57 protein-coding genes and 1 pseudogene (1 of these 58 running past the window's edge) are annotated in these 54547 nt (G+C 69.9%); 20 read left to right on the forward strand and 38 right to left on the reverse strand.

Annotated features, from left to right (window positions below):
• Positions 1 to 433, forward strand: a pseudogene (locus ACWFRJ_RS19620) (DEAD/DEAH box helicase); the annotation flags it as partial.
• A 421-nt stretch (positions 434 to 854) separates the two neighbouring features.
• Positions 855 to 1706, forward strand: coding sequence for an alpha/beta fold hydrolase (locus ACWFRJ_RS19625; RefSeq protein ID WP_453531939.1), 852 nt, complete (start codon positions 855 to 857; stop codon positions 1704 to 1706).
• Between the two features lie 13 nt (positions 1707 to 1719).
• Here ACWFRJ_RS19625 and ACWFRJ_RS19630 read toward each other — a convergent pair whose 3' ends face one another.
• On the reverse strand, positions 1720 to 2637 hold the full coding sequence (locus tag ACWFRJ_RS19630; protein ID WP_453531942.1) for an NYN domain-containing protein: 918 nt from the start codon (positions 2635 to 2637) through the stop codon (positions 1720 to 1722).
• A gap of 209 nt (positions 2638 to 2846) precedes the next feature.
• On the opposite strand from ACWFRJ_RS19630, the gene ACWFRJ_RS19635 reads away from it, so the two are divergent.
• A complete protein-coding gene (locus ACWFRJ_RS19635) occupies positions 2847 to 2999 on the forward strand; it encodes a hypothetical protein (protein WP_389903510.1) in 153 nt (50 codons plus the stop codon).
• Between the two features lie 114 nt (positions 3000 to 3113).
• Here the strand turns inward: ACWFRJ_RS19635 and ACWFRJ_RS19640 are convergent, their stop codons facing one another.
• From ACWFRJ_RS19640 to ACWFRJ_RS19650, 3 genes are all read right to left on the reverse strand, one after another.
• Positions 3114 to 3719: a MarC family protein gene (locus ACWFRJ_RS19640; RefSeq protein ID WP_453531945.1), complete on the reverse strand. Its 606-nt coding sequence runs from the start codon at positions 3717 to 3719 to the stop codon at positions 3114 to 3116.
• Between the two features lie 88 nt (positions 3720 to 3807).
• Positions 3808 to 4683 carry a PHP domain-containing protein gene (locus ACWFRJ_RS19645; protein WP_453531948.1) on the reverse strand — a complete coding sequence of 292 codons (876 nt, stop codon included), beginning with the start codon at positions 4681 to 4683 and terminating at the stop codon, positions 3808 to 3810.
• A gap of 144 nt (positions 4684 to 4827) precedes the next feature.
• Positions 4828 to 5469 (reverse strand): DUF6758 family protein, encoded by a 642-nt coding sequence (locus ACWFRJ_RS19650; protein WP_383272680.1) that lies wholly within the window; start codon positions 5467 to 5469, stop codon positions 4828 to 4830.
• A gap of 196 nt (positions 5470 to 5665) precedes the next feature.
• Between ACWFRJ_RS19650 and ACWFRJ_RS19655 the strand changes: the two genes are divergently transcribed.
• The gene (locus ACWFRJ_RS19655; protein WP_453531952.1) at positions 5666 to 6919 is read left to right on the forward strand and encodes an MFS transporter; all 1254 of its coding nucleotides are present in this window, start codon (positions 5666 to 5668) and stop codon (positions 6917 to 6919) included.
• Positions 6920 to 6947: 28 nt separating this feature from the next.
• Here the strand turns inward: ACWFRJ_RS19655 and ACWFRJ_RS19660 are convergent, their stop codons facing one another.
• The gene (locus tag ACWFRJ_RS19660) at positions 6948 to 7532 is read right to left on the reverse strand and encodes a suppressor of fused domain protein (protein ID WP_453531955.1); all 585 of its coding nucleotides are present in this window, start codon (positions 7530 to 7532) and stop codon (positions 6948 to 6950) included.
• A 482-nt stretch (positions 7533 to 8014) separates the two neighbouring features.
• On the opposite strand from ACWFRJ_RS19660, the gene ACWFRJ_RS19665 reads away from it, so the two are divergent.
• Together ACWFRJ_RS19665 and ACWFRJ_RS19670 are read left to right on the forward strand one after the other, a co-directional pair.
• A complete protein-coding gene (locus ACWFRJ_RS19665; protein WP_383328755.1) occupies positions 8015 to 9136 on the forward strand; it encodes a magnesium and cobalt transport protein CorA in 1122 nt (373 codons plus the stop codon).
• Between the two features lie 34 nt (positions 9137 to 9170).
• Positions 9171 to 9683, forward strand: coding sequence for a hypothetical protein (locus ACWFRJ_RS19670; protein ID WP_453531958.1), 513 nt, complete (start codon positions 9171 to 9173; stop codon positions 9681 to 9683).
• Positions 9684 to 9749: 66 nt separating this feature from the next.
• Here the strand turns inward: ACWFRJ_RS19670 and ACWFRJ_RS19675 are convergent, their stop codons facing one another.
• Entirely contained in the window at positions 9750 to 10472 is a 723-nt protein-coding gene (locus ACWFRJ_RS19675; RefSeq protein WP_453532406.1) for a hypothetical protein, read from the reverse strand.
• Between the two features lie 300 nt (positions 10473 to 10772).
• Between ACWFRJ_RS19675 and ACWFRJ_RS19680 the strand changes: the two genes are divergently transcribed.
• The 3 genes from ACWFRJ_RS19680 to ACWFRJ_RS19690 are packed head-to-tail and all read left to right on the forward strand — an operon-like array spanning position 10773 to position 13790.
• On the forward strand, positions 10773 to 12050 hold the full coding sequence (locus ACWFRJ_RS19680; protein WP_453531961.1) for a magnesium transporter MgtE N-terminal domain-containing protein: 1278 nt from the start codon (positions 10773 to 10775) through the stop codon (positions 12048 to 12050).
• Positions 12037 to 12612 (forward strand): DUF1003 domain-containing protein, encoded by a 576-nt coding sequence (locus tag ACWFRJ_RS19685; RefSeq protein WP_453531964.1) that lies wholly within the window; start codon positions 12037 to 12039, stop codon positions 12610 to 12612. Before ACWFRJ_RS19680 ends, ACWFRJ_RS19685 begins: the two co-directional genes overlap by 14 nt.
• Positions 12613 to 12656: 44 nt before the next feature.
• Positions 12657 to 13790 carry an Mrp/NBP35 family ATP-binding protein gene (locus ACWFRJ_RS19690; protein ID WP_453531967.1) on the forward strand — a complete coding sequence of 378 codons (1134 nt, stop codon included), beginning with the start codon at positions 12657 to 12659 and terminating at the stop codon, positions 13788 to 13790.
• Positions 13791 to 13882: 92 nt separating this feature from the next.
• Here the strand turns inward: ACWFRJ_RS19690 and ACWFRJ_RS19695 are convergent, their stop codons facing one another.
• From ACWFRJ_RS19695 to sigE, 5 genes are all read right to left on the reverse strand, one after another.
• The gene (locus ACWFRJ_RS19695; protein WP_453531970.1) at positions 13883 to 14554 is read right to left on the reverse strand and encodes a hypothetical protein; all 672 of its coding nucleotides are present in this window, start codon (positions 14552 to 14554) and stop codon (positions 13883 to 13885) included.
• A 229-nt stretch (positions 14555 to 14783) separates the two neighbouring features.
• Positions 14784 to 15284, reverse strand: coding sequence for a sec-independent translocase (locus ACWFRJ_RS19700; RefSeq protein ID WP_453531973.1), 501 nt, complete (start codon positions 15282 to 15284; stop codon positions 14784 to 14786).
• 82 nt (positions 15285 to 15366) lie between these two features.
• Positions 15367 to 17220 (reverse strand): trypsin-like peptidase domain-containing protein, encoded by a 1854-nt coding sequence (locus tag ACWFRJ_RS19705; RefSeq protein ID WP_453532409.1) that lies wholly within the window; start codon positions 17218 to 17220, stop codon positions 15367 to 15369.
• 258 nt (positions 17221 to 17478) lie between these two features.
• A complete protein-coding gene (locus ACWFRJ_RS19710; RefSeq protein ID WP_453531976.1) occupies positions 17479 to 18534 on the reverse strand; it encodes a zf-HC2 domain-containing protein in 1056 nt (351 codons plus the stop codon).
• The gene (sigE, locus tag ACWFRJ_RS19715) at positions 18531 to 19298 is read right to left on the reverse strand and encodes an RNA polymerase sigma factor SigE (protein WP_453531979.1); all 768 of its coding nucleotides are present in this window, start codon (positions 19296 to 19298) and stop codon (positions 18531 to 18533) included. Before sigE ends, ACWFRJ_RS19710 begins: the two co-directional genes overlap by 4 nt.
• A gap of 154 nt (positions 19299 to 19452) precedes the next feature.
• Between sigE and ACWFRJ_RS19720 the strand changes: the two genes are divergently transcribed.
• The gene (locus tag ACWFRJ_RS19720; protein WP_453532412.1) at positions 19453 to 20151 is read left to right on the forward strand and encodes an O-methyltransferase; all 699 of its coding nucleotides are present in this window, start codon (positions 19453 to 19455) and stop codon (positions 20149 to 20151) included.
• 149 nt (positions 20152 to 20300) lie between these two features.
• Here ACWFRJ_RS19720 and ACWFRJ_RS19725 read toward each other — a convergent pair whose 3' ends face one another.
• Positions 20301 to 20468, reverse strand: a complete 168-nt coding sequence (locus ACWFRJ_RS19725; RefSeq protein WP_003966491.1) for a DUF3117 domain-containing protein — start codon at positions 20466 to 20468, stop codon at positions 20301 to 20303.
• 320 nt (positions 20469 to 20788) lie between these two features.
• Between ACWFRJ_RS19725 and chcB the strand changes: the two genes are divergently transcribed.
• Positions 20789 to 21589: a 2-cyclohexenylcarbonyl CoA isomerase gene (gene chcB, locus ACWFRJ_RS19730; RefSeq protein WP_453531982.1), complete on the forward strand. Its 801-nt coding sequence runs from the start codon at positions 20789 to 20791 to the stop codon at positions 21587 to 21589.
• A 9-nt stretch (positions 21590 to 21598) separates the two neighbouring features.
• Here the strand turns inward: chcB and ACWFRJ_RS19735 are convergent, their stop codons facing one another.
• Both ACWFRJ_RS19735 and ACWFRJ_RS19740 read right to left on the reverse strand, forming a co-directional pair.
• On the reverse strand, positions 21599 to 22189 hold the full coding sequence (locus tag ACWFRJ_RS19735; RefSeq protein WP_453531985.1) for a DNA-3-methyladenine glycosylase I: 591 nt from the start codon (positions 22187 to 22189) through the stop codon (positions 21599 to 21601).
• Positions 22186 to 22596: a DivIVA domain-containing protein gene (locus ACWFRJ_RS19740; protein WP_453531988.1), complete on the reverse strand. Its 411-nt coding sequence runs from the start codon at positions 22594 to 22596 to the stop codon at positions 22186 to 22188. The genes ACWFRJ_RS19735 and ACWFRJ_RS19740 overlap by 4 nt, the downstream gene beginning before the upstream one ends.
• Before the next feature lie 123 nt (positions 22597 to 22719).
• Between ACWFRJ_RS19740 and folP the strand changes: the two genes are divergently transcribed.
• The gene (gene folP, locus ACWFRJ_RS19745; protein WP_453531991.1) at positions 22720 to 23580 is read left to right on the forward strand and encodes a dihydropteroate synthase; all 861 of its coding nucleotides are present in this window, start codon (positions 22720 to 22722) and stop codon (positions 23578 to 23580) included.
• 60 nt (positions 23581 to 23640) lie between these two features.
• Here the strand turns inward: folP and ACWFRJ_RS19750 are convergent, their stop codons facing one another.
• A complete protein-coding gene (locus tag ACWFRJ_RS19750) occupies positions 23641 to 24396 on the reverse strand; it encodes an LOG family protein (RefSeq protein WP_453531994.1) in 756 nt (251 codons plus the stop codon).
• A gap of 88 nt (positions 24397 to 24484) precedes the next feature.
• A complete protein-coding gene (gene dapE, locus ACWFRJ_RS19755) occupies positions 24485 to 25576 on the reverse strand; it encodes a succinyl-diaminopimelate desuccinylase (RefSeq protein WP_453531997.1) in 1092 nt (363 codons plus the stop codon).
• Between the two features lie 62 nt (positions 25577 to 25638).
• On the opposite strand from dapE, the gene ACWFRJ_RS19760 reads away from it, so the two are divergent.
• On the forward strand, positions 25639 to 26571 hold the full coding sequence (locus ACWFRJ_RS19760) for a heavy metal transporter (protein ID WP_453532000.1): 933 nt from the start codon (positions 25639 to 25641) through the stop codon (positions 26569 to 26571).
• 303 nt (positions 26572 to 26874) lie between these two features.
• Positions 26875 to 27345 carry an ATP-binding protein gene (locus ACWFRJ_RS19765; RefSeq protein ID WP_389903554.1) on the forward strand — a complete coding sequence of 157 codons (471 nt, stop codon included), beginning with the start codon at positions 26875 to 26877 and terminating at the stop codon, positions 27343 to 27345.
• A 73-nt stretch (positions 27346 to 27418) separates the two neighbouring features.
• Here the strand turns inward: ACWFRJ_RS19765 and ACWFRJ_RS19770 are convergent, their stop codons facing one another.
• A complete protein-coding gene (locus ACWFRJ_RS19770; RefSeq protein ID WP_453532003.1) occupies positions 27419 to 28522 on the reverse strand; it encodes a bifunctional succinyldiaminopimelate transaminase/glutamate-prephenate aminotransferase in 1104 nt (367 codons plus the stop codon).
• A gap of 111 nt (positions 28523 to 28633) precedes the next feature.
• Positions 28634 to 28954, reverse strand: a complete 321-nt coding sequence (gene fdxA, locus ACWFRJ_RS19775) for a ferredoxin (protein ID WP_030573070.1) — start codon at positions 28952 to 28954, stop codon at positions 28634 to 28636.
• Between the two features lie 143 nt (positions 28955 to 29097).
• On the opposite strand from fdxA, the gene ACWFRJ_RS19780 reads away from it, so the two are divergent.
• Together ACWFRJ_RS19780 and ACWFRJ_RS19785 are read left to right on the forward strand one after the other, a co-directional pair.
• Positions 29098 to 30117, forward strand: coding sequence for a GNAT family N-acetyltransferase (locus tag ACWFRJ_RS19780; protein WP_453532006.1), 1020 nt, complete (start codon positions 29098 to 29100; stop codon positions 30115 to 30117).
• 40 nt (positions 30118 to 30157) lie between these two features.
• Entirely contained in the window at positions 30158 to 30994 is an 837-nt protein-coding gene (locus tag ACWFRJ_RS19785; RefSeq protein ID WP_453532009.1) for a transglutaminase family protein, read from the forward strand.
• Here ACWFRJ_RS19785 and ACWFRJ_RS19790 read toward each other — a convergent pair.
• On the reverse strand, positions 30987 to 31814 hold the full coding sequence (locus ACWFRJ_RS19790) for an AraC family transcriptional regulator (protein ID WP_453532012.1): 828 nt from the start codon (positions 31812 to 31814) through the stop codon (positions 30987 to 30989). The two genes, ACWFRJ_RS19785 and ACWFRJ_RS19790, sit on opposite strands and share 8 nt — an antisense overlap.
• Before the next feature lie 49 nt (positions 31815 to 31863).
• Between ACWFRJ_RS19790 and ACWFRJ_RS19795 the strand changes: the two genes are divergently transcribed.
• Both ACWFRJ_RS19795 and ACWFRJ_RS19800 read left to right on the forward strand, forming a co-directional pair.
• Entirely contained in the window at positions 31864 to 32340 is a 477-nt protein-coding gene (locus tag ACWFRJ_RS19795; RefSeq protein ID WP_453532015.1) for a DUF2000 family protein, read from the forward strand.
• Positions 32341 to 32409: 69 nt separating this feature from the next.
• The gene (locus ACWFRJ_RS19800) at positions 32410 to 33264 is read left to right on the forward strand and encodes a transglutaminase family protein (protein WP_453532018.1); all 855 of its coding nucleotides are present in this window, start codon (positions 32410 to 32412) and stop codon (positions 33262 to 33264) included.
• An 18-nt stretch (positions 33265 to 33282) separates the two neighbouring features.
• Here the strand turns inward: ACWFRJ_RS19800 and ACWFRJ_RS19805 are convergent, their stop codons facing one another.
• From ACWFRJ_RS19805 to ACWFRJ_RS19840, 8 genes are all read right to left on the reverse strand, one after another.
• Entirely contained in the window at positions 33283 to 33912 is a 630-nt protein-coding gene (locus ACWFRJ_RS19805) for a response regulator (protein WP_453532021.1), read from the reverse strand.
• A complete protein-coding gene (locus ACWFRJ_RS19810; RefSeq protein WP_453532414.1) occupies positions 33909 to 35078 on the reverse strand; it encodes a sensor histidine kinase in 1170 nt (389 codons plus the stop codon). Before ACWFRJ_RS19810 ends, ACWFRJ_RS19805 begins: the two co-directional genes overlap by 4 nt.
• Positions 35079 to 35161: 83 nt before the next feature.
• Positions 35162 to 35899 carry an ABC transporter permease gene (locus tag ACWFRJ_RS19815; protein WP_453532024.1) on the reverse strand — a complete coding sequence of 246 codons (738 nt, stop codon included), beginning with the start codon at positions 35897 to 35899 and terminating at the stop codon, positions 35162 to 35164.
• The gene (locus tag ACWFRJ_RS19820; protein WP_453532027.1) at positions 35896 to 36822 is read right to left on the reverse strand and encodes an ABC transporter ATP-binding protein; all 927 of its coding nucleotides are present in this window, start codon (positions 36820 to 36822) and stop codon (positions 35896 to 35898) included. Before ACWFRJ_RS19820 ends, ACWFRJ_RS19815 begins: the two co-directional genes overlap by 4 nt.
• 93 nt (positions 36823 to 36915) lie before the next feature.
• A complete protein-coding gene (locus ACWFRJ_RS19825) occupies positions 36916 to 39042 on the reverse strand; it encodes a hypothetical protein (RefSeq protein WP_453532030.1) in 2127 nt (708 codons plus the stop codon).
• A 142-nt stretch (positions 39043 to 39184) separates the two neighbouring features.
• Positions 39185 to 39592 (reverse strand): DUF6113 family protein, encoded by a 408-nt coding sequence (locus ACWFRJ_RS19830; protein WP_453532033.1) that lies wholly within the window; start codon positions 39590 to 39592, stop codon positions 39185 to 39187.
• An 86-nt stretch (positions 39593 to 39678) separates the two neighbouring features.
• Positions 39679 to 40584, reverse strand: coding sequence for an N-acetyl-1-D-myo-inositol-2-amino-2-deoxy-alpha-D-glucopyranoside deacetylase (gene mshB / locus ACWFRJ_RS19835; RefSeq protein WP_453532036.1), 906 nt, complete (start codon positions 40582 to 40584; stop codon positions 39679 to 39681).
• Positions 40585 to 40657: 73 nt separating this feature from the next.
• On the reverse strand, positions 40658 to 40852 hold the full coding sequence (locus ACWFRJ_RS19840) for a hypothetical protein (protein WP_190082113.1): 195 nt from the start codon (positions 40850 to 40852) through the stop codon (positions 40658 to 40660).
• A gap of 149 nt (positions 40853 to 41001) precedes the next feature.
• Between ACWFRJ_RS19840 and ACWFRJ_RS19845 the strand changes: the two genes are divergently transcribed.
• On the forward strand, positions 41002 to 43179 hold the full coding sequence (locus tag ACWFRJ_RS19845; protein ID WP_453532039.1) for a prolyl oligopeptidase family serine peptidase: 2178 nt from the start codon (positions 41002 to 41004) through the stop codon (positions 43177 to 43179).
• A gap of 159 nt (positions 43180 to 43338) precedes the next feature.
• Here the strand turns inward: ACWFRJ_RS19845 and ACWFRJ_RS19850 are convergent, their stop codons facing one another.
• The 5 genes from ACWFRJ_RS19850 to ACWFRJ_RS19870 form a co-directional block, all read right to left on the reverse strand.
• Positions 43339 to 44412, reverse strand: coding sequence for an ABC transporter ATP-binding protein (locus ACWFRJ_RS19850; protein ID WP_453532417.1), 1074 nt, complete (start codon positions 44410 to 44412; stop codon positions 43339 to 43341).
• 52 nt (positions 44413 to 44464) lie between these two features.
• Positions 44465 to 45511, reverse strand: a complete 1047-nt coding sequence (locus ACWFRJ_RS19855) for an ABC transporter ATP-binding protein (protein ID WP_453532042.1) — start codon at positions 45509 to 45511, stop codon at positions 44465 to 44467.
• Positions 45512 to 45517: 6 nt separating this feature from the next.
• The gene (locus ACWFRJ_RS19860) at positions 45518 to 46504 is read right to left on the reverse strand and encodes an ABC transporter permease (protein WP_453532045.1); all 987 of its coding nucleotides are present in this window, start codon (positions 46502 to 46504) and stop codon (positions 45518 to 45520) included.
• Positions 46497 to 47420, reverse strand: coding sequence for an ABC transporter permease (locus ACWFRJ_RS19865; RefSeq protein ID WP_453532048.1), 924 nt, complete (start codon positions 47418 to 47420; stop codon positions 46497 to 46499). Before ACWFRJ_RS19865 ends, ACWFRJ_RS19860 begins: the two co-directional genes overlap by 8 nt.
• A 76-nt stretch (positions 47421 to 47496) precedes the next feature.
• Positions 47497 to 49134 (reverse strand): peptide ABC transporter substrate-binding protein, encoded by a 1638-nt coding sequence (locus tag ACWFRJ_RS19870; protein ID WP_453532051.1) that lies wholly within the window; start codon positions 49132 to 49134, stop codon positions 47497 to 47499.
• Positions 49135 to 49323: 189 nt separating this feature from the next.
• Here ACWFRJ_RS19870 and ACWFRJ_RS19875 point away from each other — a divergent pair, with 189 nt between their 5' ends.
• Positions 49324 to 49908 (forward strand): Uma2 family endonuclease, encoded by a 585-nt coding sequence (locus ACWFRJ_RS19875; protein ID WP_453532054.1) that lies wholly within the window; start codon positions 49324 to 49326, stop codon positions 49906 to 49908.
• 18 nt (positions 49909 to 49926) lie between these two features.
• Here ACWFRJ_RS19875 and ACWFRJ_RS19880 read toward each other — a convergent pair whose 3' ends face one another.
• From ACWFRJ_RS19880 to ACWFRJ_RS19905, 6 genes are all read right to left on the reverse strand, one after another.
• A complete protein-coding gene (locus ACWFRJ_RS19880; RefSeq protein ID WP_453532057.1) occupies positions 49927 to 50166 on the reverse strand; it encodes a hypothetical protein in 240 nt (79 codons plus the stop codon).
• 99 nt (positions 50167 to 50265) lie between these two features.
• Positions 50266 to 51414, reverse strand: a complete 1149-nt coding sequence (locus tag ACWFRJ_RS19885) for an ABC transporter ATP-binding protein (protein WP_453532060.1) — start codon at positions 51412 to 51414, stop codon at positions 50266 to 50268.
• Positions 51407 to 52468 carry an ABC transporter ATP-binding protein gene (locus ACWFRJ_RS19890; RefSeq protein ID WP_453532063.1) on the reverse strand — a complete coding sequence of 354 codons (1062 nt, stop codon included), beginning with the start codon at positions 52466 to 52468 and terminating at the stop codon, positions 51407 to 51409. The genes ACWFRJ_RS19885 and ACWFRJ_RS19890 overlap by 8 nt, the downstream gene beginning before the upstream one ends.
• A gap of 11 nt (positions 52469 to 52479) precedes the next feature.
• On the reverse strand, positions 52480 to 53442 hold the full coding sequence (locus tag ACWFRJ_RS19895) for an ABC transporter permease (protein WP_453532066.1): 963 nt from the start codon (positions 53440 to 53442) through the stop codon (positions 52480 to 52482).
• Entirely contained in the window at positions 53435 to 54364 is a 930-nt protein-coding gene (locus tag ACWFRJ_RS19900) for an ABC transporter permease (RefSeq protein ID WP_453532069.1), read from the reverse strand. The genes ACWFRJ_RS19895 and ACWFRJ_RS19900 overlap by 8 nt, the downstream gene beginning before the upstream one ends.
• A gap of 81 nt (positions 54365 to 54445) precedes the next feature.
• On the reverse strand, positions 54446 to 54547 hold the 3' end of the coding sequence (locus ACWFRJ_RS19905) for a peptide ABC transporter substrate-binding protein (RefSeq protein WP_453532071.1). 1521 nt of this gene lie beyond the right edge of the window; 102 of the gene's 1623 nt are visible here — the last part of the coding sequence; the start codon falls outside the window, past its right edge; the stop codon is at positions 54446 to 54448.

The raw sequence follows: 54547 nt of genomic DNA on the forward strand, positions 1-54547 counted from the left end.
CGCCGAAGCCACTGCCGCTGAGGCCGAGGTCGAGGCGCCTGCCGCCAAGCCCCGCCGCCGCACCCGCAAGGCCGCGGAAGCCGTCGTCGACACGGTCGAGGCGGTCGAGCCCGCCGAGGCTCCGGCCACCAAGCCGCGTCGCCGTACGCGCAAGGCCGCGGAGCCCGTCGTCGAGGTCGCCGAAGCCACTGCCCCTGAGGCCGAGGTCGAGGCGCCTGCCGCCAAGCCCCGCCGCCGCACCCGCAAGGCCGCGGAAGCCGTCGTCGAGACCGTCGAGGCCGAGATTCCCGCTCAGCCGACGGAGGAGACCAAGCCGCGTCGGCGTACGCGCAAGGTCGCGGAGGCGGCTCCGGCTGTCGCCGATGAGGCCGCTGTCGCGAAGCCGCGTCGCCGTACGCGCAAGGCGGTTGCTGCGCCGGCCGAGGAGAGCTGAGGCACTCCGCCAAGGCTCAACGCCTGAAGGCCCGGCCCCCTATTGGGGTGCCGGGCCTTCTGCGTACCCCGCCCAACTCCCCCTCGCTGTAACCCAGTTCCTGTCCCGGCGCTTCGCGCCGGATGTCTCCCACCCACCCACCCGATTACCCGGCGACTCTGCGCATGCGGGACAAACAGGTGGGCGGGCGGGCAAGACCCGCGCGAAGCGCGGGAAGGTGGGCCACCGGGACGTGGGCAGACAGTGGCTCTGGCCCAGCTGCCGCTCTGCGGAGATGCAGGGTAATCGGGTGGGCGGGTGGGCAAGATCCGCGCGAAGCGCGGGAAAGTCGCCCCCCGGACACGGCGGGGCCGCGACGCAGCGCCAAGCCGCCCACCCCCGCCCAAGGCCCGCGCCCACAACTGCGACTAGCCTCGGAGGCATGAGCAGGCCCCCCACCTTCACCCCGCCCCCCGGCGTCGACGCGCGGCGGCTGCGGACCGCGCGCGGCGACTTCGCCGCCCTGGACGCCCGCCCGCTCGGCGAGGCCAAGGGCACCGTCCTGCTGCTCCCCGGGTTCACCGGGAGCAAGGAGGACTTCATCGCCCTGCTCAGGCCCATCGCAGATGCCGGGTACCGGGCGGTTTCCGTCGACGGCCGCGGGCAGTACGAGACCCGGGGCCCCGAGAAGGATGAATCTCCATACGCCCAGGCCGAGTTGGCCCTGGATGTACTCGCCCAGGCCGACGCAGTCACCGGCACTCCCCACCTCCTCGGACACTCTCTCGGCGGCCAGATCGCCCGCGCCGCCACCCTGCGCGCCCCCGCGGACACCTTCGCCTCGCTCACCCTGATGGCCTCAGGGCCCGCCGCCATCTCCCCCTCGCAGCAGGCCCGCGCCAAGATGCTGACGGACGCGCTCGGCGTCCTGTCGATGGCAGAGGCCTGGGAGGCCATCCAGGCCTTCGATCCGCCCGAGGAGACCGCCCTCGACGGTGACGTCCTGCGCGAGCGCTGGCTGCGGCACAGCCCCGCCCAGCTCATCGCCACCGGCAGGCAGCTCTGCGCCGAGCCCGACCGCGTCACGGAGCTCGCCGCCGTACCCCTGCGCAAGCACGTCATCTCCGGCGAGCGCGACGACACCTGGCCCATCCCCTGGCTCGACGCCATGGCGGACCGCCTGCACGCCCACCGCACGGTCATCACCGGCGCCGAGCACTCCCCCAACACCGACCGCCCGGCGGAGACCACCGCCGCCCTCATCGCCTTCTGGGACCAGAACGCGGGCGACTAGCCAGTACTGCGTCCTAGTACTGCGTCTGCAACTGCTCCCAGAAGCCGTCCCGCAGCGCCCGCCGCAGGTCGGACTGCCCCCGCAGCGAGTACGCGAGCAGCTTCTCGGCCTCCACCAGGAGTTCCTGGTCCACCGAGCCTGGCAGATACGGATGCCCCGGCAGCAGGTCCACGAGCGCCGCCCGCCCCCGCGCGGCCAGCCACTTCGCGGCGACCTGCGCGCCCACGAAACGCACGTCCTCGCGCGAGGGCCGAGGGGTGCCCGCCGTCTCGTACGACATCGCGGCGTTGCGCCGGGACACGTACGGCTTGAAGAAGTCGAGGTCGAACGTGCGCTGGCTGTCGACCTCCCACAGCAGCGGCTCGGCCTGGTTGCGGCCGTCGACCGCCTCGATGCCCCACAGATGCACCCGCGCGCCGTAACCCTGCGCCGCCTCCACCGCCGAGACCAGGTCCTCGTCGCCCCCGATCAGGGCCGCGTCGCTGATCGCGCGGTGCCTGGCCAGTGACTCCAGATCCGTGCGGATGAGGGAGTCCACACCCTTCTGCTGGTTGTTCGCGTTGAGGTTGCCGAGGCGGACCTTGACGTCCGGCAGCTCCGCGATCGACTGCTGCTCCACCGTGTGGATGCGGCGCCGCGCACCGTCGTACCAGTAGACGCGCAGCAGCCTGCTGTCCGCGAAGATCGTGCGCGCCTTGTCGATGAGCGCGTCGATCAGCCCCTCCGCGTCCAGGTCGAAGGCCCGCCGGTCCTCCGTGCCGACCGCGAGCCGTCCCGCCGCCGCGTACACGTATCCGGCATCGACGAAGATCGCGTGCGTGGACGGCGTCTTCCCCACCTCGGCGAGCACGCGCTCGAGGAGTCCATTGGCGCGCTCCAGCTGGGCACTGATCTGGGCGGTGATCTCGATCTCGTCGTTCATGGGGGCCATAGGGGCCCATTGTCCCGTCGGTCACGCAGCGAACACAACCGGTCTCGCTACTCGTGAGTAATTAGTCTGTCGAAAAATTTCCTTAGCGTAGGGAATGTTTGCTGGGGGCAACTCGTTGTACCCGTAGGAACGCCGGACACAGCTGTCCCGGCGGCCACAACACCAGTAGTTCTCCTCCAGGAGGATGACCAGACGAAGGGAGAAGCCTTATGCGCTTCGAAATCATGCGACTCGACGACGTCGACGGCTCCGCCGTGGACCGGACCGTCGTGGACGCCGCCTCCGTCAATCGGATCGTGCAGCAGGCCGCAGCGATCGGCCAGCGCATCTATATCCGACCGGCCGAATCTCAGGCCTCGTAACGCACAGGTTGAACAGATACAGGTTGAAGGGCCCCCGTACACCTTTGGTGCGGGGGCCCTTGGCGTGTCCGGCGCCGACCTGCGGCCAAAGCGGCCCGCCCCGGCGAAGGCGCCCTAGGCGCCGTTGATCACCTGCGTCACGCCGTTGATGATCTGCTGCACCGCGATCGCGGAGAGCATCATGCCCGCGAGCCGCGTCACCAGGACCACTCCGCCGTCCTTGATGACCCGGATGATCAGCAGCGAGTAGCGCATCACGAGCCACAGCACGATGTGCATCGCCACGATCGCCGTCCACACGGAGATCTGCGTACCGACGCTGTCGGCGTCCTGGACGGCCAGGATGACCGAGACGATCGCGCCGGGCCCCGCGAGCAGCGGCATGCCGAGCGGTACGAGGGCGACGTTGACGTCCTTGGTCTGCGTGGGCTCGTCCGTCTTGCCGGTGAGCAGGTCGAGCGCGATCAGCAGGAGCAGCAGACCGCCCGCGATCATCAGCGCGGGGACGGAGACATGCAGGTAGTCGAGGATCTGGTGCCCGAGGAGCCCGAAGACCGCGATCACGCCGAACGCGACGCACACGGCCTGGAAGGCCATCTTCTTCTGCACCTTGGCGGGACGGCCGGAGGTGAGCCCGAGGAAGATCGGGGTGATCCCAGGGGGATCCATGATGACAAAAAGGGTCAGGAAGAGGGAGCCGAAGACGGCGACGTCGAACACAGTGATGGCCTTGCGGTGAGTCGTACGAAAGTTCCGCGCGGAGGCGACGGAAAAGGTGAGGAAGGTGAGGAGAGCAGCGAAGTCCGGGCTACGCGGTGGGGCTTCCGCCCGCGCCCGGCACCGGGAACGCCCCGGTCGCGCGGCGCGTGATCTCCCCGTAGATCTCGGGGTCGGTCGTGAACTCCCCGAGCACGCAGGTCTTACGGCTGCCGTGGTAGTCGCTCGACCCCGTGGCGAGCAGGCCGAGGTCCGCGGCGAGGCCGTGCAGCCGGCTACGGGTGACCGGGTCGTGGTCCATGTGGTCGGCCTCGACACCGTCGAGACCGGCGGCGGCCAGCGCCGCTATCGCGGCCTCGGGCACCACCTGACCGCGCTTGACGGCCGCCGGGTGCGCGAAGACGGTGACGCCGCCCGCGGCCTTGACCAGGCGGATCGCGTCGAAGGGGTCCAGTTCGTGCTTCTCGGCGTACGCCCGGCCGCCGTCGGCGAGCCAGTCGGACGTGAAGGCGTCCGAGACGCTCGGCACGACGCCGAGTTCCACCAGGGCCTCCGCGATGTGCGGGCGGCCGACCGAGCCGTCGCCCGCGATGCGCGCGACCTGCTCCCAGGTGACCGGGACGCCGAGCTCCTGGAGCTTGCCGACCATCGCCTTGGCGCGGGGCACCCGGTCGTCGCGCACGAGCTCGCGCTCGCGGGAGAGTTCCGGCTCGTCGGGGTCGAAGAGGTAGGCCAGCATGTGCAGGCCCACGCCGTCGAGGCGGCAAGAGAGTTCGGCGCCGGTGACGAGGGTGAGGCCCCTGTCGAGTGCCGCCAGGGCGGCGACGGCCTCCGCGTGTCCGCGGGTGGTGTCGTGGTCCGTGAGCGCGACGACGTCGAGCCCGGCGGCGGCAGCGTTGCGCACCAGCTGCGCCGGGGTGTCCGTGCCGTCGGAAGCCGTGGAGTGGGTGTGCAGATCGATGCGCACGACGCGGACTCCGGACTCTGACGGGACGGACGAGGGGACGCTCAAGGATAACGGGAGTCGAACGCTCCACCGTCCGCCGCAGAGGAGACACCCCTCACGGCGGCAACGACAGCAACGGCCCCACCAGGCGCCACCGTCACGCCCTCACGGCATCAGAATCCGCGGCGAAAGCGCCCCGCACGGCAGCAGGTCCGTCTCGGCCCCCGCGTCCCGCAGATCGGTGAGCACCAGCTCGTCGTACATCAGGAGTCCCGACTGCTCCGGCCACGCGATCGCCCACAGCCACAGGCCGCGCGCCTCGCCCGCGAAGACCGCACGGTCGTCCGGCGTACCCGCCACATGCCACATCGGGGTCGGCCTGCCTGCCGCGAGGAGCTTGGCCGGCGGCGGCTTCTCCACGTTCAGGTAGGGACCGGGGTCCGGGCCGTCGATGCCCGCGTACCGCGCGCCGAGGCCGACGCCGAGCTCCTCGGCGACGAGGACCAGCTCTCCCATGCCGCCGAGCGGCGCGGGCCCCGAGCAGGCCACAGCGGTCGCACGGCCGCCACTGCGGTCGTCACCCGCGCAGGCCACGCCCGTGAACAGCCAACCGACCGGCAGCGGCCACGGCATCCAGACCGGCACCTGCGCGCGGTGCACCACGACCTGGAGAGCCTCGACGCTGGGTGGGATCACAGGTTGCAGCGGATGCACCGTCCCGTGCACACCGCACTGCCAGGAATCGGCAAAGAGACCGGGAGCCCTGACCCGGCCACCACACTTCGGGCAACTGGGTTCGCCCCTCATAACGACCAACGGTCCTCCCCGCTCGTCGCCCCGTCAAGGACGATCACCCGTCCGGTGGCCCTGTCCGTGGCCCTGTCACCAGGCGAAACTAGATGTAGCTTGCATCTTTTAGGCTGGCTAACTAATATGTGTATACGTCAACGATCTCGACGTGAGCCGCCGAGGAAGCCGCCACGGAAGCCGCTAAGGAGCAGGCATGAACAGCAGCACAGGAGGTCCCGCCGAAGGGGACCCGTTCGACGAGGGAGCCCCGAGCCTTCTGCGTCAGCCGAAGGCTGTCTGGGCGACCGCGGGCGCGTCCGTCGTCGCCTTCATGGGCATCGGGCTCGTCGACCCGATCCTGCCCTCCATCGCCAAGGGCCTCGACGCCTCCGCCAGTCAGGTCTCCCTGCTCTTCACCTCCTACTTCCTCATCACCGCCATCGCGATGCTGGTGACCGGATTCGTCTCCAGCCGGATCGGCGGCAAGAAGACCCTGCTCCTGGGCCTCGCGCTCGTCGTGGTCTTCGCGGGGCTCGCGGGCACCTCGGGGTCGGTCGGCGAGCTCGTCGGGTTCCGCGCGGGATGGGGGCTCGGCAACGCGCTCTTCGTGTCGACCGCCCTCGCCGTCATCGTCGGCGCGGCAGCCGGCGGCAGTTCCGCGGCGATCCTGCTCTACGAGTCGGCGCTCGGCCTCGGCATGGCGTGCGGGCCGCTGCTCGGCGCCCTGCTCGGCAACGCGAGCTGGCGCTACCCCTTCTTCGGCACCGCGGCCTTGATGGCGGTCGGCTTCCTCTGCATCACGGCGTTCCTGAAGGAACAGCCCAGGCCCGCGCAGAAGACCTCACTGCTCGCGCCGATCAAGGCCCTGGGGCACGGCGGCCTCGCGTCCGCCGCCGCCTCCGCGTTCTTCTACAACTACACGTTCTTCACGGTCCTGGCCTTCACGCCGTTCGTGCTGAACATGACCCCGTACAAGTCGGGGGCGATCTTCTTCGCCTGGGGCCTGCTGCTCGCGGTCTTCTCGGTGCTCGTGGCCCCGCGGCTGCAGGCGCGGTTCGGCTCTCTGAAGGTGCTCGGCGGTTCGCTGGTGCTTCTCGCGGCGGACGTCCTGGTGCTCGGGTACGGCAACCACGCCACGGCCATCGTCTGCACGATCCTGTCCGGCGCCTTCATCGGCGTGAACAACACCGTCTACACCGAGCTCGCACTCGGCGTCTCGGACGCGCCGCGCCCCGTGGCCAGTGCCGGATACAACTTCGTCCGGTGGTTCGCGGCCGCCGCAGCGCCGTTCTTCGCGCCGAAGATCGAGGAGTGGAGCAACATCCACATCCCGTTCGTGGTCGCGGCCGTCACGGCGGTGCTCGGCGCGGTCGTGGTCTGGGTCCGCAAGGACGCCCTCAACCACGAGGCCGCGGAGCTCGAACCGAAGCACGCCACGGAGGACAGCGTCACCGTCTTCGCCAACTGAGGCTCTCCGTAAAGGGCTTGAAGGGCCCTCAGTCCAGCGACACGGACCTGCGCAGCGGATCGCGCAGGTCCGCCCCGCTGTTCAGCCACCGCTCCTGAAGGGCCTGCGCGCCGTGCACCCGCTTCCACGCCGCCTCGTTCGGCGTCATGGGCAGCAGCGGCAGGAAACGTACGGGCTCCATCGGCTCGTCGAGCTCCAGGTCCTCCACCAGGCCACCCGGCTCGGCGACGAGCACCGAGGTGAACTGCGCGCCGGGCCACAGCGGTTCGCCCACGTCGAGCGAGGCGCCGGGGGCCACGATCAGGCCCTCGACCTGCGGTGAGGCGGCCAGCACGGCGAGGGGGCGCAGCACCTTGTCCGTGTCGGCCACGCCACCTCGTACCGAAAGGATCAGCTCGGCGCGCGGGCCCTTGACCGGGTCGGCCAGGGCGGCGGTGGGGTCGGCCATCGGCTGAGCCGCCATGCCCAGAGTGGCGTACCTGACCACGTCCCCGTCCGTGAAGCGCAACACTTCGACGCGGTCGGTGCCGAGGAAGGTCACCGCGGCGCGCGCGTCCGGTTCACCCAGGCCAGTACGGAGACGGGCCTCGACCAGAGCAAGAACATCAGCCATGACGCGAGCATAGAACTCGTCAGTGGCGGGTAAAGACGGGGCTTGACACTTCAGTCGGCTGATAGTGTTGGCCGCTGGTTCCGGGCAGCACGCAGTCAGCACTCAGAGCGCGCTCTCAAGCCCGGGCAGATGACTTCGCGCGCTACGCGCTTGGGACTTCCCCTACGGGGGACCGGCCGGAGGAGGTGGGGCTGCCATGGATCGAAGTCGACCGTGCAGTACCACCCGTTCTTCCGTCTGACACCTCACGCAGCCCTGTAGCTGCCACTGTGCGCCTGTACTCCCCGTGCTCGCGTGCGACGGAAGAGCACTTCGTTTCCACCTGATCTCTCTGAGTTATCTGATCTGAGTCAGTAGCGAAGCTGCCACCGCGATGGTGCGGTGCTCCCCGCTTTGTGGACGTGCCAAACATCCTCAGCAGGACGTCCCCATTCCGGGTAGTTCCACCCGTCGCCGGCGGCCTCCGTCAAAGGAGCCTGCCCATGTCGATGATCCGTGACCTTCGCGCCGCCGTCCGTCCCTCGCTCCGCAAGGACGGCAGCGCCTACAGCTCGTACGACGCCACCCGCGACCCCACTGCCGCATCGGCCGTCGTCGACTGTGCCGTCTACCGCGACGGCCGCCGTGCGGCCTGCGACGACACCCTCACGCCGCACGAGGCGATGCTCCAGGTGCGCCGCGACGGCGGCTTCGCCTGGATCGGTCTGCACGAGCCGACCGAGGCCGAATTCGCCGGTATCGCCGCCGAGTTCGGGCTGCACCCGCTCGCCGTCGAGGACGCGGTCCACGCCCACCAGCGGCCCAAGCTGGAGCGCTACGACGACACGCTCTTCACCGTCTTCAAGACCATCCACTACGTCGAGCACGCCGAGCTCACCGCGACCAGCGAGATCGTGGAGACCGGCGAGGTGATGTGCTTCACCGGGCGGGACTTCTTCATCACCGTGCGGCACGGCGGCCACGGCTCGCTGCGCGCCCTGCGGCGCCGGCTCCAGGAGGAGCCCGAGCTGCTCGCCAAGGGCCCGTCCGCCGTCCTGCACACCATCGCCGACCACGTCGTCGACGGCTATCTCGCGGTCGCAGACGCCATGCAGGACGACATCGACGAGGTGGAGACCGAGGTGTTCTCCGCGCCGAGCAAGGGCAAGGGCTCCGCGCGCGGTGTCGACGCCGGGCGGATCTACCAGCTCAAGAGGGAGGTCCTGGAGTTCAAGCGGGCCGTATCGCCGCTGCTCCGGCCCATGCTGCTCCTGAGCGAGCGGCCGATGCGCCTTGTCGACCCGGACATCCAGAAGTACTTCCGCGACGTCGCCGACCACCTGGCCCGCGTCCAGGAGCAGGTCGTGGGCTTCGACGAACTGCTCAACTCGATCCTTCAGGCCAACCTCGCGCAGGCCGCGGTCGCGCAGAACGAGGACATGCGCAAGATCACCTCCTGGGCGGCGATCATCGCCGTGCCCACGGCGGTGTGCGGGGTCTACGGCATGAACTTCGACCACATGCCCGAGCTGCACTGGCGGTTCGGCTACCCGATGGTCCTCGGCCTCATCGCCGGTGCCTGCTACACCATCCACCGCACCCTCAAGCGCAACGGCTGGCTGTAGCCGCAGCCGCAAGGCCTGTCGATAGGGTGCGCGCATGACAGAAACGCTGCTCGCCCGGGCCCTCGTCGAGGAGGCCACCAAGAAGTCGGGCCTCATCTGGGTGCGCGGCGAAGAACCGGCCCGCGCCCTGTGGCACGTATGGCACGAGGGTGCGGCGCACCTTATCGGCGACGGCCCCGGAGAGCAGCCGCTGCCGGGGCTCGTCGACGGCGGCACCGCCGAAGTGACCGTACGCAGCAAGGACAAGGGCGGGCGGCTCATCGCCTGGACGGCGCGGGTGACCGAGCTCGCGCCGCGCTCCGAGGAGTGGGAGGCGGCCGTCGCCGAGCTCAAGGGCAAGCGCCTGAACGCGCCCGACGGCGAGCGGATGCCGAAGCGCTGGGCGGACGAGTGCCGGGTCGTGCGGCTCACCCCGCTGGACACGATCACCGACCTGCCCGACGGTTCCCTCGCGGCCCCGCCGCTGCCGACCGCGGCGACCACCCGGCAGCCGGTGCCGGAGGCTCTGCCCCGGCTCCTGTTCAAGCGGAAGAAGCGGCGCGGCTAGACGCGTACGCGCTCTCTACGGCGCACGCGCCACCTGGCGCGCCCCCAGGGCGTACGCACACCACCCCTACGACGTGGGCAGCTGCTCGCCGTAGTCCACCATCTCGTCCTTGTCGGGCTCGGCGAGCGTGAAGTCCTGGCCCCAGTCGCTGAGCCGGAGCGTGCCCGTGTCGCCCGCGCGCTCCAGGCGCAGCGGGTAGGGCTTGCCCTCCAGGGAGACGTCCAGGGTGCCGCCCGCGCCCTCGTCGCCGTTGATCTCGATGGTGGGGTTGCCGTCCGTCGTGCCGCGGTCGCCGGTGGCCAGCTCGCCGTGCAGGGAGAGCATGCCGTCAAGGAGGAGGTCCTTGTCCGTGAAGCCGCTCAGCTGCTTGTAGGCCGCGTCCCCCGCGGGCACCTTCACGAACTTACCGTCGAGCTTGGCCGCGGCGGCGTCGTCCGTCCTGCCGGGCTTCTCGGCGCCGCCCTTGGCATCCTCGTGGGTCCAGAAGGCGGAGTCGGCCTTCAGGAAGAGCTCCTTGCCGACGCGCAGCAGCTGGAAGGTTTCCCCCTTCGAGGTCACGGAGCCGGTACCGCCCTCCTCTTTCAGGCGCATGTCGAGCTTGTACGTGTGGCCCTTGCTGACCAGCGTGCCCGCGAGCCGCACCGCGGGTGCCGCGTCGGCCGCCGCTCGGGACTTGCTCTGGATCTTCGCGGCGGAGAGTTTGCCGATGCCGTTCGTGCCCGCGTCCGGATCCTCGTCGCTGCTGCACCCGGTGAGCCCTGTGGCCCCCACGACGAGCCCCGCGCACATCGCGCTCACGAGTGCCGTCTTGCGGATACGGCGGACCGGGGGAATGGCTGGCACAGGGGGCGCTGCCTCTCGTGGGGACGACGGCTACGACTACGGCAGTACGGCAGCGTACCCGTGCTGACTAGGTGGATCGTCGCCAGTGCGGCCGGACGCTCCGCCGGGGCGTATCCGACCGGGACGGGCTAGCCTGAAGCCCGCATTGCAGGACAGAACCGCACATAACGTCAAGAGCTGATACCGAGAGCGGATACCAAGAGCTGACGCCGAGAGCTGACGTCAAGATCGAGGGAGGCGGGTGACATGGCGGCGAGCGCCTCCCGGGTCTTCGTCTCGCACCTGGCCGGCAGCGCCGTCTTCGACCCGAACGGCGACCAGGTCGGCCGGGTGCGCGACCTGGTGGCGACGCTCCGGGTGCAGCGCAGGCCGCCCCGGCTCCTCGGCCTCGTCGTCGAGCTGTCCACGCGGCGCCGCATCTTCCTGCCGATGACCCGCGTGACCGGCATCGAGACGGGCCAGGTCATCACGACCGGCGTACTGAACGTGCGGCGTTTCGAGCAGCGGCCCACCGAGCGGCTCGTACTCGGCGAGATGCTCGACCGGCGGGTCAGACTCGTCGAGACGGGCGAGGAGGTGACCGTCCTCGACGTGGCGGTGCAGCAGCTGCCTGCCCGGCGCGACTGGGAGATCGACCGGGTCTTCGTACGCAAGGGGAAGGGCGGCACCTTCCGGCGCAAGGGAGAGACGCTCACCGTCGAGTGGTCCGCCGTCGACGGCTTCTCCCTGGAGGAGCACGGCCAGGGCGCCGAGAGCCTGCTCGCCACCCTCGAACAGCTGCGCCCCGCCGACCTCGCCAACGTCCTGCACCACCTCTCGCCGAAACGGCGGGCGGAGGTGGCGGCCGCGCTCGACGACGACCGGCTCGCCGACGTCCTCGAAGAGCTCCCCGAGGACGACCAGATCGAGATCCTCGGCAAGCTCAAGGAGGAGCGCGCCGCCGACGTCCTGGAGGCGATGGACCCGGACGACGCCGCCGACCTGCTCGCCGAGCTGCCCGAGGACGAGAAGGAGCGGCTGCTCACGCTGATGCAGCCGGACGACGCAGCCGACGTGCGGCGCCTGATGGCGTACGAGGAGCGCACCGCGGGCGGTCTGATGACGACCGAGCCGATCGTGCTGAGGCCCGACTCGACGGTCGCGGACGCCCTCGCGCGGGTGCGCCAGCAGGACCTCTCCCCCGCGCTCGCCGCGCAGGTCTACGTGTGCCGTCCGCCGGACGAGACGCCGACGGGCAAGTATCTGGGCACCGTGCACTTCCAGCGGCTCCTGCGCGATCCGCCGTACACCCTTGTCAGCTCGATCCTCGACGACGATCTGCAGACCCTCGCGCCGGAGACCACGCTGCCCCAGGTCGCCGGGTTCTTCGCCACGTACGACATGGTGGCGGCCCCCGTCGTCGACGAGGGCGGCTCGCTGCTCGGGGCGGTCACGGTCGACGACGTGCTCGACCACATGCTGCCGGACGACTGGCGCGAGACCGAGTTCCACCAGGAGGAAGAAGCGCGCCATGCCGCCGGGTGACCGCGAGCGGGACAACCGCACCGAGCAGCGGATCGCACCCCGCTTCCGGCTCGACCAGCCGCGCCCACCGCGGCGCAAGTTCCTGCCGGAGTACGACCCCGAGGCCTTCGGGCGGCTCTCCGAGCGGATCGCGCGGTTCCTGGGCACGGGGCGCTTCATCGTCTGGATGACGGTCACCATCATCGTCTGGGTCGCCTGGAACGTCTGGGCACCGCAGGCGCTGCGCTTCGACCCGTTCCCCTTCCTGTTCCTGACGCTCGCGCTCTCCCTCCAGGCGTCGTACGCGGCTCCCCTGATCCTGCTCGCGCAGAACCGGCAGGACGACAGGGACCGGGTCAACCTCGAACAGGACCGCAAGCAGAACGAGCGCTCCATCGCGGACACCGAATATCTGAGCCGCGAGATCGCCTCGCTGCGCATGGGTCTCGGCGAGGTCGCCACCCGCGACTGGATCCGTTCCGAACTCCAGGACCTGGTCAGGGAGCTGGAGCAGCAGCGTGCGGGGAGCCGCGCGGTATTCCCGGCGGAGGAGAGCGGCGGGCGTGATCCAGGCAACCGTTGACGGCTCTTTCCGGGGCAGGGTTACCGCGCCGTACTATCGGTCTTATGGCTACGGAAGACGCGGTGCGTGAAGCACTGGCGACGGTGAACGACCCCGAGATCCACCGACCCATCACCGAACTGGGGATGGTCAAATCGGTTGATATCTCCCCTGATGGGGTGGTAGCGGTCACCGTGTACCTCACGGTCTCCGGGTGCCCGATGCGCGAGACCATCACGAAGAACGTGACCGACGCGGTCGCCGCCGTCGAAGGCGTCACGCACGTCGACGTCACCCTCGACGTGATGAGCGACGAGCAGCGCAAGGAGCTGGCGAGCGCGCTGCGCGGCGGCACCGCCGAGCGCGAGGTCCCCTTCGCCAAGCCAGGATCGCTGACCCGCGTCTACGCGGTCGCGTCCGGCAAGGGCGGCGTCGGCAAGTCATCGGTGACGGTGAACCTCGCGGCCTCGATGGCGGCGGACGGCCTGAAGGTCGGCGTCGTGGACGCGGACATCTACGGCCACTCCGTGCCCCGGATGCTGGGCGCGGACGGCAAGCCCACCCAGGTCGAGGACATGATCATGCCGCCGTCGGCGCACGGCGTGAAGGTCATCTCGATCGGCATGTTCACGCCGGGCAACGCCCCGGTCGTATGGCGCGGCCCGATGCTCCACCGCGCCCTCCAGCAGTTCCTCGCGGACGTCTTCTGGGGCGACCTGGACGTCCTGCTCCTCGACCTGCCCCCGGGCACCGGCGACATCGCGATCTCCGTCGCCCAGCTGGTCCCGAACGCGGAGATCCTGGTCGTGACGACGCCCCAGCAGGCGGCGGCCGAGGTCGCCGAGCGCGCGGGCTCCATCGCGGTGCAGACCCACCAGAAGATCGTCGGCGTCGTCGAGAACATGTCGGGCCTGCCCTGTCCGCACTGCGGCGAGATGGTCGACGTCTTCGGCACGGGCGGCGGCCAGCGGGTCGCCGAGGGCCTCACGAAGACGACGGGCGCCACGGTCCCGGTCCTCGGCTCCATCCCGATCGACGTCCGCCTGCGCGAGGGCGGCGACGAGGGCAAGCCGGTTGTCCTGACCGACCCCGACTCCCCGGCGGGCTCGGCGCTTCGCACGATCGCGGGCAAGCTGGGCGGCCGCCAGCGCGGCCTCGCGGGCATGACCCTGGGGATCACCCCGCGCAACAAGTTCTGACTTCCCCGGCCGTACGCCGATGGGGGCGCCGCTCGTCATGAGCGGCGCCCCCATCGGCGTATGCGCGTGTGTGCGCGTATGCGCGGCAGTGGCTAGGCGGCGTACTCGTGGATGTCCTTGACCACCGAGAAGCCCAGGCCGTACGCGCTCATGCCGCGCCCGTACGCGCCCAGGTGCACGCCCTCCTTGGTGGACCCGGCGAGCACCCAGCCGAACTCGGACTCGCGGTAGTGGAACGAGGTCGGCACCCCGTCCACCGGGAGCGAGAGCGTCGACCAGTCCTCGCCCTGGAGGTCGTCCGCGAGGACCCAGGCCGTCTCGGTCTGCTGGTCGAGCCAGTCGTCACGCAGGCTGTGGTCCATCTGATGGGGCCAGGTGAAGGACAGCAGCCCCACTCCGGCGAGCCAGGCCGCCGACGACACCGAGGTCGCCTCGAGCAGGCCCGTGCCGTCCGGGCTGTGCCGCACCGGGTTGGCCGCGACGGTCACCACGGCCGCGAAACGATCCTTGTCGCTGTTCCCGAAGGGTCCGTCGCTCCGTACCGACGGCTCATCGCCGTGCCCGATGGAGCCGTGCTCCACCGCGCCGTCCGCGGCGGTACCGACCTGCATCAGCCAGCGCTGCCCCGTGAAGGCCTCGTCGAGGCCGTACCAGGGGAAGGGCGCCAGCAGATAGCTGTCGACCGTGCGCCGGGCGGAGGGCGTCGCTTGCGCGCCGCCGTCCGCGGCCGGCGCCTGTGCGCCTACGCGACTTGTCGTCTCCATGTACCCGGCCGCCTCCTCTATCTCATCGGTCCGATGGGCCCGCCCCCCTCGGGCGTCCTCAGCCGGACAACAAGGCAGGATAGCCACACCCGTTCCGGAAGCTGGTACACCGGTAGGCGGACGGGTGTCTCAAAGGGAGCATCCCGGGGCGCGCTCGGGGCGCAGCGAGGGAACCTCGCGGGGGGCCGGGCGAAGGTCAGGCGCAGGTCAAGAGAAGACCAGGCTGAGATCAGGTGGCGTCCGCGTCGAACGGCGGGTGCTCGGGCGGCGCGGTCTTCTCGGGCTTCTTGTCCATGTCGATACGGTCGCCACGGCCGTCCTTCTTGGCCATGTCGACACGGCCACCGGCCGCGTCGGATCCGCTGGACGTACCTGCCGCACCTGCCGTGCCGTCGGCGGATTCGCTCTCACGCCCGTGCACGGCATCCGTGACCTCGGCCATCTCCTTCTTGAGGTCGAAGCCGTTCCGGATTTCCTTCAGGCCGAGCTCGTCGTTGTCGAGCTGCTTGCGGATGAAGGTCTTCGGATTCAGGTCCTCGAACTCGAAGTCCTTGAATTCCGGGCCGAGTTCGCTGCGAATGTCTTCCTTGGCGCTGTCGGAGAATTCGCGGATCTTCCGGATGGTGCGCGAGACGTCCTGAATCAGCTTGGGCAGCTTGTCCGGGCCGAAAACGAGCACAGCGAGGATGACCAGCGCTACTACCTCAAGCGCGCCAATGTCTGAGAACACCTTTAGCTCCTTGCCATCCGGACCGGGTCCACGGTACCCGGCGTTCCTGTCCGTCCGGTAGCCGCTGGGCGACAGACGTGGATCAATTGCCGCTCGACGCACCGAGCACAAGCGTCACTTTCCGGTCTTTTCCGGCACGCTGGACCGTCAATTCGAGACTGTCCTTCGGGCGGTGGGCGCGGATCTTGACGATGAGCTCGTCGCCGGAGTGAATGCGCTGGCCGTCCACCTCGGTGATGACGTCACCCGGCTTGATTCCGGCGCGATCGCCGGGGCCGCCCTTGTTCACGGCCGGGCCGTCGTCCTTGCCCTTGTCGCCGACGCGGGCTCCGTCGCCCGTGTACTCCATGTCGAGCGTGACACCGATCACGGGGTGCGTGGCCTTGCCGGTGTTGATCAGCTCTTCGGCGACGCGCTTGCCCTGGTTGATGGGGATGGCGAAGCCGAGCCCTATCGAACCGGCCTGGCCGCCGCCGGGCGCCGAGCTGTCGTCGGCGGAGCGTATGGCGCTGTTGATGCCGATGACACGGGCCTCGGAGTCGACGAGGGGCCCGCCGGAGTTTCCTGGGTTGATGGGGGCGTCGGTCTGGAGCGCGTCGACGTAACTGATGTCGCTGCCGTCGCCCTTCTCCCCACCGGCGGTGATGGGCCGCTGCTTGGCGCTGATGATGCCGGAGGTGACGGTGTTCTCCAGGTCGAAGGGGGCGCCGATGGCCACCACGGGGTCGCCCACCTGGACGTTCTCGGAGTTGCCGAGGGGCAGCGGCTTGAGTCCGCGCACCCTGGAGACCTTGACCACGGCGAGGTCGTACCCGGAGTCGCGGCCGATGACCTCCGCCTTGGCGGTCTCGCCGCCGCTGAACGTCACCGATATCTCGCCGCCGGTCCCCGCGGGCTCGACCACGTGGTTGTTGGTGAGGATGTGCCCCTTGCCGTCGAGCACGAAGCCGGTCCCGGTGCCCTGCGCATCGTCGCCGCTGACGTGCAGGGTCACGACGCCGGGCAGCGAGCTCGCCGCGATCCCGGCGACGCTGTCCTTGGCCCGCGCCTCGTTCTTCGAGTCCGCCTGCGGCAGCTCGATGTCCGTACCGCCGCCGTTGCGCTCGAGATAGGCACCGAAGACTCCGCCGACACCGCCGGCCACGAGGGTGATGACGGCAACCCCGACCAGGATGATCCGCCGCCCCCGCTTCTTCTGCTTCTCCTCATCGACAGGAACGGCACCGGTCTGCTGGAGGGGTGCGTTCCAGGGGTCGTAGGCCTGACGGGGAGGGACGGAGACTTGGGGCTGGGGCGCGGGCTGGGCTTGCGGGTGGGTCGGCGACTGCGGGGGCGTGGGGTTCGGGGTGCCGTGGGGCGGGGTTCCGCTGTGGCCCGCCGGGAGCTGCGTGCCGTGCGCAGGGGTCGCCGCCGGGTGCTGTACGGGCGGGGCGGGCGCCCAGGGGCCCGGCTCACCGTAGGGCGGGGTGCTGTACGGGTCGGGGTCGTGCAGTGGGCGGGGGCGCTCGGCGGGCGCCGCGTCGACCGGAAACGCCTCGGTGGAGCCGGGCGCGGGTACGGGACCCTGCGCGGGCTCGAATCCAGGCACAGGCTCAGCCCCCGGCGCGGAGGCTGCGGAGCCCGGCACGGACGCGGAACCCGGCGCACTCTCAGAGCCATACGCGGAGACGGCAGCCCCTGAGGTGGGCTGAGAACCCGGCACGGAGGCCGAACCGGGCGAGGCCTCGGAGCCCGGCGCGGACGCACCTCCCGGCATCGACCCAGAACCCGGCGCACGCTCAAAGCCAGACACAGAGGCAGAACCAGCCGCAGGCTCAGCCCCCGGCGCGGAGGCCGAACCCGGCGAGGGCTCGAAGCCCGGCACGGGCCCAGAACCCGGCGAGGCCTCGGAGCCCGGCGCGGAGGCCGAACCCGGCACAGGCTCAGCCCCCGGCATCGCCGCAGGCGGAGCCGCCGCGGCCAGGGTGAAGTCGCCGGACGTGTCCTCCGCTCGTCCGGCGGCCTCTGCCGCCCCCGCCGACTTGGGACGGCTCCACCATTTCGCCTTCGTGGGCTTGCCCTCGTCCATGCTCTCCCCACACCTGGCCTACGGCGGACGCCGTTCACATGCTCAACTCCGCGCCCGCCACAAGCCTCGGCCAGGCACGGCCCACCAAGGATTCAACCAGGTTCCCGCGCCGAAGCGCAGTGCACGTCAGCGGATCTGCGAAGTGCCCTGCAGCGTGCCTTCGAGGGGCGAGGCCGCCGCGGTGCGCACGGGATCCGCCCCGGCGTCCGAAGCGACGCCGCCCAGGGTCGGCACCGAACCAGTAGGAGACGCGCCTTTCGGTGTGGCGGGAGGGACCGGACGGATCAAGGGAGACATGATCGCCACCCCTGTCAGCATCGGCGCCGTGACCTCGTGCCTGGCGGACACGGGCTCGGGCTGCTGGATGCGGGGACCCCTCGCCGTCACCCCGGGCAACAGGGGCCCGGCAGCCTGCGTCGGCGCGACCGGCGCCGCCAGAACACCGGGACGCGGGCCCTGCGCGGTCAGCGGGCCGCTGCCACGGCGGCGCACGGAATCGGGAGCCGCCGTGGCACCCGAGCCCTGCGAACGCGGCGGCGAGGCGTTGCTGTTGGTGGTGCTGCCCGAGCTGTTGCTGCTGCCCGAACCCGCACGCGTGTCACCCGGACCCGCGGGAACGCCCGTCGTGACGCCGCCAAGGGCTATCGCGGCCAGCGACACCGCACCTGCGGCGGCGAAGGCGAACCGCCGCCCGCGCCACAGCGACCGCTCGGCTGCCTCGTGACGACCGACGTCGTGCCTGCTGACGTCATGGATGCGGAAACCGCGCCCAGCGCTCGGCAGCACCGCGGCATGGGCACCCGAGGGTGCGTAGCCGAAGGTCTCGGGCCGGACGCCGAAGACTCCGGTCGGGGGCAGCCCCGACTCGGTGTCCGCCGTGGCGAAGCCGCCGGTCCCAGGAGGCCTTGGACCGGAAGGAGGCTCGCTGCCACCGCCGGGAAGGCCCTGGAGACGGGCGAGGAAACTCTCGGAGGGAGGCGGCGGCGCCACCTCCGCGAAGACACTCTTGAGCCGCCGCTGCGCGTCGGCCTCGGTCTTGCACTTCGGACAGGTCGCGAGATGAGCGAGGACTCGCTCACGCGCGTCATGGCCCAACTCGCCGTCCACCAGGGCGGCGAGTCGGTCCCCCAGATGCTGCTCGGCCAGACGCCGCTCTACAGGATTCGACCGTGATCCACTCACGCGGTCGCGCCCCCTCCTCCCAGCGCCACGGCTCCTGCGAGCGAGCGACGCTCGGCGCGGGCTTCGGGCGACCGGTGCTGAAGGGCCTTGCGCAACTGCGAGCGGCCACGGTGGATACGGCTGCGGACCGTGCCCAGCTTGACGCCCAGGGTCGCGGCGATCTCCTCGTACGAGAGTCCCTCGATGTCACAGAGGACCACTGCCGCACGGAACTCGGGAGCGAGGGTGTCGAGAGCCTGCTGCACGTCCGCGTCGAAATGCGTGTCGTTGAAGACCTGCTGCGGCGAGGGCTCACGGCTGGGAAGGCGCTCCGCCGCGTCGTCCCCGAGGGCGTCGAAGCGGATGCGCTGCTTGCGGCGCACCATGTCCAGGAAGAGGTTCGTGGTGATGCGGTGCAGCCAGCCCTCGAACGTGCCGGGGGTGTAGGTCGACAGGGACCGGAAGACACGGACGAAGACCTCTTGGGTAAGGTCCTCGGCGTCGTGCTGATTGCCGGTCAGGCGGTACGCCAGGCGATAGACGCGTCCGCTGTGCGTGCTGACGATCTCCTCCCAGGTGGGGGGAGTCCACGCCTGCGATTCCGCGTCAGCGGCAAAGGTCGCGGTCTGAGCGGAGCTGGCGGTGTGGAATCGGTCAGCGGTGTCGGTCACAGATTTCGGCTCACCCGCCAACCTGAGAAAGCGCCTCAACGCTCCTCTCCGATCCGCAGACGCAGCCGCACCTCCCCTGTCGGCTCTGGTGGTGTCCAGTGGAGCCCCTACCATAGCCACCTCGCCCGTTAGCTCCGGATAAGTGTTTTTACTGGAATTTGGTACGAGCTCCCTGCCAGCCGTCCTGCCTGGTCGAAGGGCCCGCAGCCAGTCTTGATCCATTCGTTACCCCCCGGCGTTCGCCTACCCCTACTAAACGCCCGGTCCCATCTGCGGGTTCCCGCCCCCAACGGATACAGTCACGGCCAGGCACCCACGGGGACAGGAGAGGGCCATTACCGGCAACCGGCAGACGAGCTGGGCGTTCGCCGACGCCTTTGTCGCCGAGGACGAAGCAGCGCGCTGGGCCCGTGACCGAGCCCAGGAAGCAGGGCTGCCCTCGGTGTCTCCCGGTACCGGCGCCGCGCTGCGCATGCTGGCCGCCACGGCGGACGCCAAGGCCGTCGCCGAGATCGGGACGGGCACGGGCGTGTCCGGCCTCCACCTGCTGCACGGAATGCGGCCCGACGGCGTCCTGACCACCGTCGACCCCGAGCCCGACCGCCAGCAGTTCGCGCGGGAGGCCTTCCGCGCCGCCGGGTTCACCGGCAATCGCGCGCGGTTCATCCCCGGCCGCGCACTCGACGTACTGCCCAGGCTGGCCGACGGCGGCTACGACCTCGTCTTCTGTGACGGCGACCGCACGGAGTACCTGGACTACCTCGCTGAATCGTTGCGCCTGCTGCGCCCCGGCGGGCTCGTCTGCTTCGAGGGCGCCTTCGCCGACGGCCGGACGGTGGACTCCGGTCCGCAGCCCGCCGAGGTCCTTCGCACCCGCGAGCTCCTTCGCACCGTGCGCGAGAGCCAGGACCTGATGCCGGCGCTGCTCCCGGTGGGCGACGGGCTTCTCTGCGCCGTCAAGCGCTGAGCGCTCCGCGGGTTTGGCGGTACTCACATCTGCGGGCTCGTCGTGGCTGAGCGCGCAGTTCCCCGCGCCCCTTACGGGGCCCGGACATAGCACTGCCCCGAGCACCATGAAGATGCCCGGGGCAGTGAAAGAGTGTGAGCGCTTCCGCGTCAGCCGACGACCTTCTTCAGGGCGTCGCCGAGTGCATCGGCCTCGTCCGGAGTCAGTTCGACGACAAGTCGTCCGCCGCCTTCGAGCGGAACGCGCATGACGATGCCCCGCCCCTCCTTGGTCACCTCGAGCGGGCCGTCGCCCGTTCGCGGCTTCATGGCCGCCATGCTCGTTCCCCTTCCTGAAACCAGCTCATCGCAGCCGACAACCCAGGTGTCACCGGCATCGAACATATTGCTTCCTGGCCATTATCCCGCATGGCAGGACCCGATGACCAACATCGGTCTGCATCGCTTGCGCAACGCGCGCCCGCAAAACCACTCAATTCGGCGATGTGGCTGCGATACTGCGCCGCTCCTCACACCTCCTGGACCAGGAATTATTTGACGCAGGTCACATATCTCCCCGCATGCCGGAGCCCGAGGACCTCCGTCATGCTGTGCTCGGACAAAGATGACCGGCGCAGGACCACTGGAGGGGATTCACCATGGCCGACACCGTGCTCTACGAGGTGAGCGACGGGCTCGCGACCATCACGCTGAACCGCCCCGAGGCGATGAACGCGATGAACACCGAGGCCAAGGTCGCCCTGCGGGAGGCGGCGCGGTCGGCCGAGTCGGACCCGGCGGTCCGCGCCGTCCTGCTCACCGCCACCGGGCGCGCCTTCTGCGTGGGGCAGGACCTGAAAGAGCACGTGGGTTCGCTCATGGCGGACCGCGCGTCGGGCACCGGAGAGACGATGAGCACGGTGCGGGAGCACTACAACCCGGTGCTTCGCGCGCTGACCGGGATGGCCAAGCCGGTCGTCGCGGGCGTCAACGGCGTCGCGGCCGGGGCGGGCTTCGGCTTCGCGCTCGCCGCCGACTACCGGATCGTCGCGGACACCGCGCGTTTCAACACGTCCTTCGCGGGGGTCGCGCTGACCGCCGACTCGGGAGTCTCCTGGACCTTGCAGCGCCTGATCGGGCCGGGCCGCGCCGCCGATCTCCTCCTGTTCCCGCGCAACATCGGCGCACAGGAGGCGTACGACCTGGGCATCGCCAACAAGGTCGTGCCCGAGGCCGAGTTGGCCGCCGAGGCCCTGAAGCTGGCCCGCACCCTGGCCGAGGGCCCGACGCTCGCGTACGGGGCCCTCAAGGAGTCGCTGGCCTACGCGGCGGGCCACACCCTGGAGGAGGCCCTGGAGAAGGAGGACGAACTCCAGGCGAAGGCGGGCGCGTCCGAGGACCACGCGATCGCCGTGCAGGCGTTCCTGGACAAGGCGAAGCCCAAGTACCTCGGCCGCTAGAGCCTGTCGTCAATGCCCCTGGGGGACGCGGATCACGCAGTCCTCCAGGTGGTCGTTCACCAGGCCGCAGGCCTGCATCAGCGCGTACGCCGTGGTGGGGCCGACGAACCGGATGCCGCGCTTCTTCAGGTCCTTGGACAGGGCCGTGGACTCGGGTGTGATGGCCGGTACGTCGGCCAGGACGGCCGGGGCCCTGCGCGATGCCGGGTCCGGGGCGTGCGACCAGATGAGCTCGTCGAGCTCGCCGTCGGCCCAGTCGACGAGCACGCGCGCGTTGGCGAGGGTCGCGTCGACCTTGGCGCGGTTGCGGATGATGCCGGGGTCGGCGAGGAGCCGCTCCCGGTCGGCGTCCGTGAACCGGGCGACCTGGGCGATATCGAACCCGGCGAAGGCGGCACGGAAGCCCTCACGGCGGCGCAGGATCGTGATCCAGGAGAGGCCCGACTGGAAGGCCTCCAGGCAGAGCCGCTCGTACAGGGCGTCGTCCCCGTGGACCGGGCGGCCCCACTCCTCGTCGTGGTAGGCCACGTAGTCCTCGGTCGAGAGGCCCCAGGGGCAGCGCAGTCTGCCGTCCGGGCCCGCCACCGCGTCACCGCTCACTGGCCGTTCTCCTCTTCGACAGCGTCCTGCGGGGTTTCCTGGTCCTGGGGTGCCGTCGCCGGGGCGTGCGTCTTGAGGAAGAGGCCGGGTCCGCCCACCGCGGTGGCCTGGGCTCCGGCGAGTGCCGCCTCGAGCTCCGCGATGTGGGCGTCGCGCTCGGCGAGTTCGGCGGCGAGGCGGCCGAGGGCGTCGTCCACGTCCGCCATGCGATAGCCGCGCATGGTCAGCGGGAAGCGCAGTGCCTCCACGTCGGCGCGGCGCAGGGCGCGGTCCGGTGGCAGCGGGTCGGTGAACCGCTCGGCCGGAACCTCGGGCAGCGCGGCGCGCTCCCCGCCGCCGACCACGGCGAGCGTCACCGCGCCGACCACCACGACGAGGGCGATGACCAGGAACAAGAACAAGACCATCTCTTCAGGCCCCCACGCTCGACTGCCGTGCTCAAACTGTCAGGGTCTGATCGTGCCATGCGCCTGTGACAGTTAAGGTCGCAGGCGGCCGAACCACGGCCCCTACAGAGAGGCTCACAGGGGATGCTCAGGCTTGGCAGGCGTGAATTCGACGCGCACGAGCCGGTGATCATGGCGATCGTGAACCGGACCCCTGACTCGTTCTACGACCAGGGCGCCACGTTCCGCGACGAACCCGCGCTCGCCCGCGTGGAGCAGGCGGTGTCGGAGGGCGCAGCCATCATCGACATCGGTGGGGTCAAGGCCGGTCCCGGTGAGGAAGTCACCGCCGAGGAAGAGGCGCGGCGGACGGTCGGTTTCGTGGCCGATGTGCGCAGACGGTTCCCTGATGTCGTCATCAGCGTCGACACGTGGCGGCACGACGTCGGTGAGGCGGTCTGCGAGGCGGGGGCCGACCTCCTGAACGACGCGTGGGGCGGGGTCGACCCCCGGCTCGCGGAGGTGGCAGCGCGCCATGGAGTGGGCCTGGTGTGTACGCACGCAGGTGGCGCCGAGCCGCGGACCCGCCCGCACCGGGTGACTTACGAGGACGTCATGGCCGACATCCTCTCGGTCACCGTGGGCCTCGCCGAGCGCGCGGTCGCGCTCGGGGTGCCGCGTGAGTCCGTGATGATCGACCCCGGGCACGACTTCGGGAAGAACACGCGGCACTCTCTTGAGGCGACGCGGCGGCTCGGGGAGATGGTCGAGACCGGGTGGCCCGTCCTGGTGTCCCTGTCCAACAAGGACTTCGTCGGCGAGACGCTCGACAAGCCGGTCAAGGAGCGCGTCATCGGGACCCTGGCGACGACCGCGGTGTCGGCCTGGCTGGGGGCTCAGGTGTACCGGGTGCACGAGGTCGCGGAGACGCGGCAGGTGCTCGACATGGTCGCGACGATCGCCGGACACCGGGACCCGGCCGTGGCCAGGCGGGGACTGGCGTAAGGACAAAAGAGCGACCGCCGGGCGGGCGGAGGAGAAGCCCGCCCGGCGAGGCACAGCGAACTACCGGCCGACTTCCTTGGTCACCAGGGCGACCGCCTCGTCCACGTCGTCGGTGATGTGGAAGAGATGCAGGTCGCGCTCCGCCGCCTTGCCGCCCGCGATCACCGTGTCGCGGAGCCAGTCGACGAGCCCGCCCCAGTACGCGGAGCCGAAGAGCACGATCGGGAAGCGGGTCACCTTGCGGGTCTGGACGAGGGTGAGGGCCTCGAAGAGCTCGTCCAGGGTGCCGAGGCCGCCGGGCAGGACCACGAAGCCCTGCGCGTACTTCACGAACATGGTCTTCCGTACGAAGAAGTAGCGGAAGTTCACGCCGATGTCGACGTGCTCGTTGAGACCCTGCTCGAAGGGCAGCTCGATGCCCAGGCCGACGGAGACGCCCTTGGCCTCGCGCGCGCCCTTGTTGGCCGCCTCCATGGCGCCGGGGCCGCCCCCGGTGATCACGGCGAAGCCGGCCTCGACCAGGGCCTTGCCGATCTGGATGCCCGCTTCGTACTCGGGCGAGTCGACCGGTGTGCGTGCCGACCCGAAGACGCTGATGGCGCTGGGGAGTTCGGCGAGCGCGCCGAAGCCTTCCACGAACTCCGACTGGATGCGCATGACCCGCCAGGGGTCGGTGTGCACCCACTCGGACTCGCCCTCGGCGTCCGTGTCGAGGAGCCGCTGGTCGGTCGTGCCGGGGGTGACCTGCTCACGCCGCCGCACCACAGGCCCCAAGCGCTGCTCCTCCGGCGGGCCCTGCCCTTCTGGACTACCCATGAACGTCCCCTTCCGCTGACGGTCTTGCTCGACGTGCCTCTTCAGCGTAGGTCTAAGGGCGTTACAGACGGCGCATCCTTGTGGGAACTCAGGATGTCAGCCAGGCGCTCAGCCGCTTCTCGGCCTCCGGGATCAGCGAGACCTGCACGCGCTCGTCGATCTTGTGGGCGAGCAGCGGGTCACCCGGGCTGTAGTTCACGGCGGGCACGCCGAGCGCGCTGAAGCGGGAGACGTCCGTCCAGCCGAACTTGGGCTTCGCCTCGCCGCCGACCGCCGCCATGAAGGCCGCGGCCGCCGGGTGGTCGAGACCGGGGCGTGCTCCGCCCGTGTGGTCGTCGATGATCATCTCGTCGATGTCGCAGTCGGCGAAGTAGTCGCGCACGAAGGCGACCGCCTCGTCCTCGGAGCGGTCCGGCGCGTAGCGGAAGTTGACGACGACGGTGCACTCGTCGGGGATGACGTTGGTGGCGACGCCGCCCTCGACACGTACGGCGTTGAGGCCCTCGTGGAACCGCAGGCCGTCGACCACCGGCGTGCGCGCCTCGTACGCGGCGAGCTTCGCCAGGATCGGCGCGGCCTTGTGGATGGCGTTGGAGCCCATCCACGCGCGCGCGGAGTGCGCGCGCGTGCCCTTTGTCTTCAGGAGGACCCGCAGCGTGCCCTGGCAGCCGCCTTCGACCTGGTTGTCCGTCGGCTCCAGGAGGATCGCGAAGTCGCCCGCGAGCCAGTCGGGGTGCGCCTGAGCGACATGGCCGAGTCCGTTGAGATGGGCGGCGACCTCTTCGTTGTCGTAGAAGACGAACGTGAGGTCGCGGTTCGGCTCGGTCACGGTCTGCGCGATGCGCAGCTGGATGGCGACGCCCGACTTCATGTCGCAGGTGCCGCAGCCCCACAGGACGCCGTCCTCGTCCAGGCGCGAGGGCACGTTGTCCGCGATCGGGACCGTGTCGATGTGCCCGGCGAGGATCACGCGCTCGGCCCGGCCCAGGTTCGTGCGCGCCACCACGTTGTTGCCGTGCCGGTCCACCGTGAGGTGCGGCAGGCCGCGCAGGGCGGTCTCGATCGCGTCCGCGAGTGCCTTCTCCTCGCCGCTCGGCGACGGGAAATCGACCAGCTGGGCGGTGAGCGCGGCGGCGTCGAGGGTGAGGTCGAGCGGCGTGTCGTGTGAGGTCTGGGCCATGGCTTCGACCCTAACGCCACGAGAAGCACCGCCTTGTCGGTGGCCTCCAGTACCTTGGTCGCGTGCCTGAGCCCCGCACCCTCGTCCGGCGCGGTCGCCTCGTGCGTAGCGGGGCCGCCGTCGTGGTCCTTCTCGCGCTCGTGGGCTATGTGGTGGTGCAGTACGTCTTCGGGGGCAGGGCCGCTCCACGCTGCAAGGTCGTCTCGGGCAACGGCGACGGGGCGTCGTACGAACTGGGCGCCGATCAGGCGCAGAACGCGGCGACGGTCGCCGCCGTGGGCACGTCGCGCGGCATGACGGAGCGCGCGGTCACGATCGCATTGGCGACGGCCCTTCAGGAGTCGGGCCTTCGCAACATCGGCCACGGCGACCGGGACTCGCTCGGCCTCTTCCAGCAGCGGCCCTCGCAGGGCTGGGGCAACGCGGAACAGATCATGGACCCGGCGTACTCGGCGGCGCGTTTCTACGTCCATCTCAAGGAGATCCCCGGCTACTCACGCCTGCCTCTGACCGTCGCCGCCCAGCGCGTGCAGCGCAGCGGCTTCCCCCAGGCGTACGCCAAGCACGAGCCGGACGCCGTGCTGCTCGCCGCCGCGCTGACCGGCCGCGTACCCGCCGCCTTCACCTGCGAGGGCCGCACGGCCGAAGAGCCCGGCGACCCGGCGAAGGTGCGGGCCGCCCTGGTCCGCGACTTCGGCCGCGGCGCGGCGCCCACGAGCGGCCGTGGCGGCACGGTCACCGTGCCGGTGGACGCCACGGCGGGCAGCGCGGAGGGCGGGGCCGGACAGCGTGGCTGGGAGCTCGCGCACTGGGCGGTGGCCCAGGCGTCCGCGCTCGGCATCGAACGCGTCTCGTACGGCGGCCGGGAATGGAGCGCCGCGAATTCCGGCAAGGAATGGCGCATGCCGGGCAAGGCAGGCAAGACGGGCGCGGGCGGGCAGCACGGCGGAGCCGGGACCGGCACGGACAGGGTTCGAATTGTCCTTGGTCAGTAGTACGGATGATCACTCGATCGGGCCACGCTGATCATTCACGGACGACCTGCCGCCCAGGCTTCCGCACTCACCTCCACGTACATGCCAACCCCCTTGCGCACCAAGGGAATTAACGATTCAGCAGACTCGCGCGACGCAGTCCCTTTGCCCGTTTTTATCCACAGCTGATAATGCGATGCATTGCTAATTCTTTACGTTGGGCCACCGCAACCTTCGAGGGCTTCGAGCGGTAGTCACTGCGTCCAGGCGCCGGGCCCCATCCGGCCGGACACACCAACGTTCTCTCCCGTCTGAAGGAGCATCATGTCCCTCCCCCTGACCCGTCGGATCGCCCGCGCCGCGCTGCTCATCGCAGCGGGGGCGGCTCCCGTGGTCGGTGCGGCCGGCTCCGCAAGCGCCGCCGAACTTCCGGCCACCCCCGACCTGGGCGGTGTGACCGCCCTGGACGGTGCCAACCTGGGCAACACCGTCGACGGCGCGGCCCAGAGCAGCACCGGTCTCGCGGGTGAGACCGGCAGCAAGGCCGTGAAGAAGGGCGTCCCGACCGCGGGCAGGGTCGTCGGCACGACCGCCAAGACCACGACCCCCGTGGCACAGAAGGCCGCCGGTGACCTCGCGGGCAACGCAGGCAACACGGTCGGCGAGACCGCGGGCACGGCCACCAAGGACGGTCTGCCCACCGACGCCGTCGGCGAGGGCCTGCCCACCGACTCGCTCACCAAGGGCGGCCTGCCCACCGACCAGCTCCCGGTCAAGAGCCTGCCCCTCGGCTGACCGCCACGCACGCACGAGGAGGGCCCGGAGCCACTTGGCTCCGGGCCCTCCTCGCATGCGGCCTGCTCCCGCCTCAGGCGAGCCGCTCGACCGCCGCGGCCACGCGCTCGTCCGTCGCCGTCAGCGCGACGCGTACGAAGCGGTCGCCCGCAGGGCCGTAGAAGTCGCCGGGAGCCACGAGGATGCCGAGCTCGGCGAGGTGGCCGACCGTGTCCCAGCAGGACTCGTCACGGGTCGCCCAGAGGTAGAGGCTCGCCTCGCTGTGCTCGATGCGGAAGCCGTGCCCCAGCAGAGCGTCGCGCAGGGCGGTGCGCCGGGCCAGGTACCGCTCGCGCTGCTCGCGCACGTGCTGGTCGTCGCCGAGCGCCGCCACGACAGCCGCCTGCGTCGGCGCGGACGTCATCATGCCGCCGTGCTTGCGGATCTGAAGAAGCTCGCCGAGGACGTCCGCGTCACCGGCGACGAACGCCGCGCGGTAGCCCGCGAGGTTCGACCGCTTGGAGAGCGAGTGGACGGCGAGGATTCCCTCGTACGAACCACCGCACACGTCCGGGTGGAGGACCGAGACCGGCTCCGCCTCCCAGCCGAGCTCCAGGTAGCACTCGTCGCTCACGAGGAGCACCCTGTGCTCGCGCGCCCAGGCGACCGTGCGGGTCAGCTCTTCCTTGGAAAGGACACGGCCGGTCGGGTTCGACGGCGAGTTGAGCCAGAGGAGCCCCAGGCCCGTCGGGTCGAGGTCGGTCGGGTCGTCGTACGAGACGTACTCGGCGCGGGCCAGACGCGCGCCCACCTCGTACGTCGGGTAGGCAAGGCGCGGGTAGGCGACGACGTCACCCGGGCCCAGGCCCAGCTGGGTCGGGAGCCAGGCCACCAGTTCCTTGGAGCCCACGATCGGCAGCACGTTGCGGTGCGTGACGCCGCGCGCGCCGAGGCGCCGCTCGCACCAGCCGGTGATCGCGTCGCGCAGCTCGGGCGTGCCCCAGACCGTCGGATACCCCGGTGAGTCCGCCGCCGCGACCAGCGCTTTCTGGATCAGCTCCGGAACCGGGTCGACCGGGGTGCCCACCGACAGGTCGACGATGCCGCCGGGGTGGGCGGACGCCGTGGCCTTGTACGGCTCGAGCTTGTCCCAGGGGAAGGCGGGAAGGCGGCCGGAGAGACCGGAGACTACGGACACGTACTGACTCCCGTAATGCGTGGGCGGGCAGATGCCCGTGGGTGGGCAAATGCCTCGGTCCCGTACAGCGACATGTGCCGTACGGGACCGGGGCGGCGCTTCAAGCAGCCGTTACTGGTTCTGCGGCGGCAATGCGGCGATGAAGGCGTGGTCGCGCTCGATCAGGCCGAGCTTGCTGGCACCACCGGGCGATCCGAGCTCGTCGAAGAACTCGACGTTCGCCTTGTAGTAGTCCTTCCACTCTTCAGGAGTGTCGTCCTCGTAGAAGATCGCCTCGACCGGGCAGACCGGTTCACAGGCTCCACAGTCGACGCATTCGTCCGGGTGGATGTACAAGGACCGGGAGCCCTCGTAAATGCAGTCGACCGGGCACTCCTCGATGCACGCCTTGTCCTTGACGTCGACACAAGGCTGCGCGATGACGTAGGTCACGCTGTCGTTCCTCCTCGATACGGGCGTTGGCGGGCCGTCTTCAGGCTCCGCTCGCCTGGCGCGCGGGAGCGCGGCGTCGTCGATGCCCGCCTCTAGTATCTCCGTTCCCGGGCATGATCCGAACAGGAGGGGCGTACAGAGCTGTGGAATTCACTGCGGGCGGACGGCTTGAGGTGCGCATCACCCCTGCTGACGTGGGCAAACGGGTGTCGGTACGCCGCCTGAACCAAAGGACGGGACCGGGGATCAAGTTCACTGACACGGTGGGTGTTCTCACATCGTGGAACGACGGTGTGGTGCTGATCACACGACGTGACGGTGAGCGTGTCCGTGTCGAGGAGAGCGCGCTGGTGGCGGGCAAGGTGGTCCCCGCGGCCCCGGCCCGCAGGCGCGGCCCCGCGGCGTCCTACGCGGAACTGGCCCAGGTCTGCGCGCGCGCCTGGCAGCCCGTCGAGAGCGAGCGGCTCGGCGAGTGGGAGCTGCGGGCTGCGGGCGGCTTCACCCGGCGGGCCAACTCTGTACTGCCGCTCGGCGATCCGGGACGGCCCCTGGACCAGGCTCTTACGTACGTACGCCAGTGGTACGACGAGCGGGAGCTGCCCGCGTACGTCCAGACCGCGACCGGCGCCGAAGGCACCCAGGAGCTGCTCTGCGCGGAGCTCGAGGAGCGGGGCTGGGAGCGCGAGGTGAGCTCGCAGATCCATGTCGGTGCTCTCGCGCCGCTCGGCGATCCGGACCTGCCCGACGCGGAGGTGGAACGGGTGCGTCTTTCACGGTCGTTCGACGAGGCGTGGCTGCGGCGCTACAAGCGGTTCAAGGTGCCGGGACCTCATGTGCTCAAGGTGCTGGCGGGCGGACCCTCGGTGTGGTTCGCTTCCGTGCCCGGGGCCTCTTTCGACGAGGGGCCCGCGGCGATCGGGCGGTGCGTCGTGGACGGGCGCTGGGCGGGATTCATGGCGGTAGAGGTGGATCCGGCGCACCGAAGGCAGGGACTCGCGACCGCGGTGATGGCCGCGCTGTCCCGGCAGGCGCTCGCCGAAGGCGCTTCGGCGGCCTGGCTCCAGGTCGAGGACGACAACGAGGGTGCGCGGGCGCTGTACGGCGGTCTTGGCTTCGCCGCGCACCACACGTACCACCACTATCGATACCCGTCGGCTCGGTAGCTCCTACCGGTCGGCTCGGTAAGTAAGGCACGAGGCACGCATGCACGAGGAGTCAAGGACGGCCGCGTCCCGGCGGCGTTTCGCCGAGGAAGCCAGGTCGGAGCGGCCCGATCTGTCCCTGCTCTGTCTCCTCCTGAGCGCGGAGGCGGACCCCGGACTCGGTGACGACGACATCGACGCGGCGCAGATCGAACTGGACCGGCTCGCCGGGCAGTTGCCCTACCGCCCCGGCGGGGCACGGGAGTGGGCGGGGGCGCTCGCCGAGCTCCTCGGCGCCCGGTGCGGGTTCATGGGAACGCCCGCCGACTACCAGCGTCTTGAGTCCTCCCTCCTGCACGAGGTGCTGCGGCGCCGGCGCGGTCTGCCGATCCTGCTCTCGGTGGTGTGGATCGAGGTGGCGCGCCGGGCGGGCGCGCCCGTCTACGGCGTCGCGCTGCCCGGTCACTTCGTGGTCGGCTTCGGCCCCCGTGACGAGCAGGTGCTCACCGACCCGTTCGCCGGCGGGCAGATCCTGACCGGCGAGGACGCGGAGCAGCTCGTCGCGGGGTCGTCGGGCGGCACGGTGTCCCCCTCGATGCTGACGCCCACCGATCCGCTGAACATCGTGCTGCGGATCCTCAACAACATCCGCGCGTGGGCGGCGGCCCGCCCCGAGCGCTCGGACGTCGCGCTCTGGGCCGTCGAACTCTCCCTGCTGCTGCCCTCGCACCCGGCGCGTCTGCGCTACGAACGGGCCCAACTCCTCGTACAGCGAGGTGACTTCCTCGCGGGCGCGGCTGAGCTTGAGACGTACGCCGACGTGGTGACGGCGGTGGAGCCGACCACGGCGGACCGGGTGCGGGACCAGGCGCGGGCCGCGCGGGCGATGCTCAACTGACCCGGCCGATTCGGCTGACAGCTGTGGAGGTGCGGGCGTAGCGACCCGGTGCGATGCCCACCACCCGTTTGAAGTGCCGCGTGAGGTGCGACTGGTCGTAGAAACCCGCGGCGGTCGCCACCTCGCCCGGCGGCTGCCCGGCAAGCAGGAGACGGCGCGCGTGGTCGACACGGCGGGACATCACGTACTGGTGCGGCGCGATGCCGTAGGCCCCGCTGAAGGCGCGTACGAGATGGCTGGGGTGGGCGTGGACCAGGCGTGCGGCCTCGTCCAGGGTCATGGCGTCGAGCAGCCGCGCGTCCAGGAGGTCGCGGAGGTCCCGGGCGACGCCACGGACGGGGGCGTGCGAGGCGGTGGGCGTGAGCCGGGGGCGCAGGTGGCCGCGCAGCCGCTCGCCGATCAGCGCCAGGCGGCTCTCGGCCTCCAGCTCGTCGCCCCGGTGCGCGAGGGCCGCGTGCAGCCTGCCCACGCTCCTGCGCAGCACGGGGTCGACCAGGTCGGGGCCGTCCACCGCGGGGCCGATGAAGCTCGCGTCGAGCTGCGTCATGTCGAGGTAGAGCACGCGCTTGCGGAAACCGTCGGGAGTGGCGGGCGAGCCGTTGTGCGGGACGTGCGGCGGGAGCAGCGAGACGGTGTCGCCCGGTGTGCCGTGCTCGTGCCGGTCCAGGTCGTAGCGGACGGCTCCGTCGTCCACGATCAGCAGGGTCCACGCGTCGTGGACGTGCATCGGGTACGCGTGCTCGGTGAAGCGGGCGTGGAAGACCTCCACGACACCCGCGACCGGCGGGCGCCATGCGCAGATCTCCTGCCGGGCCACCATGCAAGAAACGTACAAGACGCGACGGCGGTCCACTCGGCAGTCTCGACGCATGAGAACCACCGCTGAGACAGACACCGCCGGGACCGGGACCGCCGGGATCACGGGCGAGGCGCCCGTCCGCTTCGACACGAAGATCGCCGTCCTGCTCCGTGACGACCTGGAGCCCTGGCAGCGCCTCAACGTGACCGCGTTCTTGGTCAGCGGGCTCGGCACGGCGGTACCCGAGGTGATCGGGGAGCCGTACGAGGACGCCGACGGCACCCCCTACCTGCCGATGTTCCGCCAGCCCGTCCTGATCTTCGAGGGGTCGAAGGAGACGCTGACCGCCGCGCACGGCCGCGTGCTGTCCCGTTCGCTGCCGAGGGCGTTGTTCACGTCGGACCTGTTCGCCACGGGCAACGACCGGGACAACCGGGCGGCTGTACGGGCCGTGGCGACCGATCAGCTCGACCTGGTGGGGATCGCCGTCCACGGTCCGCGCAACGCGGTCGACAAGGTCCTCAAGGGGGCCCGGATGCACCCCTGAGCGACGGGGGGCGACAGCGCGGGGCAGATCGGAGCGCTATCGATCGGCCGGGCAGGGCACGAAGGACCTATGCACCCCCAATCCCCGGAGCGGCGATGCCTCTTCGCCGATCAGGTCCGGTCCGTGCGACCCGATCTCGCGCAGCTGTGCCTGCTGATCGGAGCGGAGGCGGATCCGGATCTCGACGACGCCGGTATGCGCGCGGCGCGGCACATCCTGGACCGTCTCGCCGACCAGCTGGCCAAGCGGCTGGCCGAGCGGCCGCCGGACCAGGCCGAAGAGCCCCTGTCCTGGGCACTCGCGCTGGCCGAACTGCTCGGCACGCGCTACGGGTTCAGAGGCAGGCCCGGCGACTACCAGCACCTTCATTCCGTGCTGCTGCACGAAGTGCTGCGCAGGCGCAGAGGCCTGCCCATCCTCCTGTCGGTGGTGTGGATCGAGGTGGCCCGGCGCGCGGGCGTCCCCGTCCACGGCGTTGCCCTGCCCGGCCACTTCGTGGTCGGCTTCGGCGGGCGCGACGAGCAGGTCCTCGCCAATCCGTTCGCGGGAGGTCTCGTACTCCCCTACCCGGACGCGGAGTTACTGGTGGCGGGCGCGACGGGCGCGCCGCTCGTGCCGTCGATGCTGAGCCCCGCCGGGCCCCTCGACATCGTCCTGCGCGTCCTCAACAACATCCGCGCGTGGGCGGCGGCCCGCCCCGAGCGCTCGGACGTCGCGCTCTGGGCCGTCGAACTCTCCCTGCTGCTGCCCGCGCACTCCGATCGACTGCACTACGACCGGGCCCAACTCCTCGTACAGCGCGGCGACTTCCTGTCGGGTGCGGCGGAGATCGAGACGTACGCCGACGCCCTGGCCGCCACCGACGAAGTGGCGGCGGTGCGACTGAGGCAGGAGGCGCACGGTGCGCGGGCGATGCTGAACTGACCTATGGGGCAGGGCAGTTCAGAGCCAGCCCTTCTCCCGGGCGACGTTGACCGCCTCGGCGCGGTTGCGTACGGCCAGCTTCTGGATCGCCGTGGAGAGGTAGTTGCGGACCGTGCCCGGGGAGAGGTGCAGGGCCGTCGCCAGTTCGGCGTTGGTGGCGCCGTCCGCCGCCGCGCGCAGGACCTCGCGCTCGCGGTCGGTCAGCGGGTTCGCTCCCCCGGCGAGCGCCGCCGCCGCGAGCGTGGGGTCGATGACCCGGTCCCCCGCGAGGACCTTGCGGACCGCGTCGGCGAGCTGGGCCGCGGGCGCGTCCTTGACCAGGAAGGCGTCGGCACCGGCCTCCATCGCGCTGCGGAGATAGCCGGGGCGGCCGAACGTGGTGAGGACCACGATCTTCAATTCCGGAAATTCCGCGTGGAGTTCGGCCGCCGCCTCGATGCCCGTCTTTCCCGGCATCTCGATGTCGAGCAGCGCCACGTCCACCGCGTGCTCGCGCGCCGCGGCGAGCACCTCGTCGCCGCGGGCCACCTGGGCCACCACCTCGATGTCCGGCTCGAGGCCGAGCAGCGCCGCGAGCGCCTCGCGGACCATCGACTGGTCCTCGGCGAGGAGCACCCTCACGGCGGCGCCCGCACTGTTCGTACTCATGCGGAGGATCCTAGAGCCGAAGATCCCGAGGCGGAGCCGCCGGGCGGCCCGTCGCCCTCGCCCTCGCTCTCGCCCTTGTCCACAGACTCCAGCGGCACCCGCGCCGTGAGCCTGAAGCCCCTTCGCGCGGCGGGCCCCACGTCGAGGATGCCGCCGACCGCCTCCACACGCTCGGTCAGGCCCGTCAGACCGTTGCCCTGAGCGGCGGCGGAACCGCCCCTGCCGTCGTCCTCCACCGACATCTCGATGACAGGACCGTCCAGGGTGTGCCGGGACGTGAACGCCACGGTGCAGCGGCGCGCACCGCTGTGCCGCACGACGTTGGTCACCGCCTCGCGCAGCGCCCAGGCCAGCGCCGTCTCCCCCTCCTCGCCGGGGAGCACAGCGGGCGCCTCCAGCGGTACGTCGGCCTCGATGCCGGCGGCGGTGAGCGCCGTGCGGGCGCCCGCGAGCTCGCCGGTGAGGGTGCGCCTGCGGTAGCCGGAGACCGCCTCGCGCACGTCCACCAGGGCCTGGCGGCTGACCTGCTCGATGTCCGCCACCTGCTGCGCGGCCTTGTCGGGGTGGGCCGGGAGCATCCGCCCTGCCAGCTCGCTCTTCAGCGTGATCAGGGAGAGCGAGTGACCGAGGAGGTCGTGCAGATCGCGGGCGAGCCGCAGCCGCTCCTCGTTGGCGGCCAACTGGGCGACGGTTGCCCGCGCCTGGCGCAGCTCGATCGTCGTACGGACCAGCTCCCGCACCCCCGTCATCGCGAAGCCGACCAGGACGGTGAGGACGGCGAGGCTGCCGAGCAGGTCGGCCACGCTGTCGGTGCGCAGACCGATCAGGATCATCACGCCGGTGACGGCCGGGATGGCCCACGCCGCGTGCCGCATCGGAAGGACGGCTCCCGCGGACACGGCCACGTACACGAAGAGCCCCAGCCAGGGCGTGCCGAAGGCGAAGGAGAGGACGATGGCGAGGGCGAGCAGCGCCCCGAACGACACGTGCACCACACGCCACTCGAACACCTTGGAGGTGTAGCGGAAGACCAGGGTCAGGTAGCAGAGCACGAAGGCCACGAGACCCAGCCAGCCGAACACCGTGGCCGCGGCGCCGTGGTTCGCCCGCAGCAGGTCCTGCACCGGACTGGCCAGGAAGACCAGCCAGATCCCGATCCACAGCATCTTGGTGAGCAGCTGACGGCGGTCCGCCACCGGACGGCCGAAGCTCTTCAGGGGGTGGCCGGGCTCGGCGCAGTCGGTGTCATTCACGCCTTCGATGTGTCCTTCCGGTACAGCCATGCCGCGCCGCCCGCGAAGAGGACGAAGTACCCGACGAGGAGCGCGATGTCCTTCGCGTGCGGGGCGTCGCCCAGTTCGATGGCCTGTCCGAGGGCAGCGTACGCATGCGTCGGCAGCCAGGTGGCGATGTCGCTCAGCCACTGGGGAAAGGTCGCCGTGGGCATCCACAGGCCGCCGAGCACGGAGAGCCCGAAGTACACGATCATCGTGATCGGGCGGACGGCGTCGCCGGTCGCGAGATAGCCGATGGCCACCCCGAGCGCGGCGAAGCAGAGGCTGCCCGCCCAGATCGCTCCGGTCAGCGCCAGCCACTGCCAGGCATCGAGGCGTACGTCCTTGACGGCCGCGGCGACCACGAACACCACGACGATCGAGGGCAGGCTGACCACGGCGGCGCTCGCGGTCTTCGCGATGACGTAGCCGTGCCCCGGCAGGCTCGTCAGACGCAACTGGCGGACCCAGCCGCTCTCGCGCTCCTTGGCGATGCGCTCGCTGTTGCCCATGAGGACGGCGGTGAGGGCGCCGAACGACGCCATCGACACCATGAAGAAGGCGGGCAGCGCGAGCCCCGTGTCGCCCACCATCTCCGTGCTGTCCTGGCCGCCCGCGATGATCAGGAAGAGCATCGACGGATAGATCACCGAGAAGAACAGGAACTTCTTGTTGCGCAGGGAACGGATGATCTCCAGCTTGGTCAGCGTCATGCCTTGGCCTCCTCGGCTGCGGTGATCGCCACGAAGGCCTGCTCGAGGCCGAGACCGGCGACCTCGAGGTTGCGGGGGTAAACGCCGAGCCCGTACAGCGCGTGCACGGTGGCGTCGGCGTCCGTCGACTGGAGCCGTACGGTGTGGCCGGACACTTCGGCGGTGGTGAGGAACGGCAGCGCGCGCAGCCGCCCCGCGAGTGCGGTGTCCATCTCGGGCAGGTCGAACGAGACCTTCCGGGCCCCGGCCTTCGCCTTGATCTCGGCAGCCGTGCCGTCCGCGAGGAGACGGCCGCGGTGCAGGACGAGGACCCGGTCCGCTATCGCGTCGGCCTCCTCCAGGTAGTGCGTGGCGAACAGGACCGTACGACCCTGGTCCGCCTGCTCGCGCATGGTGGCCCAGAAGGCCTGGCGCACGGTGACGTCCATGCCGGTGGTCGGCTCGTCCAGGACGATCAGGTCGTTCGCTCCCGCGGTCGCGAGCGCGAAGCGGACGCGCTGCTCCTGGCCGCCGGAGAGCTTGTCGACCTTCCGGTCGGCGAGCTGGGTGAGGCCCGCGGCAGCCAGCACGTCGTCCGCGCGGTAGGGCCTGGGGTGCAGATCGCAGGCGAGCCGCACCAGCTCGCGGACGGTGACCTCCCCCATCAGGCCGCCGCTCTGCAGCATCGCGCCGACCCGGCCCGCGGTGATCGCCTCGCGCGGACTCGTGCCGAAGACCCGCACGGAGCCGCTGTCCGCGTTCCGCAGGCCCAGGAGCAGGTCGAGCGCGGTGGACTTGCCCGCGCCGTTCGGCCCGAGGAGCGCGACCGTCTCGCCGGGGTGGAGGGCGAGCGTGAGGTCGTCCACGGCGCGGACGTCCCCGTAGCTCTTGGTCACCTTCTCGAAGCTCACCGCGGTGACGGGCGGTGCTGCGGTCGTCGTCATGTGGTCCATCGTCGCCAAAAGGCGGTCGACGGCGGCAGTGTCGTGTGTGCCGAGTGCCGCATGACAGATGTCATGCGGCACTCGGCGCAGCGCCTAGCCGGCGTTGGTCTCGATCACGCCGACCCGCTCCGCCGGCGTCTTGCCGATCAGTGCCTTGTTCATCGCGGCGGCCACGTCCGTCGGCTGGACCGGCGTCTTGTCGCCGTTGCCGCGCTGGATCAGGATGCCGTCGAAGACGTTGCCATAGAGCTTCTTGAGCTCGGCGGTGTTGTAGTGCACCTGCAGCGTGCCGTTCTTGAGCACCTGCGTCTCCAGGACCTTCGGCAGCGACTTGGCCGGGCCGAACGGGATCGACGCGCTGCCCGCCTTGATCGTGACGTTGGCGGACATGGCGGGCTTCGCGAAGCGCGTCATGAACTTGTCGACCTCGGCGTTCGCGACGGTCGGCTTGCGCGTGGTGGTGGGCACCTGGACCGTGCCCGCGCTGCCGTTCGCGACCTGCTTCTCGTACCCCTGCGAGACGGCCTTGGTCGACGCGGCGACGTCGATGCCCTTGCCCTCCTTGCCGTACACGGGGACGGCCTTGCCGGGCACGAACTGGACCGAGCCCTCCTTGGCCGAGCCGGAGCCGCCCGCGGCGCGCTCCAGGGCGGCCGCCAGCTTCTCCTCGTCCACGGGCATGACCGGCTCGGCGACGCGCTCGCCGCCGAAGAGCGATCCGATCACCGACATGGGGTTGTAGTCACTGCCCGCCGCCTCGCGGACGGTCGCCTGGCTGTCCAGGGTCAGGCCCGACTGGTCCGGCCTGAGCGTGACCGCTTCGCCGTCGACCGACAGCTTCAGGGGCTTGGTGACGCGCTCGCCGATCGCCTCGTCGAGCTTCTTGACGGCCTCGTCGCGCGTGCCGCCGCCGATGTCGACGCCGAGCACGGTGGTGCCCTTCGGTACGTCGGCGTGGTTCATCAACAGACCGGCGCCGTAGGCGCCGCAGGCCGCGACGACCACGAGGGCGCCCACGAGAACGAGCTTGTTGCGCCCCTTCTTCTTGGCCGGGGCCGCGGCGACGGGCACGTTCGGCTGCACCGGCTCGGGCAGCTTGGGCGGGGTGTGCGGCACGGGTCCGTCGGTCTGCGGGCCCGCGGGGAACGGTGAGTTCTGTGCGGGCGGTACGACGGGGATGCCGCTGGTCAGGGTGTCGCCGGAGACGTTCGACCCGGGCGAGGGCGCGCTGGGGCCGCCGGGGATGGAGCCGGGGCCGCCGTGCACCGGGCCCGCCTTCTGCGGGGTGAGGATGGCGGTGTCGTCGCCCATCGCGGGCGCGCCCGAACGGGCGGCGGGGTTGGCCGGGTTGGGGCGCTTGCCCGGGTTGCCGGGACCGCCCGGACCGCCCGGACCGCCCGGGTTCGGCGGGGCCATCGGGTTCGCCCGGCCTGCCGGGTTGGCCTGGTCCGCCGGATTGGCGGGGTTCGGCGCCATCGGGCCGTCGCCGGTCACCGGTCCGCTGGTCGGGCCCGAAGGACCACGGCCACCGTCGGCCCCTGCGCCTCCCGCACCTCCCGCGCTTCCGGAGAAGTACGGCAGGTCCCCGCGCTGCGGGTCGCCGCCGCCCTGCGGAGCACCCGCGCCGAGCGGGCCCGATGCCACGGCACCGGACACGTCGAAGGAGCCCGTACCGGAGCCGCCCGCGCCCGAACCGGCGGACGGACCGGCGCCCCCGGACATGCCGTTCCCGCCGATGGTGCCACCGCTCTTGCGCGGCGCGAACCAGTCGCTCGTCTTCTCCTCCGGCGCGGCGGCGGGGGACGAAGGACCGGCGGCGGACGGCGCGGCGGGCGCGGAGCCCGAACCGGACATTCCGGCGGAACCGGAACCTCCGGCGCCGTTCGCGGACCCCGGACGCCCCGCGCCGTCCCCGGCGTCGGATCCGTCAGCGGCGCGGCCCGTGTCCTGCGGACGCGGCGGGTTCAGGTCGCTGCTCGCGACGGGCGTGCGCATGACGACCGGCGGGATGGGCCGCGACCCGGGGATGTTGATCCGGATGCGCGTGGTCAGCGTGGTCTCGGTCTTGGGCTCGTCGGGCCGCTCTTCGGCGGCCTGCCCCTGCGCGCCCTCCGCGGCGCCGTCCTGTGCCGGGGAGCCGTACGGCGGCGTCCCCGAGGGGTAAGCGGCTCCACCGCGCCCCTGGGGCCCGGAGGACGAACTGTCAGTTTCACGACTCAAGGCAGGTTCTCCCGGTTGGCTCCGCCGCCCGTCTCGACCTCACTCGGGCGGCTCGGCGGCGCGCACCACCATACTGGCCGCCGTCGGCACTCATTCTGTGACCGCCGTCAAACCCGTGTGGGACACGGGCTGAAGTGGTACGTCACTTGCCAAGTCGGGCGGCGGGCCCGCCTGGTTGCGGCCGCAGACCGAGGGTGGCACACATCACAGCGACCGCCATTCCGCCGAGCAGGAAGACGTACGAACCAAGTCCCGCGCCGAAGAGGAAGTCCCCCTCGGGCCGACTGGCCGTGAGCAGTATGACGGCGACCAGCCAGCCCGCCGCCGGCGCCACCGCCCCCGCTCTGCCGCCGATGGCACGCGCCCCTCCGTGGAAGAGCCCGGCGGCCCCGAGGAGCGCGAGCAGCAACCCGCCCGGGAACCAGCCCCCTTGGACGAGCGCGCCCGCCACGCCGACGACCGCGCCGAGCACGAAAAGCCCCGCGTAGGCGGCAAGACGGCCGAAATTGAGCGGCTGGGCGAGAGCGCTGCCTCCCGGGGGCGGAGTCACGGAGGACGACCCCTTGGAGGACGACCCCTTGGAAGACGCTCCCTTGGAAGACGGCCCCGCGGAGGATGTCGCACGCGAACGAGTACTCACAGCGCCGTCACCCCTTCGAGCCCCGCGAACAGATCCGTCTCACGCTCGCCGTCCACCGCACCGGCTTCTCCTCGCACCAACTCGTAGTACTCCACATCGAAGATCGGCTGCGCGAGCCCGTTCGACAGGACGAAGAGCGGACCCCGCACCTCGATCTGCGTGGCGTGCGCGCGCATCGCCGCCGCCTTCGCCCGCGCGAAAGCCGTCCCGTCGATCTCCGCCGTGATCCGTCCGTCGTCCGTCACACCGGGCACGTCCGCGACCACTCCGGGGGTCGTGAACGGAGAGTGCCGCAGGGCGCCCTCCATCCACCGGAACCGCTCTTCGACGACGGAGCGCGGCGCACGGTTCCAGTAGATCTTGCCGATGGTGTGCGGCTCGCCGAGATCCGCGCGGAAGGCGCCCTCGGCCGCGAGGTCCGCGGCGCGCATCGCGACCCGGTGGGCCTGGATGTGATCGGGGTGGCCGTATCCGCCGTCCGGGTCGTACGTCACGAGCACCTGCGGACGCACCTCGCGGATCACCTCGACGAGGTCCGCCGCCGCTGCGTCGAGGTCGGCGGACCAGAAGGCGCCCGCACGGTGGTTCTGCTCGATGCCCATCATCCCGGAGTCGCGGTAGCGTCCGGTGCCGCCGAGGAAGCGGTGGTCGGTGACGCCCAGCTCCTTCATCGCGGCGGCGAGCTCGCCGATGCGCTGCGGGCCGAGCACGTCCTCGCGGTCGGCCGCGAGATGGGCGAGCTCGGCGGGGATGACCTCGCCCTCCTCGCCGAGCGTGCAGGTCACCAACGTGACATGGGCGCCGTCGGCCACGTACGCGGCCATCGTCGCGCCATTGTTGATCGACTCGTCGTCGGGGTGCGCGTGCACGAGCAGCAGACGCCGGGCGGGCAGTTCCGTCATGGGACCACCCTACGAGCACCCCGCGCACTGATCGGAACGTGATGCGCCCCGATCAGAACGTGCCGCGAACGGATCAGAACTTGATGTCGCCGATCATCCCCGCCACGTTGGTCGTCAGCTCGTTGATCGTCGGCGCGATGGAGGAGCTCGCCAGATAGAAGCCGAGCAAGACACAGACGATCATGTGGCCCGCCTTCAACCCTGACTTCTTGACCAGCAAGAAGACAATGATCGCCAGCAGCACCACCACCGAAATCGAGAGTGCCACGGCGGCTCACCTCCAAGTCCCAGACCCTGCACCAGTGCGGACGCCAGCAGGTACATACCCACTAAGCGCTACGGATCATAACTATCCGTGGGTCCGCATGACTCGGAGCACGGCAGCACAAGGGGGCGCATGCCCCATAGGCTCGGAGGATGACCACCGAGACACCCGCCACCGCCGGGCACGCCGAGAGTCAGACGCAGCGGCTCTCCTTCCCTCGTCTGCACGCCCGCACGCAACGCTTCACTCTCGGTGCGCCCCGCGCGTTCACGGTGGCGCCTGACGGGTCCCGCATCACCTTCCTGCGCTCGTCTTCCGGCACGGACCGGGCCAGCCAACTCTGGGTCCTGGACCTAGAGGACGGCGCGGTCGAGCGGGTCGCGGCCGATCCGCAGGCGCTCCTGAAGGGCGCCACCGAGCGCCTCTCCGCCGAGGAACGCGCCCGCCGCGAGCGCAGCCGCGAGGGCGGCGCGGGCATCGTGGGGTACGCGACGGACTCGACGGTGGAACTCGCCGCCTTCACGCTCTCCGGGCGGCTCTTCGCGGCGGAGCTGCGCGCGGGCACGGCACGCGAACTGCCCGCCCCCGCCCCGGTGATCGACCCGCGGCCCTCCCCCGACGGCCGCCACATCGCGTACGTCGCCGGGGGCGCCCTGCGCGTCACGGGCGCCGACGGGACGGGCGACCGCGCCCTCGCGGCGCCGGAGCCGGACTCCGCCGAGAAGGAGACCGTGACGTACGGCCTCGCGGAGTTCATCGCGGCCGAGGAGATGCAGCGTTCGCGGGGCTTCTGGTGGTCGCCCGAATCGGACCGCCTGCTTGTCGCACGTGCCGACGACGCCCCCGTGCGGCGCTGGTGGATCGCCGATCCGGCGCACCCCGAGACGGAGCCCACGCGGGTCGCGTACCCGGCGGCGGGCACGGCCAACGCGGACGTACGCCTCTTCGTCGTGACCCTGGACGGCGCGCGCACCGAGGTGATGTGGGACCGCGCCCGCTACCCGTATCTGGCGCGGGTGCACTGGTCGTCGGCCGGGGCGCCGCTGCTCCTCGTCCAGTCCAGGGACCAGCTCAGCCAGCTCTACCTGGCGGTCGACCCGGACGACGGATCGACCCGTATGGTGCACGCGGAAGAGGATCCGCAGTGGCTTGAACTCTTCCCCGGCGCCCCCTCCTGGTCCCCCAGCGGACGCCTTGTGCGGATCGTGGACGAGGGCGGCGCACGCGTCCTGGCAGTTGGCGAACGTCCACTCACAGGACCCCAGTTGCACGTCCGCGCGGTGCTCGACGTGGCGGACGACGATGTCCTGATCTCGGCGTCGGCGGGCGAGGCCGCCCCCGTCCCGGAGACCGGCGAGGTGCACGTCTACCGCGTCAACGAACTGGGAATCGAGCGCGTCTCCGCCGAACCCGGGGTGCACTCGGCGGTGCGCGCGGGCGGCCTCACGGTCCTCGTGTCGGCCACCCTCGACCAGCCGGGCTCCCGCGTCCAGGTACTGCGCGACGGCAAGCAGGTGGCGACCGTCGCCTCACACGCCCACCATCCGGGGCTCACACCGCGCGTGACGCTCACCGAGGGGGGCGCACGCAAGATCCCGTGCGCCGTTCTGCTCCCCACGGACTACGAGGAGGGCTCGGGCCCGCTCCCCGTCCTCCTCGACCCGTACGGCGGCCCGCACGGCCAGCGGGTCGTCGCCGCCCACAATCCCTATCTCACGTCCCAGTGGTTCGCCGACCAGGGATTCGCGGTGGTCATCGCGGACGGCCGTGGCACTCCGGGACGCTCCCCCGCCTGGGAGAAGGAGATCCGGCGGGACTTCACGCTCACCCTGGACGACCAGGTGGACGCGCTCCAGGGCCTGGCCGCGTCCTTCCCCCTGGACCTCGACCGGGTCGGGATCCGGGGCTGGTCCTACGGCGGTTACCTCGCAGGCCTCGCGGTCCTGCGCCGCCCCGACGTCTTCCACGCGGGTGTGGCGGGGGCGCCGGTGACGGACTGGCAGCTGTACGACACGCACTACACGGAGCGGTACCTGGGAAACCCCGCTGAGGACCCGGAAACGTACGCCCTGAGCTCTCTCGTCACCGAGGAGGGCCTCGTCTCGCCCGAGGTGCCGCACCGCCCTCTGATGATCGTTCACGGCCTCGCGGACGACAACGTGGTGGTGGCGCACGCGCTGCGCCTGTCGTCGGCGCTCCTTGCCGCAGGGCGCCCGCACGAGGTGCTTCCGCTGTCCGGGGTGACGCACATGACTCCGCAGGAACAGGTGGCGGAGAACTTGCTGCTGCTCCAGGTCGACTTCCTGAAGCGCTCGCTGGGTCTGCGGTAGCCCCGGAGCACGGCGATCGGCCGGGGCGACATGGCGAACCCCGGCCGATCTACGGCACCCGCACGGCCGTACGTTCCTCAGCGTGCCGGGTGTGTATATCGCGGGGGCGACGGGGTGGTTGCTCGCGTGTTAAGCACCTCACCGGCTCCGCCGAGGGGCCTACGGAACCACCTGCTTCTCCTCAGCGAAGTGACAGGCCGAGTCATGCGCCTCCGGCCCATCGGCCAGCCGGAACTCCGCCGGAACGGCCAGCTCAGGCACCTCGAGCGCACACCTCTCCTGCGCCTTCCAGCACCGCGTGCGAAAGCGGCAGCCCGACGGCGGATTGGCCGGCGAAGGCACATCCCCGCTCAGAATGATCCGCTCCCGATGCTCCCGCGCAGCGGGATCAGGCACCGGCACGGCAGAGAGCAGCGCCTGCGTGTACGGATGCGTCGGATGCTCGTAGATCTCCTCGTCGGAGCCGATCTCGACGATCCGCCCCAGGTACATCACGCCCACCCGGTCCGAGATGTGCCGCACGATCGACAGGTCGTGGGCGATGAACACGTACGACAGGTCGAAGTCGTTCTGCAGCCGGTCGAGGAGGTTGATCACCTGCGCCTGCACCGACACGTCGAGCGCGGAGACCGGCTCGTCGGCGACGATGATCTCGGGCCGCAGCGCGAGACCCCGCGCGATCCCGATGCGTTGGCGCTGACCGCCGGAGAACTGGTGCGGGTAGCGGTTGATGTACTCGGGGTTCAGCCCGACCACGTCAAGGAGCTCCTGCACCTTCTGCCGCCGAGACCCCTTCGGAGCGACCTCGGGATGGATCTCGTAGGGCTCCCCGATGATGTCGCCGACCGTCATACGGGGATTGAGCGACGTGTACGGGTCCTGGAAGACCATCTGGATGTTGCGGCGCACGGCCTTCAGGGCCCGCCCGGACAGCTTGCTGATGTCCTCGCCCTTGTAGCGGATCTCGCCCGCCGTGGGCCGCTCCAGGTTCACCAGCATCTTCGCGACCGTGGATTTCCCGCAGCCGGACTCCCCCACGATGCCTAGCGTCTCGCCCTGCCCGAGGTCGAAGTCGACGCCGTCGACGGCCTTGACCGCGCCGACCTGCTTGCGGATGACGATGCCCTGGGTGAGCGGGTAGTGCTTGACCAGGCCGCGCACCTGGAGGATCGGCTCATGGCCCGACGCCGACCCGTGCGCGGCAAACTCGCTCTCCGCCCGCGCCTTGTCCATCAGCTGCCGTGCGGTCTCGCCCTCCTCCGCGAGCTGCTTCTTGCTGATGTGCTCACCGTGCGGCATCGAGCGTCTCCTTCCAGAAGTGGCAGGCGCTCCTGCGGTCGGCGGCGAGGCCTTCGTACGCCACGTCATAGAGCGGCGGCACATCGGTCCTGCAGACGTCCTGTGCCATCGGGCAGCGGGGGTTGAAGGCGCAGCCCGGCGGGATGTGCATGAGGTTGGGCGGCAGCCCCTTGATCGCGTAGAGCTCCTGCCCCTTCTGGTCGAGACGGGGGATCGACTCAAGCAGACCGCGCGTGTACGGGTGTGCGGGGGCCTGGTAGATCTCGTGGACGGGGGCCTTCTCGACGATGCGGCCCGCGTACATGACGGCGATGTTGTCGGCGACGTCCGCCACGACGCCCAGGTCGTGGGTGATGAGGATCAGGCCCATGTGCAGCTCGCGCTGGAGCTCGGCGAGGAGGTCCATCACCTGGGCCTGGACGGTGACGTCCAGGGCGGTGGTCGGTTCGTCGGCGATGATGAGCGAGGGTTCGAGGGCCATCGCCATGGCGATCATGATGCGCTGGCGCATGCCGCCGCTGAACTGGTGCGGGTACTGCCCGACCCGTTCCTTCGCGGCAGGGATGCGCACCCGGTCCATCAGCTCGATCGCCTTGGCCTTGGCGTCCTTGCGGGACATCCCCTGATGGACGACGTACATCTCGCCGAGCTGCTGGCCGACGCTGAGCACCGGGTTCAGCGACGACAGGGCGTCCTGGAAGATCATCGCCATGCCCGCGCCGCGCGTCCTGCGCCGCTCCTCCGCCTTGAGCTTCAGGAGGTCCTGGCCCTTGAAGAGGATCTCGCCGCCGGTGATCTTCCCGGGCGGCATGTCGAGGATGCCCATGATGGCCTGCGCGGTCACGGACTTGCCGGACCCGGACTCGCCGAGCACGGCGAGCGTCTCGCCCTCGGCGACGCTGTAGTCGACGCCGTTGACGGCCTTGGCGACGCCGTCCCTGGTCCTGAACTCGACGTGCAGATCACGCACTTCGAGCAGCTTGGACGTCCCCGTGGTGGACGCCTCTGCTCCCTCGGATGCCACGGTTGCCATGGGCGCCTACCTCAGCTTCGGGTCGAGGGCGTCGCGCACCGCGTCGCCGAGCATGATGAACGCGAGCACGGTGATCGCAAGGGCACCTGCGGGCCAGAGCAGCATGTGCGGGGCGTTGCGGATGTACTGGGAGGCGGCGGAGATGTCGATGCCCCAGCTCACGGTCGGCGGCTTCAGACCCACACCGAGGTACGAGAGGGTCGCCTCCAGGGCGATGTACGTGCCGAGCGCGATGGTGGCCACCACGATGACCGGCGCGATCGCGTTCGGCGCGATGTGCCTCAGCAGCATCCGCGAGTTGGAGGCGCCGAGCGCCCGCGCCGCCTGGACGTAGTCGTTCTGCTTGGCGGTGATCACGGATCCGCGGGCGATGCGCGAGAGCTGCGGCCAGCCGAGGAGCACCATGAAGCCGATCACCGGCCAGACGGTGCTGCTGGTGACGACGGACAGGAGCACCAGGCCGCCGAGTACGACGGGGATGGCGAAGAAGACGTCGGTGATCCGGGAGAGGATCGCGTCCCAGAACCCGCCGAAGAACCCCGCGAGCCCGCCGAGCACGCTGCCCAGGATCGCGACACCGAGCGTGGCGCACACGCCGACGGTGACCGAGGCGCGGGCCCCGTACACGGTCCTGGTGTAGACGTCGCAGCCCTGTCCGTCGAAGCCGAAGGGATGGCCGGAGCTCGAGCTCTTCTGGGAGTTGGCGAGGTCGCAGTCGAGGGGGTTCCCGGAGGCGATCGCGGACGGCCAGAGCGAGATGAAGACGAGAAAGAGAATGATGAGGCCCGAGATGATGAAGATCGGGTTCCGTCGCAGCTCGTGCCAGGCGTCGGACCACAGGCTGCGGGCCGGGGCGGAAGGACCGGTGCCTTCGGGACCGCCCGGGGTCTTGTCGAGCGTCGTCCCCTCGGTCGCCGCGAGGTCCATCGCACCCCCGGCACCGGTCGGGGCGATGGCACCGTCCGGTCCGTTCGGCTCTCGGGGCTCAGGCATAACGGATCCTCGGGTCGAGTACGGCGTACAGGAGGTCGACGATGAGGTTGGCCAGCAGGAAGACGAGGACGAGTACGGTCACGAAGCCGACGACGGTCTGTGTGCTCTGCCGGAGAATTCCCTGGTAGAGCTGGAATCCGACGCCGTGGATATTGAAGATCCGCTCGGTGACGATCGCGCCGCCCATCAGTGCGCCGATGTCCGTGCCGATGAAGGTGACCACCGGGATGAGTGAATTGCGCAGCAGATGCCGGGTGATGACGCGGCGCCTCGGGAGCCCCTTCGCGATGGCCGTACGGACGTAATCCGCACGGCGGTTCTCGGCGATGGACGTACGGGTGAGCCGGGTGACGTACGCGAGGGAGACCGAGGCGAGAACGAGCCCCGGCACGATGAGTTCGTTGAGGGGCGCCTCCGAGGAGACGGAGGGTTTCATCACCCCCCATTCGACGCCGAGGAGCAACTGCAGAAGAAGGCCGGTGACGAAGGTGGGAATGGCGATGACGACGAGCGTCAGAAGCAGGACGACGGTGTCGATGGGACGCCCGCGGCGCAGTCCGGTCACGACGCCGAGCGAGATTCCGATGACGATCTCGAAGACGATGGCGACGAGGGTCAGCCGGATCGTGAGCGGGAAGGCCGTCGACATCAGCTCGGTGACCTTCTGACCGTTGAAGGCGGTACCGAAGTCACCGGTGAAGACATTGCCCATGTACGTCAGGTACTGCTGCCACACGGGCTTATCGAGGCCGAATTCCTTCTTCAGCTGGACGGCCGTCGCGGGATCGCACTTGCGGTCACCGCACAGGCCCGCGATGGGGTCGCCCATCACGTTCACCATCAGGAAGATCAGCAGCGTGGCGCCGAAGAAGACCGGGATCATCTGCAGCAGACGCCGGATCACATAACGTCCCATGAGGGCTCCGGAAGTAGCGGAAGCGACCGTCCGGCGCGAGCGAATTCACTCTCGCCGGACGACCGCTACCTGGGCCTCAGCTGACCTTGATCTCGTTGTAGACCGGGACGCTGAACTGGTTCAGCGCCACGTCGGAGACCTTGTCCGAGTAGCCGGCGCTGCCGTTCTGGTACCAGAGCGGAATGACCGGCATCTGGTCGGCGAGGACCTTCTCCGCATCCTGGAAGGTGCTGACGGCCTTGCCTGTGTCGGTCTCGGAGTTCGCCTTGTCGACGAGTCCGTCGAATTCCTTGTTCGACCACTTGCCGTCGTTGGACGGGGCGTCCGTGTAGTACAGCGGCTGCATGAAGTTCTGGATCAGCGGATAGTCCATCTGCCAGCCCGCGCGCCAGGCGCCGTCCAGCTTCTGCTGGGAGGCCTTGCTGCGGAAGTCGGCGAAGGTGCCGATCGGGTTTCCGACACAGGCCTTGTCTTTCCCGAGGGCCTTGTTGATGGAGTTGCAGACCGCGTCGACCCATTCCTTGTGCGAGCCGGTGTCCGCGTTGTACGTGATCTTCAGCGTGCCGCCGGGGATTCCGCCGCCGTCCGCGACGAGCTTCTTCGCCTTCGCTGCGTCGTACTTGCAGGGGTCACCGCAGAGCCCGGACTTGTAGCCGCCGTCCTCGCCGAGTACCGGCGATGTCCAGTCGGTGGCCGGGGTACGGGTCTTCTGGAAGATGGTCTCGGTGATCTGCTCACGATTGATCGCCATGGAGAGCCCCTGACGGACCTTCTCCATCCCGCTCTTGGACCACTTGCTGTCGTAGAACGGGAAAGCGAGGGTCTGAATGATCCCCGCGGGTGTGTTGATGTAACGATCACCCAGATCACTCTTGGCGTTCTTGAGCTGCGAAGCGGGAACGTCGTCGACGAGGTCGAGGTTCCCCGCCATGAGGTCCGTATAGGCGGTGTTGTTGTCGGTGTAGACCTTCAGATCCACACCGCCGTTCTTCGCCTTGTCGTCACCCTTGTAGCCGTCCCACTTCCGCAGGGACATCTTGGAGCCCTTGTCGTACGAGTCCACGGTGTACGGACCGTTGCCGACGGGCTTCTTGAGCCAGGCGTCGTGGTCGTCGTAGAACGCCTTGGGCAGCGGCGCGAAGGCCGGATAGCCGAGGGTCTTGGGCCAGGTGGAGAACTTCTGCGAGAGCTTGACGGTGAAGCTGGTGTCGTCGACGATCTTCAGGCCGGAGAGCTTGTCGGCCGTGGCGTCACCCTTCTCCGGGTGGACCTTGTCGTAGCCGTCGATGTAGCCGAAGAAGTAGGCGTTCTTCTGGTTGTTCTTCAGATGGGCGCCGTAGTTCCAAGCATCGACGAAGGACTTGGCGGTGACCTTCTCGCCGTTGCTGAACTTCCACCCGTCCTTGATCTTCACGGTGAAGTTCTGTGAGTCCTTGGTGTCGATCTTGTCGGCGATCATGTTCTTGGCCTCGCCGGTCTTCGGGTCGTACCGCATGAGACCCCGGAAGATCATGTCGAGCACCTTGCCGCCCTGCACCTCATTGGTGTTGGCGGGCTCCAGCGGGTTCTGCGGATCTCCCCATGAGGAACCCACGATCCCGGAGCCGTCGCCGCCCCCGCCACCGCCGCTGTCGCCGCCTCCGCCACAGGCGGTCGCCGCGAGGGCGACGGTCACCGCACATGCGGCCCACTTGGCGTGCGTGGCTCCACGCATGGAGAGCCTCCCTTTCAGGCCTAAGTCTCACTTAGGCCCAAATACACCCCAATGCATGGCGCCGCGCATCTTTATGGGGGCTTTCCGGGTCCAGTCGGTCTGGGAAACCCTCGGATGCCTCCACGGGAAGGCGTATGGGCGGGAGATCGGCAGGCGGGGTGGCACGCAGCCGCTCGCTACCCTCGAAGCGTGGACTACGCAAAGATGCGCGCGATCGCCGAGGAGCTCGGAGCCTATGCCGAGCGCCTTGAAGGGACCTGGAATGTAGAGATCGGACCGTCAGGACCGATCCTGGCCATGATGTGCCCCTCGAAGCGCCACGAGGGCACGGTCCGTCGCATCCGGAATCAGCTGAACAAGCAGCTCCCCGGCACCCACCCCGGCTACGTCTGCGAGAACGGCCCGGAGATCGAGCATCCCGCAATCGGCCGCATGCGCCGCCCGGACGCCCTCGTAATCCCCGAGGCAGTGCTCGACGAGGAGGGCATCGCCGTCGACGCCACTCAGGTGTTGGCCGTCATCGAGATCGTCTCGCCATCCAATCCGAACAACGACTACGGCGAGAAGCTGACCGAGTACCCCGCTATGGGCATCGGCCACTACATGATCGTCGACCCCCGGACCGGCACGATCGAAGTGCACTCCGAGCCGTGCGCGGGCCGGTACGGGAACAAGGAGCCGTACATCTTCGGCGACGAGGTGCCGTTCGGCCCCTGGACAGTGGAGACTGCCGCGTTCCGCCGCTACGGAAGGCCGGGGTCCGCCGAGAGCTGAAGGACCCCGCCTACCCGGTCAGCCACGCCCATCCGCCTCCACCTCCACCACGGACACCCACCCGCGCCACCGCTCGACGCTGACGCGCAGCCGCGAGGCGGACTCGGTGGTGCCGGACCAGTAGGGGGCTGCCCCTTCCGCGTGCTCCACGTGCTCCCGGAGGCCGCATTCGGTGAGCGCGTCGCGCAGAAGAGACACCTCGCCCGCCACGACGGACGCGCTGTCGTACTCGGTGGGTTCCGCCTCTGTTCTGGACACGCTCGGCGGCGCCCGGATGTTACGTACGAAAATGGGGGCGCCCGGAACCGAGTGGTTCCGGGCGCCCCCATCGCGTACGGCCAAAAGCCGACGCCGAGACTACGCCGCGTGCACGACGTCCTTCTCCTCGGCGAAGTGACACGCCGACTCGTGCGCCGCCGGAGTGTCCTGGCCCGCGAACTGCTGCGGGATCGCGAGCAGCGGGGTCTCCTCCGCGCACTTCGCCTCCGCCTTCCAGCAGCGGGTGCGGAAGCGGCAGCCGGAGGGGGGATTGGCCGGGGACGGGACGTCTCCGGTGAGGATGATCCGCTCGCGGCCCTCGCGCGCCTCCGGGTCCGGCACCGGCACCGCGGAGAGCAGCGCCTGCGTGTACGGGTGCGTCGGGTGCTCGTAGATCTGCTCGTCCGAGCCGATCTCCGCCATCTTGCCGAGGTACATCACGCCCACGCGGTCCGAGATGTGCCGGACGATCGACAGGTCGTGCGCGATGAAGAGGTAGGAGAGGTTGAACTCGTCCTGCAGCTTCGCCATCAGGTTGATGACCTGGGCCTGGACGGAGACGTCCAGAGCCGAGACCGGCTCGTCGCAGATGATGATCTCGGGGTTCAGTGCCAGACCGCGCGCGATGCCGATGCGCTGGCGCTGGCCGCCCGAGAACTGGTGCGGGTAGCGGTTGATGTACTCGGGGTTGAGGCCGACTACGTCCAGCAGGTCCTGGACCTTCTGGCGCCGCGAACCCTTCGGGGCCACCTCGGGGTGGATCTCGAAGGGCTCCCCGATGATGTCGCCCACCGTCATACGGGGGTTGAGCGACGTGTACGGGTCCTGGAACACCATCTGGATGTTGCGGCGGACCGCCTTCAGCGCGCGCCCGGACAGCTTGGTGATGTCCTGGCCCTTGTAGAAGACCTCGCCCGCCGTGGCACTCTCCAGCGTCATCAGGAGCCTGGCGACCGTGGACTTGCCACAGCCGGACTCCCCCACGATGCCAAGGGTCTCGCCCTGGTAGAGGTCGAAGGAGATGCCGTCGACCGCCTTGACGGCGCCGATCTGCTTCTTGATGAGGATTCCCTGCGTGAGCGGGAAGTGCTTCACCAAGTTACGGACCTGGAGGATCGGCTCGCCACGCTCCACCGGCGCCTCGATGGCCGCGACGGCCTCCTCGGGGTTGGCCACGTCGACCGTTTCCACCTCGGAGACGTTCGGGGTCGCGTCCTGAGGCTCGTCAGTCCCTTTGAGCTCAGCCATGGATCGTCTCCTTCCAGAAGTGGCACGCGCTGCCGCGGCCCGGCAGCTCCGCGCCGTCCTGCTCGCTCACCGGCACCAGGGCCGGAACGTCCGTACGGCAGATGTCCTGCGCCTTGGGGCAGCGCGGGTTGAAGGCACAGCCGGACGGAATGTGGAGCAGGTTGGGCGGCAGGCCCTTGATCGCGTAGAGCTCCTGGCCCTTCTGGTCGAGCCGGGGAATCGACTCGAGCAGACCGCGCGTGTACGGGTGCGCGGGGCGCTTGTAGAGCTCGTGGACCGGGGCCGTCTCGACGATCCGGCCCGCGTACATGACCGCGATCTTGTCCGCGACGTCGGCGACCACGCCGAGGTCGTGGGTGATCAGGATCAGGCCCATGTGGTACTCGCGCTGCAGCTCGGCGAGCAGGTCCATGACCTGCGCCTGGACCGTCACGTCGAGCGCCGTGGTGGGCTCGTCCGCGATGATCAGGTCCGGCTCGAGGGCGAGCGCCATCGCGATCATGATGCGCTGGCGCATACCGCCGGAGAACTGGTGCGGGTAGTCGTTCACCCGCTCCTTGGCGGCCGGGATCTTCACCCGCTCCATCAGCTCGATGGCCTTGGCCTTGGCCTGCTTGCGGCCGAGTCCGTCGTGCACCCGGAACATCTCGCCGAGCTGGTAGCCCACCGAGAGCACGGGGTTGAGCGACGAGAGCGCGTCCTGGAAGATCATGGCGATCTTGCGGCCGCGGATCTTCCTGCGCTCCTCGTTGGACATCTTCAGCATGTCCTGGCCGCGGAAGAGGATCTCTCCCTGCGGGATCTTGCCCGGCGGCATGTCGAGGATGCCCATGATGGCCTGGGCCGTCACGGACTTGCCGGAGCCCGACTCACCGAGGACGGCGAGCGTCTCGCCCGCGTCCACGCTGTAGTTGACGCCGTTGACGGCCTTGACCTCACCCTCGCGGGTGTGGAACTCCACGTGCAGGTCCTTGACGTCCAGGAGCCTGCCGCTCTTTTCCTCGCCCGAGCGGGGGGCGGGAACCGAGTCTTCCTTGATGTCGATGCTGGTCATTTACGCCTCCCTCAGCGCAGCTTCGGGTCGAGGGCTTCGCGTACGGCGTCACCCATCATGATGAACGCCAGCACCGTGATACTCAGCATTCCTGCCGGGAAGAACAGCGTGTGCGGGTTGTTCCGGATGTCCTGTGTCGCGTCCGAGATGTCGCCACCCCAGGAGATGGCGCCGTCACCGAGGCCGAGGCCCAGATACGACAGCGTCGACTCGGCCACGATGTACGTGCCGAGCGAGATGGTCGCCACGACGATCACCGGCGCCAGCGCGTTCGGCAGGATGTGGCGGAACAGGATCCGCTTCGTCCCGGCACCGAGCGCGCGCGCCGCCACCACATAGTCGGCGTGCTTGGTGGTGATCACCGCGCCGCGCATCACGCGGGCGATCTGCGTCCAGCCCAGGAAGGCGAGGGCGCCCATGACGACCCACACCGTGCGCTCCGTGAAGGCGTTCAGGACGACCATCGCGCCGAGCAGGAACGGGATGCCGAAGAACACGTCGGTGAGCCGGGAGATGAGGCTGTCCCAGAAGCCGCCGAAGTAGCCCGCGAGCATGCCGCACAGTCCGCCGAAGAGGGTGACCAGGATGGTCACGCCGACGCCGACGAGGATCGAGTTGCGCGCGCCGTGCACGACACGGGAGTAGATGCTGCGGCCGACCCTGTCGTACCCGAACCAGTCCGCCTGGAAGAAGTGGCTGAGCTCGGGCTTCCCCAGGAAGTGGTTGACCTGGTCTCCGGAGTCCGGGTTCGTGCCGGTGAACAGGCCCGGGAAGGCCGCCACCAGGAGCAGGATGAAGATCAGGACCGCGGATATGACGAAGAGCGGATTGCGCCGCAGCTCCCGCCACGCGTCGTTCCACAGGCTGCGCGGCTTGCCCGGTGCGGGACCGGAGGCGACCGCGGCGACAGGGGCGGAGGAATCCGGCGCCGCGGCCGTCTCGTCCGTGGCCGAGGTCTTGGTGAGGTCAGGCATAACGGATCCTCGGGTCCAGGACCGCGTAAAGCAGGTCGACGATCAGGCTGGCTGCGAGGTACACGAGCACCAGGACCGTGACGATCCCGACGATGACCGCGCCCTCACGGCGGGCGAGAGCCTGGAAGAGGAGGTTGCCGACGCCCGTCACGTTGAAGATTCCCTCGGTGATGACCGCGCCGCCCATCAGGGCACCGACGTCCGTACCGAGGTAAGTCACCACGGGGATCAGCGAGTTGCGCAGCAGATGCCGGGTGATGATGCGCTGGCGCGGCAGGCCTTTGGCCACTGCGGTGCGCATGTAGTCGGCCTGCCGGTTCTCGGCGATCGACGTACGGGTCAGTCTTGCCACGTAGGCGAGGCCGACCATGCCGAGCACGATCGCGGGGACCAGCAGCTGGCCCATGTTCTCGGAGTCCTGGACCGTGGGTGTGATCCACCCCAGCTCGTTGCCGAAGAACAGCTGGCACAACAGACCGACCACGAAGATCGGAGTGGAGATCACCAGGAGCGTGAAGAGCGTGACCGAGTTGTCCACGAAACGGCCGCGTCTGATGCCGGCGAGGACGCCGAGCGTGATGCCGACGATGAGCTCGAACGTCCAGGCCATGGAGGCCAGTCGCATCGAGACCGGGAACGCCTGGGTGATCTCGTCCAGGACGGGCCGGTTACCGGCGATCGTCTTGCCGAAGTCCCCTTGCAGCAGGCCGCCCATGTAGTGGAAGTACTGCTGCCAGAGCGGCAGATCCAGACCACGGTCGTGGCGAATCTGCGCCACCTGCGCCGGGTCCGGCGGCTTGTCGCCCCACAGCGCCCGTACGGGGTCGCCGGGGAGCACGTTGACCATGATGAAGATCAACAGGGTCGTCCCGATGAAAACCGGGATCATCTGGAGCAGTCGCCGCGCGACATAACGCCCCATTGGTGCCTCCGTCCAATCCGGAGCCGCCCGAAGCGACGCCCGGGATCGCCGGGCGTCGCTTCGGGAACTGGGCTCCGACGCCTACTTCTCGAAGACCTGGATGTCCGTGAGGACCGGGTCTCCGGCCTGGTCGAACTTGACGTTCTTCACGTTCTTGGAGGACGCGGAGAGCACCTTGTTGTA

Source organism: Streptomyces sp. NPDC055239, assembly GCF_053606205.1.

Excerpts from the sequence above, each read along its gene's own strand:
- ACWFRJ_RS19625 (WP_453531939.1), top strand. The coding sequence starts at position 855 with ATGAGCAGGCCCCCCACCTTCACCCCGCCCCCCGGCGTCGACGCGCGG.
- ACWFRJ_RS19630 (WP_453531942.1), bottom strand. The coding sequence starts at position 2,637 with ATGGCCCCCATGAACGACGAGATCGAGATCACCGCCCAGATCAGTGCC.
- ACWFRJ_RS19635 (WP_389903510.1), top strand. The coding sequence starts at position 2,847 with ATGCGCTTCGAAATCATGCGACTCGACGACGTCGACGGCTCCGCCGTG.
- ACWFRJ_RS19650 (WP_383272680.1), bottom strand. The coding sequence starts at position 5,469 with ATGAGGGGCGAACCCAGTTGCCCGAAGTGTGGTGGCCGGGTCAGGGCT.
- ACWFRJ_RS19655 (WP_453531952.1), top strand. The coding sequence starts at position 5,666 with ATGAACAGCAGCACAGGAGGTCCCGCCGAAGGGGACCCGTTCGACGAG.
- ACWFRJ_RS19660 (WP_453531955.1), bottom strand. The coding sequence starts at position 7,532 with ATGGCTGATGTTCTTGCTCTGGTCGAGGCCCGTCTCCGTACTGGCCTG.
- ACWFRJ_RS19665 (WP_383328755.1), top strand. The coding sequence starts at position 8,015 with ATGTCGATGATCCGTGACCTTCGCGCCGCCGTCCGTCCCTCGCTCCGC.
- ACWFRJ_RS19670 (WP_453531958.1), top strand. The coding sequence starts at position 9,171 with ATGACAGAAACGCTGCTCGCCCGGGCCCTCGTCGAGGAGGCCACCAAG.
- ACWFRJ_RS19675 (WP_453532406.1), bottom strand. The coding sequence starts at position 10,472 with ATGTGCGCGGGGCTCGTCGTGGGGGCCACAGGGCTCACCGGGTGCAGC.
- ACWFRJ_RS19680 (WP_453531961.1), top strand. The coding sequence starts at position 10,773 with ATGGCGGCGAGCGCCTCCCGGGTCTTCGTCTCGCACCTGGCCGGCAGC.
- ACWFRJ_RS19685 (WP_453531964.1), top strand. The coding sequence starts at position 12,037 with ATGCCGCCGGGTGACCGCGAGCGGGACAACCGCACCGAGCAGCGGATC.
- ACWFRJ_RS19690 (WP_453531967.1), top strand. The coding sequence starts at position 12,657 with ATGGCTACGGAAGACGCGGTGCGTGAAGCACTGGCGACGGTGAACGAC.
- ACWFRJ_RS19695 (WP_453531970.1), bottom strand. The coding sequence starts at position 14,554 with ATGGAGACGACAAGTCGCGTAGGCGCACAGGCGCCGGCCGCGGACGGC.
- ACWFRJ_RS19705 (WP_453532409.1), bottom strand. The coding sequence starts at position 17,220 with ATGCCGGGGGCTGAGCCTGTGCCGGGTTCGGCCTCCGCGCCGGGCTCC.
- sigE (WP_453531979.1), bottom strand. The coding sequence starts at position 19,298 with ATGGTAGGGGCTCCACTGGACACCACCAGAGCCGACAGGGGAGGTGCG.
- ACWFRJ_RS19725 (WP_003966491.1), bottom strand. The coding sequence starts at position 20,468 with ATGGCGGCCATGAAGCCGCGAACGGGCGACGGCCCGCTCGAGGTGACC.
- chcB (WP_453531982.1), top strand. The coding sequence starts at position 20,789 with ATGGCCGACACCGTGCTCTACGAGGTGAGCGACGGGCTCGCGACCATC.
- ACWFRJ_RS19740 (WP_453531988.1), bottom strand. The coding sequence starts at position 22,596 with ATGGTCTTGTTCTTGTTCCTGGTCATCGCCCTCGTCGTGGTGGTCGGC.
- folP (WP_453531991.1), top strand. The coding sequence starts at position 22,720 with ATGCTCAGGCTTGGCAGGCGTGAATTCGACGCGCACGAGCCGGTGATC.
- ACWFRJ_RS19750 (WP_453531994.1), bottom strand. The coding sequence starts at position 24,396 with ATGGGTAGTCCAGAAGGGCAGGGCCCGCCGGAGGAGCAGCGCTTGGGG.
- dapE (WP_453531997.1), bottom strand. The coding sequence starts at position 25,576 with ATGGCCCAGACCTCACACGACACGCCGCTCGACCTCACCCTCGACGCC.
- ACWFRJ_RS19765 (WP_389903554.1), top strand. The coding sequence starts at position 26,875 with ATGTCCCTCCCCCTGACCCGTCGGATCGCCCGCGCCGCGCTGCTCATC.
- ACWFRJ_RS19785 (WP_453532009.1), top strand. The coding sequence starts at position 30,158 with ATGCACGAGGAGTCAAGGACGGCCGCGTCCCGGCGGCGTTTCGCCGAG.
- ACWFRJ_RS19790 (WP_453532012.1), bottom strand. The coding sequence starts at position 31,814 with ATGGTGGCCCGGCAGGAGATCTGCGCATGGCGCCCGCCGGTCGCGGGT.
- ACWFRJ_RS19795 (WP_453532015.1), top strand. The coding sequence starts at position 31,864 with ATGAGAACCACCGCTGAGACAGACACCGCCGGGACCGGGACCGCCGGG.
- ACWFRJ_RS19800 (WP_453532018.1), top strand. The coding sequence starts at position 32,410 with ATGCACCCCCAATCCCCGGAGCGGCGATGCCTCTTCGCCGATCAGGTC.
- ACWFRJ_RS19805 (WP_453532021.1), bottom strand. The coding sequence starts at position 33,912 with ATGAGTACGAACAGTGCGGGCGCCGCCGTGAGGGTGCTCCTCGCCGAG.
- ACWFRJ_RS19810 (WP_453532414.1), bottom strand. The coding sequence starts at position 35,078 with ATGCTGTGGATCGGGATCTGGCTGGTCTTCCTGGCCAGTCCGGTGCAG.
- ACWFRJ_RS19815 (WP_453532024.1), bottom strand. The coding sequence starts at position 35,899 with ATGACGCTGACCAAGCTGGAGATCATCCGTTCCCTGCGCAACAAGAAG.
- ACWFRJ_RS19820 (WP_453532027.1), bottom strand. The coding sequence starts at position 36,822 with ATGACGACGACCGCAGCACCGCCCGTCACCGCGGTGAGCTTCGAGAAG.
- mshB (WP_453532036.1), bottom strand. The coding sequence starts at position 40,584 with ATGACGGAACTGCCCGCCCGGCGTCTGCTGCTCGTGCACGCGCACCCC.
- ACWFRJ_RS19845 (WP_453532039.1), top strand. The coding sequence starts at position 41,002 with ATGACCACCGAGACACCCGCCACCGCCGGGCACGCCGAGAGTCAGACG.
- ACWFRJ_RS19850 (WP_453532417.1), bottom strand. The coding sequence starts at position 44,412 with ATGGACAAGGCGCGGGCGGAGAGCGAGTTTGCCGCGCACGGGTCGGCG.
- ACWFRJ_RS19855 (WP_453532042.1), bottom strand. The coding sequence starts at position 45,511 with ATGGCAACCGTGGCATCCGAGGGAGCAGAGGCGTCCACCACGGGGACG.
- ACWFRJ_RS19860 (WP_453532045.1), bottom strand. The coding sequence starts at position 46,504 with ATGCCTGAGCCCCGAGAGCCGAACGGACCGGACGGTGCCATCGCCCCG.
- ACWFRJ_RS19865 (WP_453532048.1), bottom strand. The coding sequence starts at position 47,420 with ATGGGACGTTATGTGATCCGGCGTCTGCTGCAGATGATCCCGGTCTTC.
- ACWFRJ_RS19870 (WP_453532051.1), bottom strand. The coding sequence starts at position 49,134 with ATGCGTGGAGCCACGCACGCCAAGTGGGCCGCATGTGCGGTGACCGTC.
- ACWFRJ_RS19885 (WP_453532060.1), bottom strand. The coding sequence starts at position 51,414 with ATGGCTGAGCTCAAAGGGACTGACGAGCCTCAGGACGCGACCCCGAAC.
- ACWFRJ_RS19890 (WP_453532063.1), bottom strand. The coding sequence starts at position 52,468 with ATGACCAGCATCGACATCAAGGAAGACTCGGTTCCCGCCCCCCGCTCG.
- ACWFRJ_RS19895 (WP_453532066.1), bottom strand. The coding sequence starts at position 53,442 with ATGCCTGACCTCACCAAGACCTCGGCCACGGACGAGACGGCCGCGGCG.
- ACWFRJ_RS19900 (WP_453532069.1), bottom strand. The coding sequence starts at position 54,364 with ATGGGGCGTTATGTCGCGCGGCGACTGCTCCAGATGATCCCGGTTTTC.